Raw genomic sequence first — 57,671 nt, 5'->3', positions numbered from 1 at the left:
ATATTTCAATATGTTTAAGAAATAAAATGGTGCCCCCAGAGAGACTCGAACTCCCGACCCCCTGATTACAAATCAGGTGCTCTACCAACTGAGCTATAAGGGCGTAACCATGTAGGAGTTAGCACAAACTAACAAAAAGGAAAACAGAAAATTATTAAATTTTATGTATATTAAAAGAAAACTATATAAAAAATAACCAATTTATTTCCTTTTTCCACTTTTTACAGCAAGGTTGGAACTATCCTTATGTTGATATCTTATAGAATCTTTTATAAGAATGCACCGTTTTGCTATCGAATTACGAATCTGAAGACTTTGATTGATGAGCAAGGTAATTTTCTAGCCAGTGAATATTATAATTACCATCAGCAACATCTTGATTATTAATAAGATCGCGAAAAAGAGGCAGTGTAGTTTTTATCCCATCGACGACAAATTCATCTAAAGCACGCCGTAAACGCATCATACATTCTAAACGGGTACGTCCATGAACAATCAGCTTTCCAATCATGCTATCATAGTAAGGAGGAATGCGATAACCTGAATAAGCGCCTGAATCAACACGAATCCCTAAACCTCCAGGTGTATGAAAATGTGTAATGGTTCCAGGTGATGGCGTAAAGTTAATAGGATCTTCTGCATTAATACGGCATTCAATGGCATGACCAGAAAAACAGACTTCATCTTGTGTCACTGAAAGTTTACAGCCTGATGCAATATGGATTTGTTCGTGGACTAAATCTATACCTGTAATTGCTTCAGTTACAGGATGCTCGACTTGTAAACGTGTATTCATTTCAATAAAATAAAATTCGCCATTTTCATAAAGAAATTCAATAGTACCAGCTCCACGATATCCAAGTTGGGCACAAGCATTTGCAACAATATTTCCAATTTTTTTCCGTTCAGTTTCATTAAGTGCAGGTGACGTAGCTTCTTCCCATACTTTTTGATGCCGTCGTTGAAGTGAACAATCGCGTTCTCCTAAATGAATAGCATTTCCCGCACCATCACCTATGACTTGAATTTCAATATGACGGGGTTTTTCTAAATATTTTTCTATGTAAACAGCGTCATCACCAAAAGCAGCTTTCGCTTCTGAACGCGTTGTTTTGAGAGCTATAGAAAATTCTTGTTCAGAATGAACGACTTTCATACCACGTCCGCCACCACCGGCAGAAGCTTTTATAATAACTGGATAACCAATTTCACGAGCAGTGCGTAAAGCATCTGATTCTTCAGTGACTGCTCCATCTGAACCTGGAACTACAGGAATACCAAGTTTTTTGGCGGTTTTCTTTGCTTCGATTTTATCGCCCATGATGCGGATATGAGTAGCTGTTGGACCGATGAATGTAATATCATGGGCTTCTAGAACATCTGCAAATTTTGCATTTTCAGAAAGAAAGCCATAACCTGGATGAACAGCATCCGCTCCTGTAATTTCACAAGCAGCAATAATTTGCTGAATACTCAAATAAGAATCACGAGCGGGAGGAGGGCCAATACAAACACTTTCGTCAGCAAGACGAACATGCATTGCATCTGCATCAGCGGTAGAGTGAACAGCCACGGTTTTTATGCCAAGTTCTTTACATGCACGTAAAACGCGAAGAGCAATTTCTCCTCGATTAGCAATGAGGATTTTTCGAATCATGGTTGCCCCTCGCTTTATTCAACAATAATAAGTGGTTCACCAAATTCAACAGGTTGACCATCTTTGACAAGAACAGTGGTTACCGTACCGGAGCGCGGTGATGAAATTTGATTCATTGTTTTCATGGCTTCAATAATAAGTAATGTCTCCCCTTCAGAAACATTTTGTCCTACTTCTACAAAAGGTTGTGCGCCTGGTGAGGGTGCAAGATAAGCTGTTCCAACCATTGGAGAGGTTATTGTGTTTTTTGATTTATCTTCTTGGATAGATTGTATAGGAGATTCAGCTGTTGGAACTGGAGAAGATGTTACAGAAAAAGTAGGAGTAGAAACAGGGGCATAGATTGCTTGCTCAGAAGAAGTTAAGGTATTTTGGCGTGAGACACAAATACGAAGCTCCCCTTGTTCAACTTCAATGTTCGTTAAATTTGTATCATTCAAAATTTCAGCAAGATCACGAATAATTTTCGTATCAATTGCGGTTTTTGCCGAATCCATTTTTTTTGTTGCCATTTTATTTCTAACTCCTTGATCAATGAAGATCGTCATTATCTCATTTTATGACCGAATATCTCTAGATTAGGGATGACATCTTTTGAGGCTTTAAAGATTTTTATTTCCTTTAAATCATTATACTTTGCAATTTAAAACTTGTATCTGCTTTACGTAAAATTGCACTTATAAGCCTGTTATCAAAAAAGAGAAAGCATAAAATTACCTCATTTACAGTATTCTTCCTAAAACGGATCAGGTATTCACTGTGTATTATCTATCGCTTGTTTTAGAATATCTTGTCTGGCTGCGCCGATGAATATTTTATCACCAATGATGTAAGAAGGTGTTCCCGTAATATGAAGTGCAGAGGCAATTTGAATGTTTTCTTTAAAAGCGTTTTGCAGAGTGGGATCTTTTATTGCATTATGTAGTTTTTTTTCATCTGCTCCTAATGAAACAGCTACTTTAATAGCTTTAGCTTCATTTGCACGACCCTGATACATTAAAAGCGTTTTGTGAAACTGAGGATATTTCTCTGGAAATTGTTTTCGAAATGCGTAGGCAACAGTATGGGCTGCCATAGAATCAGAGCTTAAAATTGGTAAGTCCTTGATAATAACCTTTAAATCTGGATATTCTTTTATCAAGTCTTCTATATTTGAATAGGAAATTTTACAATAACCACAGTTGTAATCAAAAAAATTGACAAGCACTCTTTTACCATTTGGGTTTCCCAAAACAGCGTCATGAGGAGAATGAAAAATCTCTTTTTCTAATGAATGAATGACAGAAGTTTGTTTTTGGTTTTCGTATTCATTCTGTTTTTCCAGCTTATCTTGAAGAATAAGCTGCATTTCAATCATAATTTCTGGATGAGTAAGAAGATACTCTCTGACGATTTGTTGAATATGATGAGAATCAGTATGTGGTATCATTTTTTCTTTAAGCTTAGATAAAAAGCTAGAATCTTCCAAAAGTTGTGATTTAAGCTTTTCTAAGCTTAAATCATTTGCTGTTTTTGAGTGTGATGTTGCGTTTGATAAAGAAGGTAAAAAGATTAAAATACTCGACATAACTATGACTAAAATTTTTGAAAAAAGTGTTATTTTCGAGTTTTGAGAGTGATAATTCATTTGTATACCTTCACATTTTTTAGGGTGTCATTGAGTGAACTATATGAAAAGCGCTATCTATGTGCAATGAAGCATTTAGTTATAGTGTATCTTTAAGAATGAGAAAAAACATCAATTTTTCTCTAAAAAGATTTCATATGATAAACCTTGGCTTGGTAAGGATTATGTTTTGTAAAAGATAAAAAAAATCTCTTTAATTTGTCAAATGTTGTTTTGATGTATAAGGGTATCAAAAGCTTTTTGTGCGTTTTTATTTTAGGAAAAAGTACGTTGATAATACAATGAAGAACATTTGTATTATTTTTTCCTGTTGCTTTATTGAGTACTGAGAAACAAAATTAAATAATGAAAAGTGAAATTATGAAAACCACAACACATTATGATCTGTTTATCATTGGAGGAGGGATAAACGGCTGTGGATTGGCAAGAGATGCAGCAGGACGCGGATTTAAAGTGGGATTGGCTGAAATGAACGATCTTGCATCTGGGACCTCAAGTGCGTCAACAAAGCTTATTCATGGTGGGCTTCGTTATCTTGAACACTATGAGTTCAAACTTGTTCGTGAAGCATTGAAAGAACGCGAGATTATTTTACGTATGGCTCCACATATTGTGCGTCCTTTGCGTTTTCTCCTTCCTTATCATAAAGAATTGCGCCCTGCTTGGATGTTGCGTTTTGGACTTTTTATTTATGATTATTTAGGGAATTGGAATCAGAAATTGTGGCGCAGTAAAACGATTAATTTTTCACAAAAATTTTGCTCTACACTGAAGAAAGAATATCAGAGAGGTTTTGAATATTCTGATGCAAGAGTAGATGATGCGCGTTTAGTTATTGGCAATGCTCGTGATGCAGAAAAGTGGGGAGCTGATATAAAAGTACGAACAGAAGTTCTCTCTTTAAAAAAAGAAGACAATAAATGGCGTATCTTTCTTCAAGACAAGTTAAGTAGCAAAGAATATAGTGTCACAGCTTCTTATGTCGCGAATATGACAGGTCCTTGGATTGATCATGTTTTAGCAAGCATATTAGATTGTAAAGAACATTCACCAGTACGGCTTGTTAGAGGTTCTCATATTTTGGTTCCCAAGCTTTATACTCATGATCGTGCTTATATTTTTCAAAATGGTGATGGGCGTATTATATTTGCTATTCCGTATCAAGAAGAGTTTACCTTACTTGGAACAACAGATTGTAATTATCAAGGAGATCCGGCTGACGTTCATATTACTGATACAGAAATTGATTATATTTGTGCAGCAGCCAGTGAATATTTCATACAACCAGTGTTGCCTGAAACGATTGTCTGGTCTTACTCGGGAGTTCGTCCACTCTATGATGATGGAGCTTCAAAAGCACAAGAAATTACGCGCGATTATGTTTTAAAAGAAATGGGAACAGGAACGACACCAAAGATACTTAATCTTTATGGTGGAAAGATTACAACTTATCGTAAGTTGGCTGAAGATGCGATGAAATTTGTTGAAAAAGAGCTTGGTAAAAAGAGAGCATCATGGACGGCTAAGGCAGTACTTCCAGGGGGTGATTTTCCCTATAACAAATTAGATACAATCGAAAATAGGATTGCTCTTTTGATGCCAGATTTAGATGCTTTTACACATCGCAGGCTTGCACGCTCCTACGGTACGGAAGCATTGGTGATCTTTGCACATGGTAAGGCAAATAAAGGAAAAAATTTTGGACATGGGCTTTATGAAGTAGAAGTAAAATGGTTGATGGAAAAAGAATGGGCTAAAGTATGTGAAGATGTGTTATGGCGTCGTTCAAAACTGGGTCTCCTATTTAATGAACAAGAGGTTGATACTCTTTCTTCCTATATGCAAAGCCAACAAGAGATTGAACAACTTTTATGATCATTTTATTTTACAGATTTTATCTGCAATATTGTAAAATATTTTCCTTAAAGAGATACTGATATCAGTCATAGATATTAAAAAGGCAATGGCTGTCTATACCCTGATTTTAGTTTTTTTTGCAAGAATCACAAAATGGCAAAATTAGATAGAATATTTAGGATGAAATTTGTCTATCTTATAAAGTGAAATTCAAGAATGTTACCAAGAATAACTCATTGAAAAAAATGATTTATAATTAGATTCATGTGAAATAAGGATTTTTATTCTTTCTTTAGGAGAAGATAAAGATACTTTCTGTAGCATTTATTTGCACAATAAGTTAAAAAAATCTAAAGAAAATTAAATCTATTATAAAAAATTGTATAATGTGTTAGTTTAGCATTTATTATCTTAAATGCTGTGCTAAATCATGTAAGGATGGAGGCTTGATGAGCGTAAGAAGAACTTGTAAATGAGTTTTTTATATTATGGTGAAAATCTTCTTTTTTCATGTTTATATACCTAAACACTAATCTATGAGAAATGCGATATTGTGTTTTATCATGATTGATTGTAGTAAACCTTGATATCAATTGAAAATAATGAACTGTTATTATACTCATGATAGTATAAGAGAATAAAATTTTCCGTAAACTAAAAGTAAGTATTTTTCTATGTATAAAGAGAGAGCTATAGGGACGTGAGAGTAATACCCTCATGATATTTTACAACCTTCCATCGCCTATAAAATTTGCAGTAGCACCAATGTTGGACTGGACAGACCGACATTGCAGGTTTTTTTATCGTCTTTTAACGAAAAAAGCTCTCCTTTATACGGAAATGATGGTAGCAGATGCTGTCATTCATGGTGTTCGCGAACAATTGTTGGCTTTTAGCGATAAAGAACGTCCAGTTGCATTACAACTAGGGGGGGCTGATCCGAGAAAGTTAGCAGAAGCTGCACGAATTGCTGAGGATTTTGGCTACAACGAAATAAATCTTAATGTCGGGTGCCCATCAAATCGTGTTCAAGCAGGTGTCTTTGGGGCTTGTTTGATGCTACATCCAGACATTGTGGCAAATGCCGTGGAAGCGATGAAACGAGAGGTTACTATACCTGTAACTGTCAAATGTCGGATTGGAGTGGACGAACAAGATGAAGAGTTAGCGTTAGATCTTTTGGCTAATCAGGTTTGGAATGCTGGATGTGATGCGCTCTGGATACATGCACGCAAGGCATGGCTGCAAGGATTGAGTCCGAAAGAAAACCGTAATATTCCGCCTCTTAATTATGAAAGAGTTTACAAATTAAAACGTAAATATCCTCATAAATTCATTGGGATAAATGGTGGAATTAAATCGATTGATGAGATCAAAGAACACTTAACTTTCTGTGATGCTGTCATGGTTGGTCGCCAAGTTTATCATAATCCAGCTTTGTTAAAACATATTGATTTTGAACTCTATGGTGAGACGCAAAATAATCTGAGTGAGAGTGATCTTATTGAGGTTATGTGTGATTATACAGCTCGACATATTGCATCGGGGGGGCGGCTTTCTCATGTGACACGTCACATGATTGGTTTATTTCATGGGCGGGGTGGGGCACGTCGATGGAGGCAAATATTATCAAATGATGCGACAAAACCAAATGCAGATATATGTATTTTAAAAGAAGCTTTTTATGCTCTCATTTAATAATAGCCTAATAATTAACATATATTAAAGTTGAGATCCTTTGCGTTTGGATGTCTTTGCGATAATTTTGATCTCTTCAATTTTATAAGTTTTTGAAAGTTTATAACTTTTATTATGCATAAGAATTGTTGGAATGTATATATTAAACGGCATGCTGATTATGCCTATTAAATAAAAAATAGGTTAAGGGTATCACTGTAAAGGTAATCATAAGATATTAATAACATTTTGAATCTTGCACGTTTGTTATTAGGGTTGAAAATAGAATGTAGAAATTATTGCTTTCATAGTATTTAACATTTTTAAAGCACTGTTAAAAAAACAATAAATTATTCATATCCTGTATATATGACGGGATTTTCATAAACATTGTAGATTTTAAAAGGTATCCTTATGACCGCTAGTCCATTTGATGATTTTCGTGCTTTGCTTACAAATTTACCTGTTGCTGATGAGTTTTCTATAATTTTGGCAAAAAAACGGCAAAAAGACTTAACAAAAGAGCAAGGAACATTAGGAAAACTAGGAGATATTGCTGTTTGGTATGCGGGGTGGAGGGGTACAGAAAAACCTATCGTAACGAGACCTTTGGTCGCTATTTTTTCTGGAAATCATGGTATTGTAGAGGAGAATATTACACCATTTCCACAATCTATGACACAAAAAATGGTAGAAAATTTTGCCTCTGGTGGAGCTGCTATCAATCAAATTTGTATTGCTTATGATCTTGGATTAAAAATATTTGATTTAGCATTAGAATATCCAACAATGAATATTACGAAGGATGCCGCAATGGATGAGCGGAGTGCGGCTGCTACAATGGCATTTGGAATGGAATCCATTGCGGGTGGAACAGATCTTTTATGTATTGGAGAAATGGGAATTGGAAACACAGCAATAGCTTCAGCTTTATGCTTAGCATTGTTTGGAGGGGAAGTGGAAGAATGGACAGGAAATGCTATGGAATCAGAAGGTGATTTTTATCAGCGTAAAATTGCAGCGGTTAAGACAGCTATTTCTTTGCACAAGGATTATTTCAATGATCCTTTTGAGATAATGCGTCGCTTAGGAGGACGTGAGATTGCTGCTATGGTTGGTGCTATTTTAGCAGCAAGAATAGAAAAAATACCCGTTATTTTAGATGGTTTTGTGGCAACAGTAGCTGCAGCGGTTCTTTATAAAATGCATCCAAAAGCTCTTGATCATACCCTTGTTGGACATGTTTCTTCTGAGACAGCTCATCGTAAACTTTTAAAAAAAATTGGCAAAGAACCACTTCTAGATTTGGGGATGCGTCTTGGTGAAGGGACAGGAGCAGCTATGGCAGCTGGTATCGTCAAAGCCGCTGTTTTAACACATGCACAAATGGCAGTTTTGGAACAAGAAAGTTTGAATGCCTAAAAGATCATGAGACGGATATAAAAATCTTAAGAGTTTTGTTCATGCGTCTTGTCGTGTAATTTAATATAATTAAGTGGAAGTTCCGTTGTATATTTAATCTGTTCCATTGCGAAAGAAGATGAGACATCACGGATATCAATTTTAGAAATTAATTTTTTATAAAAAAGATCATAAGCTTCAATGTTGGGCACAACAACACGCAATAAATAGTCAATATCTCCACTCATTCGATAAAATTCAATGACTTCACGGAATTCTTGCACAATTTTTGAAAAACGCTTAAACCATTCATGACTATGTGTATTTGTGCGAATAGACACAAAAACAGTGACGTGTGCGTTTACTTTTTCTGGAGAAAGAACAGCAACACGACGCTGAATGACGCCATCTTCTTCAAGTTTTTGAATTCTACGCCAGCAAGGAGTGGTCGAAAGTCCCACTTTTTTAGCAATATCAGCAACAGAAAGTGTCGCATTTTCTTGCAAAAGATGTAAAATTTTTCGGTCAAGACGATCCATATTTTTTCTCAATATTTTAATTTATAAAAATTTACGCACTAAACAACGCAGATATACAATAAGCTCATCGTTAAACCATGGGTTTTTCTGTAACCAAGAAGTATTTCGCCATGACGGATGAGGCAAAGGCATAACATTATAGCCTCGAGGTTGAGGAATGGAAAGAATATTTCTCCAATCACCAACAGTTGCAGAAACGGTTTTATGTTTTAATTCTGTAATGTGCCACTTTTGCGCATAACTGCCAATAGCAAGAACAAGCTTTATTTGAGGCATTGCCTGAAATATCTTTTCATGCCATATTTCTCGACATTCACGTCTTGGTGGTAAATCAGCTTTATTTTTGTCATAACCTGGAAAACAAAATCCCATAGGAACAATAGCAAAGAGAGATTTATTATAAAATTCTTCTTTCGTGACACCCAGCCAATTACGCAATTTTTCACCAGAGCGATCATTAAAAGGGATAGACGTTTCATGGACACGCAACCCTGGTGCTTGGCCTGCAATTGCAATCGAAGCAGTATCGGATAAATAAACGACAGGGTTTGGTTCATGAGGAAGAGGAGGAAAATAATGGGGTTGTTGGACGCAAACACGACAGGAATAGATCTCTTTTTCAAGTTTGATAATTGGGCTACATTGTTTCATTAGTAAATAAAATTAAAAAATATTTTTTTATTCTGTGCGAGGATTTGCTTTGCGCCATTCTTTTGGTCGTTGAAAACTTGATGCCCATATTCCTTTCTTTTTCTTTCTAGCTTCTTGCTCTTCTTTGGGGTATTCATAATAATTTACAGCCCAACCATTATGTACAAGTGTTGCGTTGATATTGCTAACTTGTTTTGTTTTACATGTTGCAAGAATACGGCGATATTTATCTGTTTTTTTCCAGTGACATGTAACAGTTTGATTTTTTAATAGTTGTTCTAAATATTTTTTTGCCTCAAGCCCACAAGGGTAGCGCGCTTCCTTTTTTCCACAAAATTGGTGGAGTTCAGGAGCATCAATTCCAGCTAGTCGAATCTTAATTGAAGAAATCATAATGGTATCGCCATCAATGATTAATGCATTTCCTTCAACAGAGTTTTGAGAAGAAAATTTTTCTTTTTGAGGCAACCGCTGAGTTTTCTTAAAATAAGTTGACATAATGATAAGAATGCTAGCAGCGACAAAAATACTGAAACCGATTACTTTTAGATTAAAGCTTCTTAGATTAAAATGAGAAAAAGATTTTTTCATGAAATAAAGAAACTGCTAACATTATTATAACTCTATTTTAGTATTGTTTATAATTGACCCGAGAAACTTTATTCATATGACGAAACAGTGTTTCGTTTTAATGACAAAATTTTCATTAGATATCACAATAATCAAATACTCATACAGAATATATGTAAGCAACTTAAATAATAAATCAACTTATCCAAATCCGTACAAAACATACAAAGTTTAAAGTAAACTTTTTAAACTTAAGGAAATAAAAAAACATCCCTCAAAAAATAACTTTGAAGAGCAATACTCCCACATTTCTTTTGGAGTATAAAATCTATCAATTTAATAATAATTTTATTTATTTAATTTTTGTTTCCTTAAATTCAACGTGCTTTTTTACAACTGGATCATATTTACGCTTGCTCATTTTATCTGTCATTGTACGGCTGTTTTTCTTTGTTACATAGAAAAAACCAGTATCTGCAGTTGATAAAAGCTTGATCTTAATGGTTGCTGCTTTAGCCATAATGTAAATACCCTATTTATACTGAAAAAATATTATTGCTGTCAAAACTTATTTCCGACATCATCAGATTTTCCGGCAACACTACGGATGTTCTCAAAAAAGTCAAGAGCTGATTAATTTTCTCATAAGTTGGACAAACACCAAAATGACATATAAACCGAAAAAAACAGCCATGGCTATTGAAAAACCAAAGGGTTTAAAGATATCCATGGATTTTCCGATAAAGGTCGGTCCGATGAGCATACCAATTCCATAACAAAAAATAAAAGCAGAATTAGCAGCAGCAAGTTCTTGCCCCTTGAGACGGGCTCCTAAATGTGCAAGACTAATTGTATAAAGGCTCGCTGATACACCACCCAGAAAAAACAAATCAAGCATCAGAATCCATGGATATTGAAGAATCCATGGTACTATAAAAGTTCCTATAAAACCTAAAATAGCGCAACTCATCAGCGGGTAGCGTCGATCTTTGGCGTAGTCGCTTATAATGCTGATAGGAATTAAGAGGAAAATATTCCCAAGTGCAAGGGTTGCCATAAAATGTGCTGCTTCATTCTCATTATAACCAATGGATAAACTAAAGGGTATTATAAGAGTTAATACGCCCATTTGAATGGCCCCGTAAACAAGGACCGCCATCATTGCACTTGGAACGTGAAAAAGATAACGAAAAAATGGCATATATTGATTTTTTTGAAATTCTGGACTTAATTTCCAAGCGGTAAGAATTGGTATAGTAGCAAGTATAATAAGGCTATATCCAACAGCAAAAGGAATAAATCCTTGTGTTCCCACTTTTGCTAGCAGCGTTAGACCTATTATAAACCCTAATCCTAAGACAATAGCATAAATAGAAAGGATCAAACCGCGTTTTTTGGGGGGAGCATAACTGTTGATCCAAAACTCTGACAGGATAAACATAACTGTCATGCTGAAATGTAATATAAACTTTAAAATAAACCAAACCCATATGGGATCAAAAAAATAGAATCCTAAAAAACTTAAAGATCCTATCGCCATCATAAGCAATATTGTTTGAGCGATTCCTAAGTATAAGGCAATTCGAGACGTAAAAATAGCTGCAATAATTGTGGCGATTCCACCAACTGTTCCACTATAGCCGATTGTACTGTTGGAAAGTCCTTTCTCTGCCATAAGAAGAGAGACAAGTTGTGTTCCCATTGCCAATGCTGTTCCAACAGTGCCAATGGTTGCAATAGCGGCAATAATTGCACGCAAAGAATTATTTTGAGAGTCAAAAGGTTTTTTTTTCATGAGAATGGCTTAAGGTACTCTTGTTTATTTAAACAATGAAAAGATGAGCTGAAATGAAAGGGAGCCAAAACTATCCTTTGCAGTTTCTCTCATTTTCTAAGTATAAAAAACTGCAAGATTTTTATATGGTTATTATAGACTTAACAATAAAATTTATCCTCTTTTATACTAAAGAAATAAGATTGTATATATAAATATTATATAATATAAGTCATTTCTTAAATTGAATTTATTATTCATATATATTCAATGGAGGGCAAGAAGATTAATTTTTTCTTTTCCCATAAAAAGTATACTTTTGTTTTTTTAATTTGTTTTTATGGTAGGATGTCGGTGAAAATTTTATTGGACGAGGTTTTGTTAACAGTTCAAAGCATAAAGCGCCAGCAAAAGGTTGTACCGTTATAAGTTTTACTTCTACAACATCACTGAGCTGATAGCCTTTATGGCTACGCTGTCCTACAAGAACATGTTGTGCTTCATCAAAATGATAATAATCATTTTTAAGTGTAGAAATATGGATAAAACCATCTGTATTGAGTTTATCAAGTGAGATAAAAAGACCTGCTTTTGTAACTCCGGAAATGCGGCCTGTAAAAATACGACCGATTTTATTCGTTAAATAGTGAGCAACAAGCCGATCAATCGTTTCTCTTTCAGCCATCATTGCACGGCGTTCGTATAAAGAAACTTGCGTAGCAATTTCTGCAAGATTTTGTTCTTGTGTATCTGTTAATTGATCATTTCCTAATTTGAGAGCTTTAATGAGTGCTCGATGAATAATGAGATCAGCATAACGACGGATTGGTGATGTAAAATGTGTATAGTTCTGCAAATTTAAACCAAAATGGCCACTATTTTTAGGGTTGTACTCTGCTTGTGATTGTGAACGCAAAATAACTTGATTGACTAGTTCTTGTTGTTGAGTATGAGCGACCTTTTCTAAAATTCTATTAAGGCGCGCTGAGGTAAGTTCGCTTCCGCGGGAGAGTGGTATCCCCAAACTTTGAAGAAAGCTCCGAAGTATTTCTTGCTTAGCAAGAGAAGGTTTTTCATGAATACGATAAATGAGCGGCTGGTGATGTTGTTTTAATGTTTCAGAAGCTGCAATATTAGCTTGTATCATAAACTCTTCAATTAAACGATGCGCTTCTAATTGTGTTTCACTCACAACATCTTTTATGCATCCATTTTGATCAAGAATAATCTTTTTTTCTGCAATTTCTAATTCTAGTGGTTGGCGACGATTTCGCGCAGCTTTAAGGCATGCATAGGCTTCCCATAAGGGGTGCAAAATGCTCTCAAAAAGAGGGGTTATTTTTTCATTTATATTACCTTCAATTGCCAATTGTACTTCTTGATAAGAAAGTTTGGCTCTTACACGAATCATAGTACGATGAAAACTATGTTTTCGTTTATTACCGTTTGCATCAAAAATCATACGAACGGCTAAAGCTGGTCTTTCTTTTCCTTCACGCAGAGAACATAAATCATGAGAAAGGCGTTCAGGTAACATTGGCACAACGGTATCAGGAAAATAAACAGAATTTCCACGTTTCAATGCTTCTTTATCTAAAGCGCTTCCTGTTTTGATATAATAAGAAACATCTGCAATGGCTACAATAATAATCCAACCATCATTATTTGCTGGATCCGTATCCTTGGTTGCATAAACTGCATCATCATGGTCTTTTGCATCTGGTGGATCAATTGTAATAAAGGGTAATTGTCGCCAATCTTCACGATTATCCATATTGGCAGCTTTGATATGTTTGGCTTGCTCAAGAACACTTTCAGGAAAAATATAAGGAATTCCTTTCGAAAGAAGCGCTATCATTGAGAGTGTTTTCTCACTCTTAATGTGCCCTAAAACATTCTTTATTTTTGCGCTCTTTAATCCGTAACCAGTATTTTTTTTTATTTCGACTTCAACGAGATCACCAATTTGAATCTTCATTTCTGGAGACATTTCAACAATGAGTTCATTGGTTTTGCGGTCTATAGGATCAAGGCGCCATTGATTATTTTCCGATTTTCGTACAATAGCAAATGCGCTTTTGGGAGATACATCAATTTTACGAATAATTCGTCCCGTATAAGGATGGCTTGAGCTTTCAGAATTTTTATTTCGAAAAACTTTTACAAGAATATGATCTCCAACACCAATATTACTTCCTGTTATGTGATGAAAAGAGTGTATTTCAATATTGGGCTTTGGAGAATCTTCCCATTCAAGAGGTTGTGCAATAAAACTTCCCTCTTTATCACGTCCGCTAATTTTTACTAAAGAAACAGGGGGTAATTTTCCTTTGTTTATTGCTCTTTTGTGGTGTTTAGATATGAGATTTTGATCCTTTAACTCACGTAACATATCTCTAAGCCAGATACGAGAATCGCCTTTTAAGTTAAAAGCTTTAGCGATTTCTCGTTTACTTGAGTGGTTAGGATTCTCAATTATAAAGGAAAGGATTGCTTCCTTATTGGGAAAAGTTTTCCCCTTGAATGAAGAGAGATATTTTATGTTTTTTTCACCTTTAGCCAAAATTTATGTCTCTTTTATTTTTGCTTTTGTTTTAGAAGAAGCTCTTTTTGAAGTTGTTTTTTTACTCGATGCTTTAGCCGATATAAGTTCTAGTGCCTCTGGAAGTGTTACACTAATGGGATCTTTATCTTTTGGCAATGTTGCATTAATTTTACCCCAATTGACATAAGGACCATAACGCCCGTTGCGCACGGTAATGGTTCCTCCTTCGGGATGCTCTCCTAATGTTGCCAATGCTTCAGGTGTTGTTCTGCTTTGCCTGGTTTTGTTTTCTTGTTGTTCTGCTAATACTGTAACAGCGCGATTGATACCAATATCAAAAACTTCATCTGCATGAAGAAGGCGCGCAGATTTTCCATTATGGCTAAGATAGGGACCATATCGTCCAATCGTAGCCGTGATTGTTTTTCCGGTTTCAGGATGAATGCCAATTTCACGGGGAAGGGATAGTAAAGCCAAGGCTTTATCAAGGGTTACATTTTCTGCCTGCCATTCTTTTGGTAATCCTGCACGCTTAACTTCTTTGCTTTCACCAAGTTGAATATAGGGACCAAACCGGCCATTACGAAGAGAGATCTCTTTTCCTGTTTCAGGGTCAATACCAAGTATAACAGGTTCATCATTGCGTACAGCTTCATTCTCTTCTCCAGTATCTGTACCAAGTTGGTGTGTGTATTTACATTCGGGATAATTGGAACAGCCAACAAAAGCACCATAACGCCCAAGTTTTAATGATAATTGACCATTTTTACAAAGAGGACAGGAACGCACATCACTTCCATCTTCGCGTTCAGGAAAGGCGAGAGGTGCTAATGTTACATTTAAAGCATCAAGAACATTGGTTATACGGAGTTCTTGGATATTGCTAATAGATGCATTAAATCCATCCCAAAAATCTCGCAATACGTCTTTCCAAGAAAGTTTGCCATCAGAGATAAGATCCAGCTTTTCTTCAAGATCTGCTGTGAAACCATATTCTACATAGCGATTAAAAAAATTTTCAAGAAAGGCTGTAACAATACGTCCCTTGGCATCGGGAATAAGCTTTCGTTTATCAATGACAATATATCCACGGTCACACAATGTCGCTAATGTGGATGCATAAGTTGAAGGACGACCAATTCCTAACTCCTCAAGCTTTTTAATTAATGAAGCTTCAGAATAACGAGAAGGGGGCTCTGTGGTATGTTGTACAGATTCAACTTTTTCTTTTGTAAGTGCTTCACCAGTGTTTATTTGTGGTAAACGTGTTGTTTCATTTTCTTCATTATTTTCTTCGTCTCGTTGATCCGTGTAGACGGAAATAAAGCCATCAAAACGAACAACAGATCCTGTTGCCCGTAGATTTGCACGCTCTTCTCCTTGCTGTGCTTCAATTTCAACGGTTGTACGTTCAATGTCAGCAGAGCGCATTTGGCTGGCAATGGCACGCTTCCATATCAGATCATAGAGCTTTGCTTGATCGCTATCGAGAAAATTACGGACTTGACTAGGATTGCGTTGAAAATCTGTTGGGCGGATCGCTTCATGTGCTTCCTGTGCATTTTTTGCCTTTGTTGAATAAAAACGTGGCTTTTCAGGAATATAGTCTTTTCCGAAAGTTTCATGAATAACTTTTCGTGCTGAATCAATAGCCTCTGGTGCTATCTGCACACCATCGGTACGCATATAAGTAATAAGCCCTGCCGTTTCACCATTAATTTCAATGCCTTCATAAAGCTTTTGGGCAATTTGCATAGTGCGAGAAGCTGAAAAACCTAGTTTTGAAGAAGCTGCTTGTTGTAGTGTAGAGGTCGTAAATGGAGGAAAAGGATTTCTCTTTGTAGGTTTTGCTTCAACACTGAGTGTATGATATTGAGCTTTCTCCAGCATAAAGCGAATTTGGTCTGCTTGTTCTTGAGATTGAATATCAAGCTTGCCTATTTTTCTTTGATTAAACATTGTCAATCTTGCTTGGAAACTATCATTTTGGATGGTTTTTAACTGTGTTGTAATGGACCAATAATCTTCTTTGATAAAATGTTCTATTTCTGATTCACGATCACAAATAATACGCAAAGCAACCGATTGAACGCGTCCTGCTGAACGCGCACCAGGGAGTTTACGCCATAAAACAGGTGAAAGTGTAAAACCAACGAGATAATCGAGAGCACGACGTGCAAGATAAGCATCGACAAGGGATGTATCAATATCACGTGGATTATTCATAGCATCAAGCACAGACTTTTGGGTGATGGCATTGAAGACAACTCTTTTAATAGGTTTATCTTTTAAAACTTTTTTTTGACGAAGAACATCCAGAATATGCCATGAAATAGCTTCCCCTTCACGATCAGGGTCTGTTGCTAATATAAGGCTATCGGCTTCTTTAACGGCTTTTGCTATTTCATTTAAACGTTTAGCGGCAGCAGAATCTATATCCCATTTCATAGAAAAATCTTGATCCGGTAAAACAGAACCATCTTTTGCAGGCAAATCACGAACATGTCCAAATGATGCGACAACTTTGTATTGAGATCCAAGATATTTATTAATTGTTTTTGCTTTTGCTGGAGATTCAACGATAACGATATTCATAATTTTACCCAAATATTGAAATAAAAATTTTTTTATAAACGCCTTTTACGCGAATAGCTAATGCCAATTGCTTAAGAGCACATAAAAAAATATTAGCCATATAAAAAACATGAATATTGTACAACTTATGATTGTCATTATTAGAGTACACCCTATATAGAATTACACGATTTATTTTCCACTGTTATTACAAAAACATACGGCGAAATACTAAGATAACGTCTATTGAGAGGTAGGAGGGGAAATGCTCAAGGATAGAGGATTATGTTTATAAATCATTTAAAAGTTATCCAATATATTACAGACATGTCAAAGCAAATGAATCAGATGGCGCGTCAGGCGCATAGTCCGCTTTTAGCATTGCTTTTGGATATGGTTGCCAAAGAAGGGCAAAGCATTATTAATAGTGCTGAGGCTCTTGGGGAAGATCAAGATTCGACAATGACACATAACCACCAGAGTGTCGAATAAGCTTTCCAGCAAGGTCGAGTTCTACCAACAAGAGGTAGAGAGCTGGGAGTGAAACACCTGAGTGGATACTAAGTGTGTCTAAATCGATTGGCGTTGTTGAAAGAGCGGAGAGAACTGCTGCGCGTGCTGCATCATCATCTGCTAAAGAGAGATCGCTGTTTTTTTCATCTGCTAAATTAAAATTCTCCTTTTCAAGTTGTAAGGAGGATGGTTCCTCAAAAAAATTGAGTTGCGAATTTGGAAGCGGTGAAATTAATGGCGTAAGTGTTTCTATAATGTCAGAAGGATGTGTGGTGAGTAGAGCACCGTCTTTGATAAGATTGTTTGTACCAACAGATCTTGGATCAAGTGGAGAACCGGGAATGGCAAAAATTAGCCGTCCCATTTCAGCTGCTTGACGTGCGGTAATTAAGGACCCTGAGCGCAGGGCTGCCTCTACAACCAAGAGACCAAGTGATAGAGCTGCAATAATACGGTTTCTTCTTGGAAAATCGATAGCACGCGGCTTCCAAGAAATGGGCATTTCGCTGATGATGGCTCCACCGTTGGCGATAATATCTTCGTGCAACTTTTTATTTTCAGGAGGATAGATATGATCAATTCCTCCAGCCATGACTGCAACAGTTCCTGTTTTTAAACTTGCTTGATGCGCAACGCTATCAATTCCACGAGCGAGCCCAGAAATTGTTACAAAGTCTGCTTCTCCGAGAAAACGCGCAAATTGAGCCGTAAGCTTTTTCCCAGCAGCTGAAGCATTTCGAGAACCTATAATTCCAATAGAAGTTTTTTGAAAAATTGAAATATTACCTTTGATAGCAATAAGCGGCGGAGGGGCTTCTGTAACCTTAAGAAAAGCTGGATAATCTGGTTCGCCCATACCGATGAACCGAATATCTAATCTTTCAGCTTCTTGCATTTCTTTTTCTGCATCTTCTAAGCTTGCTATTTTTATAGATACAGAACCACCCCCTTTTCTACTAAGCTCTGGCAGCGCTGCCAGAGCATTTTCTGCTGTTTTATAATGATCAATGAGATTGCGAAAACTAACAGCTCCAATATTTTCACTGCGCAATAACCGTAACCAGCTTAGACGTTGACGATCAGTAAGCAGGATTCCTTTATTTATCTCCGTGTTGCGTACCAATCTTACTTTCTTCCCCAATTAATAATCTACTGATATTTGCAGAATGTTTTATAAACACAAATACGCTCATCACAATCAGCATACAATAGAAATAAGAAGCGGAAAAATAAAAAACAAATATCGGTGTGATCGTAACAGCAATAAGCGCAGATAATGAAGAATAACGCATGAGAAGAAAAACCGCACTCCATACAATAATAAAAATAATTGCTGCGGGCCAATAGATTCCTAAACAGACCCCTAGATAGGTAGCAACACCTTTGCCACCTTTAAATTTAAGCCATACGGGGAAAAGATGTCCTAAGAAAGTAAAAAAACCCGCTAGAGAAACAAGTATACTATTGTCTAGCGGATTACTAAAAAACTTTATAATCAAAACAACGATAGTTCCTTTCAACATATCACAAAGAAGTGTTAGAGCAGCAAGCTTTTTATTTCCTGTTCGTAAAACATTTGTTGCTCCAATATTGCCGGAACCGATTGTTCTTATATCACCAATTTTGAACAATTTCGTAAAAAGAAGCCCAAATGGAATCGAGCCAATGAGATAAGATATGAGGAAAATAAACCATGGAGTGGACTGAAAAAATATTTCTGCTTCATTCATTAAGAATCTCATTAAGTTTGTTGATCAAGTTTAAAAACGGATTTCCCTTTCACAAAGGTCTGGAGCACACGTCCTTGAAAACGTGCATTATCAAAAGGGGTATTTTTTGAACGTGAATAGAGCTTCTCTTTCGAAACAACCCATGGTTCTTCAAGATCAACCACAATAAAGTCTGCATGAGCACCTTTTTTGAGTGTTCCTGCATTGAGTCCAAAGAGCTTTGCAGGCGCCGTTGACAAAAGTTCCGTTATCCGTAGAAGAGATAGGCTCTCATCATGATAAAGGCGTAAGGCTGCGCTCAATAAGGTCTCCATACCAATAGCGCCAACTGCCGCGTCATTAAATGGTAAATGTTTTTTGTCGATACTCTGAGGATCATGAGAAGAGACAATAACATCTACAGTCCCATCCTTTATTGCTTCAATCATTGCTATACGGTCTTCTTCTGTACGCAATGGGGGCATTAAGCGAAAAGAGGTGCGATATTCACCAATGTCATTTTCATTGAAAGATAAATGATTAATAGATACACCCGCTGAAATTTTCTCACTGCGTTTTTTACCTAAACGAAGTGCATCAGCAGAGAGTGCTGTCGATATTTGAGCGGCATGATAGCGTGTTTGCGTTAATACTGCTAATCGCAGATCTCTTTCAAGTGGGATAACTTCTGCTTCGCGAGGGATGCCAGAAAGACCAAGCCAACTGGCAAGCAGTCCTTCATTCATCACACCTTGCCCTGTAAGATCTTTATCTTGCGTTTCATGCATCAATGGAACATCAAAATCGCGTGCATAAGTCATTGCACGCCGCATAACAGATGAATTTTGAAGTGTTTTTTTGCCTTCACTAAAAGCAACAGCTCCTGCATCTTTGAGCAAACCAAATTCGGTTATTTCTTGTCCGTTGAAACCTTGTGTGATTGAAGCAATGGGATAAATATTGACCAATGAGATTTCCTGTGCTGTATGCGTAATAAATTTAATCAGAGCAATATTATCAATAACTGGATGCGTGTTTGGCATCATAAGAAAGGAAGTAATACCACCTGCTGCGGCCGCTTGACTTGCTGATGCAATTGTTTCACAATGCTCATTCCCTAATTCTTCAACAAAAACGCGCGCATCAACGAGTCCAGGGAGAATTGCTTTGTTTTGTGCGTTAATAACTTCTGCTTCTTCAGGGAATCCCTGATTCAGAGCTTCTTTTCCAGCGGCTATAATTCGTCCATTTTCAACAATAACTGTACCAATTTCATCGATTGTGCGCGAAGGATCAATAATACGAGCATTTTGAAAAACAATTGGTTTTATCATTTTTTTTCTCCACTGATCTTTGCGCGTGAATCTAATAAAGCCTCCATGATAGCCATACGCACTGCAATTCCCATTTCTACTTGTGTATGAATCATACTTTGTGGTCCATCTGCTATGTCGGATGCAATCTCTACACCACGGTTTAATGGGCCAGGATGCAGAATAATAGAATCATTTTTGGCATAGGCTAAATTTTCTTTATGTAAGCCAAAATAATGGAAATATTCACGCGTAGAGGGAATAAAAGAGCCTGTCATCCGTTCATGCTGTAAGCGCAACATCATGATAACGTCAGCATTTTTAAGACCTTCTTTCATCGTGTTAAAAACCTCAACACTCATATGAGCGATTTCTGCGGGTAAGAGTGTTGAGGGAGCAACAGCACGAACACGAGCACCCAAAGCATTGAGACACAGGATATTGGAACGGGCAACACGTGAGTGTAAGATATCTCCGCAAATCGCAACAGTTAATCCTTCAATACGACCTTTTGCCTTTTTAATGGTTAGAGCATCTAATAAAGCTTGGGTTGGATGTTCGTGGGCACCATCACCTGCATTAATAACACAACAATCAACTTTTTGCGCTAATAAAGCTGCCGCTCCTGCACTGTTATGGCGAAAAATCAGTATATCTGGCTTCATCGCATTGAGAGTTGTAGCAGTATCAAGTAATGTTTCTCCCTTTTTTACAGATGAGTTGCCGATCGCAAGACTCATCACGTGTGCACCTAGCCTTTTACCCGCTAATTCAAAAGAAGATTGTGTTCGCGTAGAGGCTTCAAAAAAGAGATTAATTTGAGTCCGTCCATGCAAAGTAGATTTTATTTTATCAATTTTGTTAGAAAGGATAATATTTGCTTCTGCACGATCAAGCAATGTATTAAGATCTTGTACACTCAGATCTTTAATAGCTAAAAGATGTTGATGAGGGAAAAGTGGGAAAAAATTATCTTGCATCATAGCATTCTTCTTTATCTCTCTCTAAACAGGTTAAACAAGCATTTGTTTGAATATGATAAATGTTTCTTAACTCTAAAAAGACAAATAGTCTATGATATGAATGATTTGAATGTAGGAATATACCTATGAGTGCTGTATCTGCGCAAAATACTCGTCGAAAAAATACATTTCTTAGCGATACGCTTATGTTTCGTATTGCTTCTACTTTGCCTAAGTTTTTGTTAGCAAGTTTTGAAGAAATAGGGGATTTTGCCGCGAGTCGAGAAGCATGGAAACTTTCTTGCTTAGCGAATCATTATAAGCCTTTACTATGCTATAATGATGAATGGGGGCAACCAACAGAAAGATTAGAGATCCATTCTTCCTATCAAGCTCTTCAACAATATTCTAGACAAGCAGGTTTGGTTACCTCGCTTTGGGAAAATACGAGCTCAGAAAATGGAGTACGCTATCAAGCGCGTGCGATTCGTTTAGCTTTATCTGCTGGTTTAGAAACAGGACATTTGAATGAAGTTATCATAACGAGTGCAGCTATTGCTGTTTTAATTAGTGATATTGAGCTCTTCAAAAAATGGCAAAATGTACTTTTATCACGCCAATATGATTCCTCATCAAAGCCTATTCATCATAAAAAGGCTGCTTCTCTAACTTGTGCATTTGACGATATTGAAAAATACGCTTTCAATTTTCCAAGTGTTAAGAAAATTTCTTTCGATGAAAGTATGGAACGTGATCTATATCGTTTAAATGTTGTAAAAACCAACGTTATTAATCCTACCGCTGACGGATATCTTGTTAGTGCAGATTTAGATGGTCATTTAAGTTGTTTTTTTATTCCACGCATACAAGAAAATGGCGCATTAAATGGATCTATATCGATTCGTCATTTAATTCAGCGTTCTGGAGAACTTTTAACACCAGAGGGAGTTGTCGACTTCCAAGGCAGTTATGGCTGGCTTTTGGGAAATGCTGGAGAAGGGCTTAAAGTTATTAAAGATATCGAGACGATGATGCGTTTCGATCAATCTGTCATATCGGCAGGTGTTTTACGAGCGGCTCTTCAATTTGGTATAGATTTTTTCCGGAAAAAAATGCCCAATCAGCCGTTACCTCCACTGACAGAACGTATTTTTGCAGATATTGCATTAGATATAGCTGCCTCACAAGCATTGGTTTTGCGTTTAGCGAGAGCATTTGACAATGCAGCAAATGACCGTTCTGAAGCAGCTTTTGCCCGCATTATGACACCTATTATTGCTTATCATGTAAGTCAATTGGTTGTGCCTATTATTGGTGAAATTATTGCACAACTTGGTATTGAAAGTTTTATAGAGAATAATCCATTATCACAAATGTTGCATAATGGGCCTGCGCGAATTGTGAGAAATAGTTCTGCTAATCAATTGGTAAAGGATGCCATTCTTATTGCTGAAAAAGCACCGGGATTGTTTCAGAAATTGTTGGAAAAAATTGCTCTTGATATTGGACCAGCGGGACCCCGAGCAATTGAAATTATTAAGTCAGCAGGTGATATGGCATCAGCAAATGAAGGTGCAGGAAGATTTTTTGTTGAACAAGTAGCTTATGCAGCAGCAGCAGCAGCATTACGTTCTACAGACATAGAACATGTTGCGAATGCCTATATGGAAAGCCGCCTTGGGGGACAATGGAGATCTTCTTACGGGATGCTCATTGCACGATATAATGCAGGGCATTTGCTCAATGTCCTCTATCCTTCCATATGATGAAAGTTTTGAATTCTATTGAGAGCACCTTGCAATATAAAAGCGGCGGCTGCCGAATCAATACGGCTTGCTCTTTTAGCGCGCGATACATTCATTTCTAAAAGAGACCGTTCCGCAGCAATTGTTGATAAACGTTCGTCCCAAAAAACAAATGGAATTTTTGTATAAGCTTTCATATTGCTCACAAAAGCTCTGGTTGCTTGAACACGAGAGCCACTGCTTCCATTCATGTTAAGAGGTAAGCCAATGATAATAACGCCTACATTTTCACGGTCAAAAATTTTAATAAGTGTGTAAGCATCTTCTGTAAATTTTTTTCGCTGTAGTACAGGACGCGGATTTGAGACAGTCAGCCCCATATCAGAAATCGCAATTCCGATAGTTTTTGTCCCTAAATCTAAGCCTGCTATTGTTTGTCTAGGCAAAAGATGTTTTATAACTTCATCTATATTAATAACAGTCATAAAGGTATAATACGTTTTTTAATGTTTCAGATTTATAGTTATATTCTTTATTCATGTTATCTAATATTCTTGCACTTACAAGTGCAGCCTTGTATAGCCAGAATAAAGATCAAATAAATAAACAAAAAAGCAGAAAGGCGTAAAGAGTATGTCTGTTGATCAAGAGACAGTCAAGCGGATAGCACATTTAGCAAGGATTGCCCTCCACGATGATGAGATAGAACCTGTGACAAAAAAATTCAATGCTATTTTAGGTTTTGTAGAGCAATTGAATGAAGTTGATGTCAGTGGAGTTGAGCCATTAACATCTGTGATGCCGATGACTCTACGAATGCGTGAAGATAGTGTTACAGATGGCGATAAAGCAGCAGATATTGTAGCCAATGCCCCTGTTACAGAAGAAAATTTTTTTCTTGTCTCAAAAATTGTTGAGTAACTTTTTATATTTTTGAAATTTGAGAACCAATATGACTGATTTAACAACTCTCACAATTGCGCAAGCTCGTGATGCTCTAACAAAGAAAAATCTCAAAGCAACAGAATTAACGGAAGCTTATTTACAAGCAATAGAGTTGGCGAATCCAACTTTGAATGCTTATGTAACAATAACAGCAGAACAGGCAATGAAAATGGCTGCTGAATCAGACAGTCGCTTGGCGAAAGGGCAGGGAGGGCTTTTGGAAGGAATTCCCTTGGGGATTAAAGATCTTTTTGCAACCTATGGTGTTCATACTCAAGCCTGTTCAAATATCCTTGATGGTTTTAAACCGCACTATGAATCAACTGTCACGGCTAATTTATGGCAAGATGGTGCTGTGATGTTAGGAAAACTTAATATGGATGAGTTTGCTATGGGCTCATCCAACGAAACATCATATTATGGTCCCGTTATTAGTCCATGGAGAAAAAAAGGCTCAAATGAAAAACTCGTACCCGGTGGTTCTTCGGGGGGATCCGCAGCCGCTGTTGCTGCACAAATTTGTGCTGGTGCAACTGCAACCGATACAGGTGGCTCAATACGTCAACCAGCAGCTTTTACTGGAACTGTAGGAATAAAGCCAACTTATGGACGTTGTTCGCGATGGGGCGTTGTCGCGTTTGCTTCATCTCTTGATCAAGCTGGACCTGTTGCTAGAGATGTTCGTGATTGTGCTATCTTACTCAGATCAATGGCCTCTTTTGATGAAAAAGATTCTACTTCCGTCAATTTACCAGTTCCTGATTATGAAAGTTATCTTGGTCAATCAATCAAAGGAATGAAAATCGGTATTCCAAAAGAATATCATGTGGATGGAATGTCTCCAGAAATTATTGAGCTTTGGCAAAAAGGAATAAATTGGTTAAAAGAAGCAGGTGCTGAGATTAAAGATATTTCTTTGCCCCATACAAAATATGCTCTACCTTCTTATTACATTATAGCTCCTGCAGAAGCCTCTTCTAATTTAGCGCGTTATGATGGTGTGCGTTTTGGTTTGCGCATGCCTGGGAAAGACATCATTGAGATGTATGAAAATACGCGTTCTGTTGGTTTTGGTGATGAAGTCAAACGGCGCATTCTGGTTGGGACTTATGTTCTTTCATCAGGTTATTATGATGCCTGTTATTTAAGAGCTCAAAAAGTAAGAACACTCGTAAAACGTGATTTTGATCAATGTTTTGCTTCAGGCATTGATGCTATTTTGACACCAGCAACACCAACATCTGCTTTTGGTATTGCTGATGAAAAAATAAAAAATGATGCTGTAGCAATGTATCTTAATGATATTTTTACTGTACCAGTTAATATGGCTGGATTACCAGGAATTTCTGTTCCTGCTGGTCTGTCATCAAATGGTTTACCTCTAGGATTGCAATTGATTGGTAAACCTTTTTCTGAAGAAGTCATTTTTCAGATAGCGCACATTATTGAACAAGAAGCAGGAATATTCAGTGCAGAAAAATGGTGGATGTAATAGTCAAAATTCACAAAGGAGCATTTCTCATCCTTAATGAGAAATGCTTTTTTAAATGGTGGAGGGATGAGCTCTATTTCCTTAATTCGTAGTCTTACCCACCAAGATAGGCTTCTTTAACACGCGAATCAGAGAGCATAGTTTTTCCTTCACCGTGAAATAAAATATGTCCTACCTCTAAAATATAAGCATAGTCAGCTATGGAAAGTGCAGCAAATGCATTTTGTTCAATAAGAAGAACAGTTTTCCCCATATCATTAATTTTTCGAATAATCGAAAAAATTTCTCGAACGAGAAGTGGTGCTAACCCCAACGAGGGTTCATCTAATATGACCATATCAGGATTGCTCATGAGTGCACGGCCCACAGCAACCATCTGTTGTTCACCACCTGACATTGTTCCTCCCAACTGTTTTGCTCTTTCACGTAGGCGCGGAAAAAGGTCAAATATCCATTCAATATCACGGGAAATTCCCTGCTTATCGTGACGAATATAAGCGCCGAGATGAAGATTCTCTAAAACAGTGAGATGGGGCATGATACGTCGTCCTTCAGGGCTTAGAGCAATCCCTAATCGCAAAATCTCTTCTGGTGATTTTTTAATAATAGATTTGCCATTATAGGTAATTTCTCCATAAACAGAGCGATTAAGCCCTGTAATAGAACGTACAATACTGCTTTTTCCTGCACCATTGGCTCCAATTAAAGTGACAATACTGCCCCGCTTTATGGACATAGAAAGATTTTGGACAGCTTTAATGGCGCCATAATGAACGTAAAGATTTTTTATTTTAAGAATATCCATAAACATCTCCGCCAAGATAAGCTTCAATAACTTTAGGGTTATTACGAATTTCATCTGGTGTACCACTGGCAATGCAACAGCCATATTCCATAACCAAAATATGTTGGCAAAGCCCCATAACCACTTTCATATCGTGCTCAATAAGAAGAATTGTAAGATCAAAGTCTTTTTGCACTTTTGCTATGAATTTTCTAAGATCTTCACTTTCTTGTGGATTCATGCCAGCAACAGGTTCATCAAGAAGAAGCAATTTGGGCTTTGTGGCTAACGCACGTGCAATTTCTAGACGTCGTTGCACACCATAAGGTAAAGCTGTTGCCGATTGATTGGCAAGATGATCAAGTTGTAGCTGTTCAAGGAGCTCCAAGGAATTTTTATAAACTTCCTTCTTTTCTTTTATTGCTTTTGAAAAAAAGAGAGCTGAAGAAAACCAAGGATATTTTTGTCGAACATGCGCTCCTACCATAACATTCTGCAAAACCGTTAACCCTGAGAAAAGACGAATATTTTGAAATGTTCTGGCAATATGGCTTCTACAGATAATATAAGGAGACGCTCCAGAAATTTTTTTCTCATCAAAAAGAATGATGCCGCTTGTAGGAGCATAAAATCCAGAAATCATATTGAAAACTGTTGTTTTTCCAGCACCATTGGGACCAATTAATCCAGTAATACTTCCTCGTTTAATTGCCATATTAACATTATTTACAGCAACTAATCCGCCAAAACGCATTACAATATTATTGAGTGAAAGGATATTGTCGTTCATAGCTTTCCCTCAGTATTAGAAAGCTTTTTGCGTGTCAAAAAGCTATAAATTCCATTCCATGAAAATTCTCGTTGTCCCATTAACCCTTTTCTCCAAAACAAGATAATTACCAGCAATAAAAGAGAAAAAACAACCATACGAAGCCCTGGGGTTTCTGGAATATGTATAAAACCTAAGTCAAATGGACTTTCAATAATACGAAGCCATTCAAGCATGACTGTAATAATAATGCTGCCAATAATGCTCCCTGTAATTGAACCGAGACCACCAGCAACAACAATCATTAAAATATTAAAAGTCAGAAGAAAATTAAACATTTTTGGATCAATGGTTGAAATAAGAGCCGCCATTAATGCGCCACCTATACCTGCAAAAAATGCTCCAACAGTAAAGGAAAAACTACGGTAGAAAAAAGCATTAATTCCCATAGTTTTCGCAGCTATTTCATCATCACGAATAGCACGTAATACGTTACCAGTATTACTTTGCAGTAAGAGGACAATAAAGAGAACTGTAAATGCTAGCCAACCATAGTTCCACCATAATGTTGCATTTTGAGGTATTCCTTTGATTCCCAAAGAGCCATTTGTGAGCGATGTTGCGTTCGTAATGACAATGCGAATAATTTCCGCAAAACCTAATGTTGCAATTCCAAGATAATCGCCACCAAGACGCAATATTGGTAAAGCAATTAATAAACCTACAACAGCAGCACACAAACCACTTACGACAACAGCGATAAAAAAAGGTAACTGCAAATGATATAATGGTTCAGCAATAGGCTCAAGAATCCACATCATTTCTTTTTGTTCAGGGGAAAGAAGTAAAATTGCGCAAACATAAGCACCAATAGCCATAAATCCAGCATGTCCAAGAGAAAACATACCTGTGAAACCGTAAATCAAATTAAGCGAAATTGCCAATATCGCATTAATAGCAATCAGATTGATGATACGAAGCGTATAGTCATTAAAATGGCTATCAGCATAAAATAAAAAACCTATGAGAACTAAAACACTTATACACGATAAAACAGTTGTCGCTGACTTTGCCATTAGATTTTCTCCTGATTTCTTTTACCCATTAATCCTGTGGGCAATATCAATAGAATCAGAATCAATAAAATGAAAGCGAAGGCATCTCGATATCCAGATAGCGCGGGGAAAAATGCGATAATCATAATTTCAATAAACCCTAATAATAATCCTCCCAACATTGCCCCTGGTATCGAACCAATACCTCCGATAACAGCAGCAATAAATGCTTTGAGACCAGGAAGAACACCCATATAAGGCTGAATTTGAGGATAACGTAAAGACCACATAATGCCTGCTATGGCGGCAAGAGCTGAGCCTATTCCAAATGTAAACGCAATAACTTTATTGACAGACACCCCCATCAAACGTGTTGTTTCAATATCATGGGAGATTGCGCGCATAGCAAGACCCGGTTTTGTTTTATGGATAATCCATAACAGTAATAAAATAAGAATTAATGACACAACGGGAACGATCAGAGACATGGGAGCAATTCTAATGATAGCATCTGCTCCTGATCCTAGATGCCATAAAAATGGTGTTACAAGAAAATCTGGCTGTTGTACACCTTTCGGAACACCACTAAAGAGTACAGTAGCAAGATTTTCAATAAAAAAAGAAACACCAATTGCACCGATAAGTGCCGAAATACGCGGAGCATGGCGTAGAGGTTTATAAGCAAATTGATCAACAGCAACACCCACAGCACTTGTAATAAAAATGGAAAAACAAAGAGCTAAAACCCAAATCGGTGTAAAGTCTTGCGGGGAAATTTTAAAATAATAAACAAATCCTAGCGCAAGAATTAAAAAAGCAGCAATCCAATAAATTGGAGGACGCCTTTTAAAGCCTATAAAGACCGAATAATAAACAAGAGCAGCAAGGAACAAAAGAAGAAAAGCTGCCCAAGCAGGCATAAAGCCAATTGTGGAAAAGAAAACAAAATATGCTCCCAGCATAAAGATATCACCGTGAGCAAAATTAATGAGTCTCAGTATACCGTAGACCATGGTGTAGCCAATAGCAATAAGCCCATAAAGAGATCCCAATGCCAGTGCATTAAAAAAGTACTGGATGAACATTTCAGTGCTCATCTCTCATCCTTCCACATTTGTTAATTTACATAGGACAATAAGAAATTTCTAAATTTGGTTGAGAAAAAAATCCTCAACCAATTTTTGCATTTTAGTAAGTAAAACTTTTTAATTAAAAAGCAGGTTTAACTTCTTCTAAATAAACACGTTTTCCATCCTGTATTTTAATGATACCAATAGGAATTTTAGGATTATGATTTTCATCCATTGACATATCCCCAAAGGGGGTAGGAAAATCTTTTAATTGGCTAAGTGCGATAGTAATTTTTTCACGATCAGTGCTACCAGCATTTTCAATAGCCTTCATGAACATCATATAACTCGTGTATCCCAAAACAGAATTGATATTTGGCTCTTTGTCTGGGTAAGCTTTTTTCCATTCTTTTGTGAATTCTTGCGCAGCTACTGACATATTTGGCATATCCTCACTATAGGGAAGTGTCGTATGTAAGAAACCTTCTGCAGCTTTTCCTGCAATCGTAATGGTTTCTGGATTATCCATAGCATCTCCACCCATAATTTGAAACTTAGCCCCTAATTCTCGTGCTTGTTTCATGATGATAGCACCTTCAGAAAAGTAAGATGGAATGAATAAGATATCAGGTTTCTGGGCGATAATTTGCGTGAGAACAGCTGAAAAGTCCTGATCTCCAGAATTATAATTTAAATTTGAGATAACTTCACCACCTAATTTTTTGAAAGCACGCGTAAAATAACTTGCAAGACCAATAGCATAATCGCTTGAAATATCTTTAAGGATAGCAGCCTTTTTTGCGTGTAAAGTTTGGCTTACATAAGTTGCGATTCCTACTCCTTGATAGGAATCAATAAAGCAAGCACGAAAGTAATATTTTTTACCCTGTGTAACAAGGGGACTTGTTGAGGACGTTGCAATGGTTGGAGTCTTTGCCTTTTCAGATATTTCACCACCTGCTAACGAGAGCGAAGAACCATAGCTACCAATGATTCCACTCACTTTTTCACTTGCTGTTAAACGCATAACAGCATTAGCCGCTTCTACTTTATCAGACTTATTATCAATAATAACAAGTTCTACTTTACGTCCTAAAATTTCTGGAACTTTTTTATGGGCTAATTCTATACCTCTAATTTCAAGCTGACCTCCAAATGCATTTTGACCACTTAATGGAAGATAAACACCAATCTTAATAGGTTCACTCGCATAAACATTTGCTGTAAATGCCATAAATGCTGCGATTATCGTAAGGATTTTCTTCAATTGCATTGCGCATTTTCCTTAATTGAATTGTCGTTTTTTCACCTTATATTGAACTTCTTCATCATGCAAGTTACACATTAATCAAAATATCATTATGTAAAAAAACTTTTATATGATCTCTTTTGTAGGGCACTTCTTGTAAGGTATGTAAAGTGTACAATCAAATAGTTTTATAAATATTCACGTTGATATTCTCTGACATTAACATAGAAGATACGACAATGTGGGGAAATCTTATCTTGGGGCTTGCGTGTTGATACAAGAGCAATGTTTACTTAAACCTAGAGAATCAATATCGTACAATTTATAAGCTACAGGATCACGTTATTATGACGAGTAAGGATGCATTAAAGGATTGTTCCCCATCTGAGGATAGTATAGGTGCTTGTGGGGAGATTATCGAAATCAGTGGTGTCATTAAGTGGTTTGATGGTAGTAAGGGGTATGGATTTATTGTACCTGATTTACCTCATTTCCCCGATATATTATTGCATGTTACAGTAATGCGAAGGGATGGTTTTCAAACAGCTTTGGAGGGAGCTAAAGTCATTTGTGCTGTGGAAAAAACTGAACGAGGATTAAAGTGCGTTCAGGTGAAATCCATAGATTGTTCTTCAGCAATCCATCCATCAGAAGTTCCAGCCCGTACCCATGTTGTTGTTACTCCAGAAAGTGGACTAGAACGAGCAATTGTTAAATGGTTTAATCGTGACAAAGGATACGGTTTTCTTAGCCGTGGGCAAGGAACGGAAGATATTTTTATTCATATGGAAACATTGCGCCGTTTTGGTTTAGCAGAGCTTCGTTCGGGTCAAGTTGTTCTTGTACGTTTTGGTAAAGGAGAAAAAGGTTTAATGACAGCAGAGATTTATCCGGATATAGGCATTCCTTTAGCTACGCATTAAATTTCACGAGTGAAATCAGTGTGTTTTCTATATTTTTAAAGGTGATTGTTTCATAAATTGCTATAGAAGTAGATTTTTAAAGAAAATATAGCTCTCGTGAATCCATAAACCAAATGAAGAAAATTGTGCATATTACGTTGAAAGAAACTAGAAAATAACAAGGAAGCAATTCTCTTGTTTTTTGACTTTTAAACTCTGGTACTTTTTATTTTATAAACAAAATTTAAAATTTTTCTCTGGTGGAGACAAGAATGTTAAAGCCTTTTAAAAAGGAGTATATTGTTTTATTGGTGATGCTTTTTATGTTAGATATGCGTGTTGTTGTAGCAAAGGAGCCCATAGAGATTCCTGTGCATCCGATTCCTTTAGAAATACATACAAAGCAAGGTCCGGTTTTTTATAAGGTAGAGATTGCTTTTACGCCATCTCAAGCAGCAGCTGGTTTAATGTATCGAACTGATTTTCCACGCGATCGTGCAATGCTCTTTAAGCAGCTAAAAAGTTATCCATCGGGAGATGAGCAGAAAATTTTTATGTGGATGGCAAATACGCCTTTACCTTTAGATATGATTTTCTTAAACTCTGAGGGAATTATTGTATCGATTATTGAAAATACTTCTCCATTTTCAACAAATACCATTTCATCAGAAGTTCCTGCAGCTTTTGCACTTGAAATTAATGCTGGTGAAGTTTCTGAAAAACAGATACAAAAAGGACAACGTGTTATTCATCCTGTACTTTGTGGAAAGTGCAATAAAAAATGACCGCTGAAGATATTCGTTTTTTTGAATATAATGGTTTGCGATTTGCTTATCGAGAAGAAGGACAAGGCGCTCCTGTTTTGTTGATCCATGGTTTTGGATCTTCTGCACGGGTGAATTGGTATGCAACAGGTTGGTTTCGTATTCTCACGGAAGCAGGATATCGTGTTATTGCTCTTGATAATCGCGGTCACGGAGATTCAGTTAAAAGTTATGATCCTATCTTTTATACACCTCAAGCTATGGCTGGCGACGCAGTAAAGTTACTGCAGCATTTAGAGTTATCTAAAGCCCATGTTATGGGATATTCTATGGGGGCTCGTATTAGTGCTTTCATGGCTCTTTTGCATCCAACATATGTACACAGTGTTATTTTTGGTGGTTTAGGTATTGGTATGGTGACGGGAGCAGGAAATTGGGAGCCCGTTGCTGAGGCCCTTTTAGCAGAAGATATTTCCACTATTACCAATACGCGCGGTTTAATGTTCCGTAAATTTGCAGATCAAACGAAAAGCGATAGGCGTGCTCTTGCTGCTTGTATCATTACATCAAAACAGGAGTTAACGGCGTCTGAAGTTTACAAAATCAAACAACCAGCACTTGTTGCCGTTGGTTCATTAGATGAAATTGGCGGTGATGCAGAGCCATTGGCAGCCTTGTTGCCTTGTGGTGAAGCTTTATCAATTCCTGATCGAGATCATATGCTTGCTGTAGGCGATAAAGTTTATAAAAAAGGCGTTATCGATTTTCTTTCTCGTTATCCTATAAAATAAGAACTCTTCATAGCTTTTAGAATTTACAGAAATACCCAATATTTTTATTTCGTATAAATTGAAAAAAGCTTATTAAAAAATCTTTCTGTTATGACGTAAGTTTTTATAAAAAATGAAAAGAAAAATAAACTCTTATTAGCTTATTTTGTATATTTTCCAGAGAGGTAATTCTTCTAAGATTAGATAATTATACTTTAAAGGTTATTAAAAAGAATTATTTTCGAATGATGTAATAAATATTTTTTGCTAAAAAATGTAGTTTTAAATAAAAAAATATTTTTATTTGTATTTTTTATAAAATAAACAAAATTATAAATTATTGATCAATTTATTCTTACGAATATGCATTTTAAATACAGATGCTAAAATTGGAGATAAAGTAAAATTATTAAAAATATACAGTTTTTTTTTGCCATTTTTTAATCTATACGGGTATATTTAATAATGATAGACTCCTTTTGTAAACGTTCTTTATGAATGTATAAAGAACGTTGTGAATATATGTAATATTAAGTAAATATTCAGATTATGCTTTTTTACTGACTTTACAGAATCATAAGAGTGTCTTATTTGCACGACACGCAATTATTTTAATCGTTTCAAAAAAACAGGAGAGCATAGTGAATGCTGATGAAATAAAAAAACTTGATAATTATTTTAGAAATATATTCCAAAACTCAGCATTGCAAGTCAGAGCACGTCCTAAAAAGAGTGATTCTTGTGAGGTTTATATGGGAGATGAGTTTTTAGGCATTATCTATCGAGATGAAGATGAAGATGAGCTCTCCTATAATTTCTCAATGGCTATATTAGATATTGATTTAGAAAATTGATTCGTTATTCATAGTTGAATGAAGTCTTTTTTATCCCATAAGATTTATATAAGTTTTAACGCTTTAAAACTCGTATGGTTATTTCGTGCAATAATAAGATGGTCATGGATAATAATGCCTAATGCATTTGCTGCATCTTTTAATCTATATGTCATTGTTATATCTGCATTAGAGGGGGTGGAATCGCCAGAAGGGTGATTGTGGACTAAGATAAGTCCTGATGCGGATAACTCTAAAGCTCGAGAAATAACTTCACGAGGATAAACAGGGGTATGATCAATGGTTCCAGTTTGTTGCACCTCATCAGCAAGTAAGCCGTTTTTCTTATCAAGAAACAAAATACGAAACTGTTCACGTGTTTCGTGAGCCATAACAGCTTTACAATACGCTAACACTTTATCCCATGATGAAAAAATATCGCGCTTAAACAATTGCGCACGAGCAAGACGTCCAGCAACATCTGAAATAATTTTTAAATCAACTGCAGTGGCGGGACCACATCCTGGAATTTCTTGAAGTCGGTGAATATCCGCTCCCAACACATCAGCTAATGAACCAAAACGCGCTATCAAATTTTTAGCTATGGGTTTTGTGTTTGCACGGGGTATTGTGCGAAAAAGCAATAATTCAAGATATTCATAATCTTCAATTGCATTTCCTTTTGACTTTAAATAGCGCTTCCGAAGACGTTCACGATGGCCTTGATAATGTTTATGAAGCTGTGCGTTTTTCTGAGGCTCTTCACTTTTTCTTTCTGATACTGGGGTGAGTGGAGAACTCGATGTTAATGCAAAGTGATTACTTTGAGTATCTTCCTTTTGTTTTAATTTTTTAGCCATAACATCTCTACATTGCGTTAGGTATGGGAATTTGGAATATAAAAAATATTTTTAGGAGATTGTGTAAATATTTCATACCCTTCATTTGTAACACCAATTGTATGTTCATATTGTGCTGTCAGAGAGCGGTCACGGGTAACAGCAGTCCAACCGTCAGATAAAATCTTAACTTGTGGTTTACCAAGGTTAATCATAGGCTCAATTGTAAACATCATACCTTGTTTTAATTCAACTCCTTCTCCAGGATTTCCATAATGGAGAATATTGGGAGCATCATGAAAAAGCTGGCCGATACCATGTCCGCAAAAATCTCTCACAATTGAACAGCGTTCAGATTCTGCATACTGTTGAATGGCTGCCCCAATATCACCTGTCGTTGCTCCAGGCTTAACGACAGCGATTCCTTGCATAAGACTTTCATAGGTTATTTTTAGCAAGCGTTCTGCGGCACGCCTAATTTTTCCAACAGGATACATTCGGCTTGAATCCCCATGCCAACCATCAAGGATAAAGGTTACATCAACATTTACAATATCACCTTCTTGCAAAGGTCTTTTATTGGGAATGCCATGGCAGACAACGTGATTGATAGATGTACAGCATGAATGGCTGTATCCATGATAATTTAGATCAGCAGGAAGTGCTCCTCGCTTAGCTCCAAAAATAAATACAAAATCATCTATTTCTTGCGTAGTAACGCCCGGCTTAATAATATCTGTAAGCGCATCAAGGCATTCTGCAGCAATACGACCAACTTCACGCATTTTAGCAAAAGCATAATCATCGAAAATGCGGATTTTTCCATTAAATTTTAAAGGGATTTTATTATATTCGATATACTCAGTCATTGTTTCTTCTATTTTCTATTTTTACTCTCTGAATCGGAAAAATGCCTTCTACACTTACATGACACTTTACAGCATAACATTCTACTCCTGATTTTAATGCTAAATCAAACTTACGTCCATAGAGTGGATCAAGATCATGACAAATTGTAAAAGCTGAGCAATCTTCTCGTTGAATAATATAAAGCATAGCAGCTCGTTTTCCTTGTTGTACAACTCCTATGAGCTCATCAAGGTGACGTGCACCACGTTTTGTTTCGCTATCAGGAAATTCTGCTAATCCTTTCTGACGAATAAAATGAACATTTTTGACTTCTAGGTAACAATCAGGAAGAATGTCATCACGTAAAAGAAAGTCAATTCGTGATTGTGTCCCATAGCGTTGTTCTTTTAAAATTGTTTTATATCCATTTAATTCTGGTAGTAATCCGTTTTGAATTGCTTCTAACGCAAGTTTATTGGGTAAAGAAGTATTAATACCAACCAAAGTATTATCGGCTTCAATAATTTCTAATTGATAGGCATATTTTCGTTTGATGTTGTTATGATAAGAAAGCCAAATATTGGTGTTGAAAGCTGTTAATCCAAGCATTGATCCTGTATTAGGTACAGACACGGTGAGGACATGCTGATCATCTTGTTGAACATCCGCAAGGAAACGTTTATAACGACGGATAAGCTTTGCAGGAAAAAGTTTGGGAATAAAGTGCATATCCCTTTTTTAGGATTTATGATTTCATAATTCAACTGAGATTATGATTTATAGGGGCTGTTCCCTATTAAAAAAGATAAAATTGATGTAAAAAACGCTACGATATCTTATATAAATTGTTATAAATTCCATCGTTCACTTTAATGGCTTTTAAAATTTATTATTAGGTTTAGAAACTATTATCTTTGAATGAAAAGATAGATTATCTATAAGTTATTATTAAACAGCATTAGAGTATTGTGAAAAAGGTTTCGTAAAAATAGTGGAGAGGGAGATAGTTTAAGTGAAACTAGGTAAAATTGATGGCAGGAACGAATAGGAATCGTGAAAATTTAACAAATGGTCCCATTATTATTTTAGTTGAACCGCAGCTTCCTGAAAACATTGGTATGGTCGCAAGGGCAATGGCAAATTTTGGGCTTTCTAAGCTTCGATTAGTCAATCCTCGAGAGATGTTTCCAAATGAAAAAGCTAGAGCTGCTGCGAGTAAAGCTGATCATGTCATTAACAATGCTGTGATTTTTAACACATTGCGTGATTCAATTGCAGATTTACACTATGTTTTTGCCACAACAGCACGTGAAAGATGTGGATTTAAAACTGTAAAAAGTGCTGTCGAAGCAGCAAGCGTATTACGTCAGCGTGAAAGTATCGGACATAAGACTGGGATTGTCTTTGGAAGAGAGAGATGGGGACTAGAAAATGATGAAATCAGCCTTGTTGATGAAATTATTACTTTTCCAGCTAATCCTGCTTTTGCGTCACTTAATATTGCGCAAGCGGTTCTTTTAATGTCTTACGAATGGATGAAAGCTGGTTTAGAGAATGTCAGCGATACGGCATTTCGTGCAGCAGAGATGGAACCTGCAAATAAAACAATATTCCATGGTTTTTTATCTCAGTTAGAAGAGGCTTTGAATATCCGTGGGTATTTTAGACCACCAGAACGTAAAGAAGTAATGCTTGCAAATTTGCGCTCTGTTTTTACGCGCGCTAACTTTAGTGAACCTGAGGTTCGTTTATTGCGAGGCATTATATCTTCTTTGGATCATTTTTCGCCACAATATCCACGGGGGAGTAGAGCACCGGAAGAGCGTGATCGTAAAAAAATTAAAAATAAGTGTGAAAACTAATGGATGAACGACCTGTTCTTTTTTTTGATAGCGGTATTGGTGGTTTAACAGTGTTCAGGGAAGCGCGTATTCTTATCCCCGACATGCAATTTATCTATGTTGCTGATGATGCAGGATTTCCTTATGGAAATTGGAAAGAAAATATTTTGAAAGAGCGTATTTTGAAGATTTTTACAAATCTTTTAACACGCTACAATCCAGCTTTATGTGTGATTGCTTGCAACACTGTTTCTACACTGATGATAGCAGATTTACGACAGAATTTTCCTCATGTCCCTTTTGTAGGAACGGTTCCTGCAATTAAATCAGCTGCTGAACAAACAAAATCTGGTTTTATTTCCGTATTAGCGACTCCTGGAACAGTTAAACGTGCTTATACAAATGAATTAATTAACTCTTTTGCTGGACAGTGTCATGTTCAGCTTGTGGGAAGTAAAAAGCTGGCTGGACTTGCTGAAGATTATTTACGGGGAAAATCTATCGATTCAGAAGAGTTAAGAAAAGAAATCTTGCCATGTTTTGTGGAAAAAAATGGACAATATACGGATGTTATTGTTTTAGCCTGCACACATTATCCTTTTTTGATTAATTTCTTTCGTGAACATGCTTTATGGTCCGTTGAGTGGATTGATCCGGCGAAAGCGATCGCCAAACATACCAGATCTTTATTACCATTGTCGGGAAAGATACACCATCAATATATAAAGAAATATCAAGATTTTGCGTTGTTGACATCAAAAAATATCACTTCTTTAACGGAGAATTTGTTTAAAGGATTTGGCTTAAAACTCATGAAAGGAGTTGACTTTGGGTTACGAGACCAATAATGATGATCTAGCTATTTTTTCAAGAAAATAGCATTAATTGACGTGTCCCGTGGATAACTTTGCATATTGATATGTTAAGGTATTCTGTCAGTCTTTAGTATTTAAAGGCAGAGGAGGGCGCGTTTCCTTGGGGTCTTAAGATCTCGTGTTTTATTTTATAAGGAAATGCGATGAGTAAACGCGAAACAACAAAGTATAAAATTGACCGTCGTATGGGAGAAAATATTTGGGGGCGTCCAAAATCTCCTGTCAATCGTCGTGATTATGGTCCAGGTCAGCATGGACAGCGTCGTAAAGGAAAACTTTCTGACTATGGGGTGCAGTTGCGCGCTAAACAGAAATTGAAAGGGTTTTATGGAGATATTTCAGAAAAACAATTTCATAAAACCTATGAAGAAGCTGCTCGTCGACGGGGAGATACTGGTGAAAATCTTATCGGTCTGTTAGAATCACGTTTGGATGCTGTTGTTTATCGTGCAAAATTCGTACCTACGATTTTTGCTTCTCGCCAATTTATCAATCACGGTCATGTTAATGTCAATGGGCGGCGCACAAACATTCAATCTTATCGTTGTAAACCCGGTGATGTTATTGAGGTTCGGGAAAAATCGAAACAACTTGTTTTAGTGTTAGAATCAGTGCAATTGGCAGAACGTGATGTCCCTGATTATATTGAAGCAGATCATAAACAGATGAAAGCAACCTTTACACGTATTCCTGCTTTTGCAGATGTTCCTTATGCTGTGCAAATGGAACCTAATCTGGTTGTTGAATTTTATTCTCGATAATTTTTCTGTAAGAGAAATTGTTTCTCTCTTCTATTATGATAACTTCAAAATATTATGTTATTCTTACAATATTTGAAGTTAATAAGTTCTTTTTGTAAATGGTTCTATATTAAGTTTATTGCTATGTTTTATAGTCATAAATTTGTATAGTTCCATTTCTTTTTTGTGTATCTAATTTATAAATTCAAAAAACATAAATGTAAGCTTGCTTTAATATTTGTTTTTATCTTTGCAAAACGAGCCGTTTATTGTGCAGGATATGGTATTATGAATGATGTTTCAGTTGAATATCAGGCAATAGAAGAAAACAAAGGGAGAGATGATCCTTTAATAAGCGAAGCAGATAATTGTCATCCAATGTTTCGTGTTGCTCCTTCAAGCGTAGAATTTAATAAATTGCGCAAACGACTTTTACGTCATATGCGACAAGCTTTGGATGATTTTTCTATGCTCTCTACAGGGAAAAAATGGCTTGTTGCTTTATCGGGTGGAAAAGACTCTTATGGTTTATTAGCGCTTCTTTTAGACTTAAAGTGGCGAGGTCTTTTATCCGTTGAAATTCTAGCCTGTAATCTTGATCAAGGGCACCCAGGATTTCCTAAGCATATTCTTCCAGACTTTTTAAGTTCTTATAAAATTCCATATCGTATTGAATATCAGGATACTTATTCCATTGTTACAGATAAATTGGCAGAGTCGCAGACATATTGTTCACTTTGTTCTCGATTACGACGTGGTAATCTCTATCGTATTGCACGTGAAGAGGGATGTTCTGCATTAGTTTTAGGTCATCATCGTGATGATGTTTTAGAAACATTTTTTATGAATTTGTTTCACGGTGGCCGATTAGCTGCCATGCCTGGAAAACTTAAAAATGATGAAGGAGATCTTTTTGTATTACGTCCTCTTGTTTATGCTGCTGAGGAAGATATGGAAAAATTTTCTCAAGAAATGCAATTTCCAATTATTCCTTGTAATCTTTGCGGTAGTCAAGATGGATTACAACGTAATGCAATGAAAGAAATGCTGAAAAATATAGAAAGACAAATGCCAGGACGTAAAGATACGATGATTCGCGCTTTAACAAATGTACGCCCAAGTCATTTGCTTGATAAGAAATTCTTTGATTTTAAAACGTGTTAATAAAAATTAGATATTTTAAAAATAAGTTTAAAGAGTTTAAGATAAGATACTTATTTATAATGATAATTTATTTTTTTCATTTAAATATCGTCAGATTGTTTTGTTTCAAATTCTCTTATATTGCTTCCATAAAAAATATCCGTTTGCATATCACAAAGGAAATTCTTGTGTGCATAAAACACTCTTGAAAAAAGTTTCCTTTCACTAACCAATGACTGTCGCAATATCAAAAATAGGAAAATAGTACGATTGTCGATTTGCTCTTTTGTTAATTAAAAATGGTGTACCTTGTGGATTTTATTTTATTCTGTTGCGCCGCCGTCACCGTCATTTAAGGCATTAAATTAAGAGAATATATAACTGCTTGGTATTTTGGGAGTGTATAGCAAACACTCAGAGTAAGGATTGCTCGTAAATTCTCATGAAGTGAGTTACATGATCGGTTCTTGTTATGAAAAATCGCTTTTTTATAAACCAATGCTGATAGAAATCTTCATCATTGAGGACAGGGAAGGAGTTAAATTTTTAAACTGCTATACCATAAAGGTCATAGGCATCCGATTGTTCGATTTTAACGGTGACAAATTCACCAACACGCAGTGGGCGTCGTGATGATATATGGACAACACCATCTATTTCTGGAGCATCGTACTGACTACGTCCTTTGGCAACTTTTCCTTGACTTTCATCGATAAGCACTCGGAGTCTTTTTCCAATTTTTTTCTTTAAAAGATGTGTAGAAATTTGTTGTTGTTTTGCCATAAAACGATGCCAGCGGTTTTCTTTCACCTCTTCAGGAATATTTTCTAATCCCAAATCATTTGCGGCAGCTCCTTTTACTTCTTCATATTTAAAGCACCCCGCGCGTTCAATTTTTGCTTCTTCTAGCCATTCTAGAAGTATATTAAAATCTTCATTCGTTTCACCAGGAAAACCAACGATAAATGTTGATCGCAAAGTAAGATCTGGACATATTTTCCGCCATTTTTCAATTTTACGGTTTGTTTTTTCCATAAGTGCGGGACGCTTCATGTGACGCAAAACAGTTGGTGATGCATGCTGAAAAGGTATATCCAGATAAGGAAGAATTTTTTTTGCAGCCATAAGTTCGATAACTTCATCAACATGGGGATAAGGATAAACGTAATGCATACGTACCCAAATACCCATATCGCCTAGTTCGCGACAAAGATCAAAGAATTTAGTTTTGATTGTACGATCTTTCCAAGAATTTTCGAGATATTTAAGATCAACACCATAAGCACTCGTATCCTGTGAAATAACCAAAAGTTCTTTTACACCCGCTTGCACGAGTTTTTCAGCTTCACGAAGAACATCGCTGATGGGACGTGAAGTGAGATCACCACGCAAAGTAGGGATGATACAAAAACTACACCGATTAGAGCATCCTTCAGAAATCTTTAAGTAGGCGTAATGGCGAGGTGTTAAACGAATACCTTGGGGAGGAACTAAATCAAGAAAAGGATCATGAACAGGAGGAATTGCTGTATGAACAGCTTCTATAACGCTTTCATAAGCTTGCGGTTTTGTAATAGCCAATACATTAGGATATGTTTGGCGAATAGCATCAGGATCAGCACCAAGACACCCTGTTACAATAACTTTTCCATTTTTTTTAAGAGCTTCATCAATATTGGCTAATGATTCTCTCCTTGCCGAGTCAAGAAAACCACAGGTATTCACAATAACGACATCAGCTCCTTGATGTTGACGTGAAATCTCATACCCTTCAGAGCGAAGGCGTGTAATAATTCGCTCAGAATCTACGAGTGCTTTTGGGCATCCGAGGGAGACAAAACTAATACGAGGTGCTACCATGATGATCCTACAATTACTATGAATGATTGAGTTACGCTTTTATTAATTTAAAAATAATGTTCTTTATTTTTATACCTATGCAATACAATCTGTTACAAAGTTATTTGATTTTTTTCTACAAAATTTTATGTGTTTTTATGCATGCATACAATTTTGTCTTATTATATCGTAAAATTCCGTTATTGAGGATGATGATATAAGACAGCTTCCTTCAAAGCATTTAAGTTCTTTTCAAAGTACGTGGTGAATATTTTAAAACTTACTTGTCAAGCCTTGCATTAAGTGAAGAACATGGAGGGAAGGGAAAGTGAAACCTGCTCGATAAGGATCTGGATTGTTTATAAACCGAATTGGGGGCATCCTTTGGCTGTGGAGAAGAAGTCAATTGCGTGTGGCACAATAAAAAAAATACTCAACAGCTTCTTATTGCGATATCTATCGCGTACTATAAGGTTTATTTTTTAATATTTGCGAATAAGTCCGGTAAGTTTTCCTTGTATTTCTATACGCTCGGATTCGTATGTCCGTACTTCATAATGAGGATTTGCGGCTTCTAATGCAATAGAAGCTCCTTTGCGTCGATAACGTTTTAATGTGGCTTCTTTTTTATCAATAAACGCAACAATAATTTCACCTGTTATTGCTGTATTTTGACGTTTTACAATGATCGTATCTTTATCAAAGATACCAGCCTCCATCATAGAATCATCTTTAACTTCTAATGCGTAGTGCTCACCTGTATTAACCATATCGAGTGGAAGAGAAAGGCTGTTTATTTGTTGCAGTATAGCAGAGGCGGGTACGCTTGCAGAAATACGTCCCATAATAGGAATGGTGATATTTTTTTTTCTTCTTCATCAAAGGGACTCAAGCTTTTTGATATTTCCCTTTTATTTCTTTCTATTATACTGGGAGAAATTTTACGTGCTAAAGAAAGGTTAAATGTTATTTTCTCAGGAAGTCGAATCACCTCCACAGCACGAGCACGATTGGGCAAACGACGTATAAAACCTCTTTGTTCTAAGGCTATAATGAGCTTATGAATACCAGACTTTGAAGAAAGCTCTAATGCATTTTTCATTTCTTCAAAAGAAGGAGGAACACCAGTTTCTTTTATATGGTTATGAATAAACAAGAGTAGCTCATACTGTTTACATGTTAGCATTCAATATTCCAATCAAAATAATAAAAATTAGTAAAGTAAAAATACATGTATATATAACACTTTTACAATTTTTATCGCCAAATCAAAATTATTTTCTTTGTTTTTGATCTTATCGTTTAATAAAGCAATATTTTTATTTATAGATATATTTAAATTATTATTTATATAGCTATATAGCTACATTAATATTAAATAATGTATAAAATACTTTATAGTTCTGACTGAATTATATAACACCAAATTTTATGACCAGTATTATCCTTTTCTTCTAAAAATATATCTACATGTTTTGTAATTTCTGATATAAAAAAGTTAAATAGAAGGCATTCTATATATTTAGAACTCTCTATGGGTATTTAAAATCATTTTACATACTGCATATTATTTCTGCTTTTTTATTCTTAGTAAAATTATCTACAGCTCTAATAGTGAGCACAATTTATAGTCATTCGGGATATTTTCAATGAGACTAAATTTTGCTTCATATCTACTTTATTCTATAGGATAAATTGGCTTTCGTTATATATTCATTATGCATAAATAAAATTATACTCTCAAAATGCCATTGTTGCTCATTGTTCCATTTTCAGGTCTAACGTGTCAACTGCTATATACTATTTTCATGAACCCTAATGTTACGATAAATTTTGATTATTGAAAGGAGGCATAAAAGGTATTTTCATTTCTTTTTTATAGTTTTATTCTCTCACTTATATTGGTCAAGAAAATGCTTTTTATTGTTTCAATATAAAAAAGATTTGAAATGAGATAAGCTTACAGTATTTGAGACTTCTCACTCAAGTGAAAAATAATAAATTATTATAAATCAATATATTATCTTATAAAGCTGTATTCATATTTGAAAATTAAACACTAAAATATAAAGATATAAAAATAATATTATAATAAAAGGTATTTTTTCTTCTCTACCCATTATGCTCAACAACCCATGTGAGGGGAAGGGGGTATTGCTCATAATTTTAACGCTTCGAATCTATGCAATATTTTGCAGTGAAATTTTTCCTTTATTGAAACTTCAAAAAGAAGATTAAAGAGTACTTATACAATGATGAAGTAAAGGGGCGAAAACGGAAAATTATTGATAACTGAAGAAAATAATAATATTTTTTCCAAAAGGTGTTGACCAAATGGAAAGTCAACCGTATGTTCCCTTCACTTTCTGCAAACTAGATAGCTTGTGTGAGAGCGCGTAGCTCAGCTGGTAGAGCAACTGACTTTTAATCAGTAGGTCCAGGGTTCGAATCCCTGCGCGCTCACCAAATTTAAGTAATATCAATAGGCTATAAAAAATTTAAGAATCTTTTTTGTTTTGATTCTTTTTGAAGTTTTTATCGATTCTATAGTCTGTCATTTTCTATCAGCTGTTTTTGGAATAGAGCGGTGCTATGCTGTCTCCATTTTCAACAAACTTACGGATAGGGTTGTACCTGCGTTGGCAGCACATGCGGTTTCTAATTTTCTCAATCCATAGGTGGTTTTTAATACCCACTGCATTACATGATTCGCAAAACAGTTGCTAAAATCACCACTTATTCACACTTATATTATGAAATGAATTTTCTATAAGATGTTGATTTGTTTAAATTTTAATCTTTTTAACATCTACTATAGTACATTTATTTTGTATGAAAACCATAAAAAGGTTAACAATACGTTAATTTCTTGATAGAAGGGGCCAATTCAAGAGTGGTATATGCGCGAGGGGAATCATTTAAAAACGTAAATTCTTCCGTTGCGTACAAAAAGCGTGACGTGGTTTTTACAAGTAGTACTTAACAGAAATAAGTGGACTGAATAGATGCCTTCAAATAGAAAAAAGAAAATTACTTTTATGATTAAACCAACACTTCAATTGTTTTCTATGATCGTCATTTCTCAGTCACTGGTATCTTGTTGCGCAAGCCAAACTATGAATTTTTCAATAAAAGATTCCTATCATAATAAACCAATTAACGTAAACACTTCTGTACTACCTCAACAAGTATCTAATAAGAAGAATCAATCGGAAGAAAAAAAGCGTGGACGAGCGATTGTTGGTAAACCTTATCAAATAAAAGGAAAGTGGTATTATCCTCAAAGTGATCCAACTTATAAACGTGTTGGCGAAGCATCATGGTATGGTTCAGATTTTCATGGACGTTTAACTGCCAACGGTGAAATTTATGACATGAATCTTTTGACTGCTGCTCATCCTACAATGCCTTTACCTAGCTATGCTCGTGTTACTAATTTGAAAAATGGGTCTTCAATCGTTGTTAGAGTGAATGATCGCGGACCTTTTATGAAAGACAGAATCATTGATTTATCAAGGCAAGCTGCGGCAATATTGGGGTATGTAGATAGGGGGGTCGCAGATGTTAAAGTAGAATATATTGCTGAAGCACCTGTTGGCTATTATGATGCTGCATATTTAATGTCCTCTTATACTCCTGGAAATGCTGCCCCATATTCATTAGCGTCGGAAAATGTTGCGAAAAAAAGAGAAACTGTTTTGTTAAAAGAGCAGCGCAATACAAGGAACAAAAAAGAATTAGCTAAAGCAGCTGCTGTTGAACAAGAACAACGTAATAAAACTGTTGCAGTTAAATTGCCAGAAATTGGTCCTATCATGGTTGATAAGCCGATACCATTCGATCAAGTTGCTTCTATAAATAAGCTAAACAAAAAAACAAAGGTTAATTGGCTACAACTGTTTTAAGAAAAAATGCATTGATTTTTTATCTATATAATTTTCTAGTAAAAAAGGTAAGAAATTACGGATTTAGTGTAGGATTTTTATCTTAAAGCGCTTTGTCCTTTTCAAAAAGCGTGGTTGGGTTCTATTATTATAAATTCAGTACGGCCTTTCCACTCCATTGCTGGTCTATTCGTCGTTTTATGATATTGCTTGCTTAATAAAGCGTGTACTTTTCTTGCTGTAATAGCTTTTGCTAGACGAAGGTAAATTATTGTGTCAGTCTGTTTGTGTAATCTCTAAAACAACTTGTACTCTCGATTTGAGAGGAATAAAAAGCTTAACAAGTAAAAAAATATTTTCTTTTGATTCGGCCTTGCATCTTTCTAAAGTATCTACGGTAATATCTTATGAAAAGATTATGCATTATCTCATGCTTTTGTTTATCATGTTCTTTAATGGAGTAAGTTCCCTCACGAAAAACAGAGCGTCTCAAACAAAATACACTTACATTGCCAATTCATGGACTTATTTAAAAGAGACATACTTTAACACGCTACAAGCCTATTTTGCGACAGCGCCTGTGAATGGTATAACTGTTAACGCCTTTAGACATCAGCATCTTTACTCTTATGAAGATATAAATCGACACCATCATACACTTTGCAAGCCCCCAATGTTTTGTGCGATAATTCTTAACACTTGAGAGGTTTATAAGAAGTATTTTTACTCTCTTTTTTAATAATTTTTATCCATATACGAACCCTACTTATGACCCGTAAGTAAGCGATTTTTAATGAATTCAATATGAGAAGAGGGGATGAGAGAATCTTACAGTATTTTGAGTTAGCTTCAATTTTAAAATGATAATTTATCATAACAAATCAAAATACTATCAATAAAAATAGGAAAAAATCTTTTGTCTCTCACACTTTAAAAGATTAAAATGAATCTACGTGGAAGATAAAAAGTGCAGCATATTACTTTTGTTAACGCTGAATAAAAATAAAATCTTTTCTTGAGTTGTCAATAATTCCTTAATTTGCGGAAATAAAAAAGTTTTTTCCTATATAAGATTCTTTATGTTGATCTTTGGGATGGGAGGAGCAGCTATGTATACAGCATTAAGGATCTTATTGATATTATGGGGAGTATTGGCATTTGATACGTGGGGGAGAGCACAAGATTTTCAAACTCCCGCATCACAACTGTTATTACTCGATGATGATACAGAGACAATACTTTATGAAAAACAAAGTGATATTCCTTTTTTTCCTGCTTCATTAGTAAAATTGATGACAGCAGAAGTTGTATTTCATCAATTAAAAAAAGGATTATTAAAAAGTACGCAGAAATTCAAGGTCAGTGAAAATGCTTGGCGCAAAGGTGGAGCACCTTCCGGTACAACCACTATGTTTGCAAAGATAAAGACAGAAATCAGTGTTTCTGATCTTTTACGTGGTTTAATTATTGTGAATGGAAATGATGCTGCTATTATTCTTGCTGAAGGAATATCAGGACATGAAGATCATTTTGTAAAACTGATGAATCAGCGCGCAAAAATAATCGGATTATCTCAGAGTCATTTTGTTAATGCTACAGGGCTACCCGAAGAGGGACAATTTGTAACTGTGCGTGATATGATTATATTAGCACGTCATATTGTTCAGGAATATCCGGATTATTATGCACTTTATTGTGAGCCTCATTTTACATGGAATAATATTTTTCAACGTAATAAAAACCCTCTTATTTCTAAGGAAATTGGTGTAGAAGGATTTGGTTTTGGCTACAGTGAAAAAGAAGGTTTTTCAATGGTTGCCACCATTTCTAAAAATCATCGACGTCTTTTTTTAGCAATCAATGGTTTGCAAGATGGTAAAAAATATACAAAAGAAATAGAACGCATTCTTCAATGGGGGATGACGGCATTTGATCTCAAAACAATTTTCACAAAAGAAGAAACGGTTGGTCGTGCTTCTGTTTACGGTGGTAAGAAAAATTTTGTTCCACTCATTGTTAAAACACCAATAAGTTTTATGCTTTCGAATGAAAAAAAAGTAAATGTTAAAGCAAAAATTAAATATCATGGTCCATTGAAAGCCCCCATCGTTTCTGGGCAATCAGTTGGTGTTATTCAAATTTTAGAAGATAAAAAGATTCTTCTGGAAAAACCAGTTTTTGCCGGAATGAATATTCAGGAAGGAAGTTTCTTTGCAAAAGTAAAAAATGCATTCTATGAAATAACAATTGGATGGTTACGGAAATATTTGTAGTTACGCGCTAATAAGGTTAAGGTCATACGTGTCAGGTTATTTTATTACATTCGAAGGAGGGGAGGGGGTAGGAAAAACGGTGCAGATTTCTTTACTTGCTGAGTTTCTCTCTCACCAAGGTTATGATGTTGTTACAACACGAGAACCAGGAGGAACGCCAGGAGCAGAAGCAATCCGGCATATTTTGTTGTCGGGGCAGGCGCAACAGTATGGACCGTTGATTGAAGCTGTTTTGTTTACAGCTGCACGCGCTGACCATTTTCATGAAGTTATTGCACCTTCTTTGCAAAAAGGTAAAATCGTTTTATGTGACCGCTTTATTGATTCTACACGCGTTTATCAAGGACTCAATAATAGAGTCAGTTCTTCTCTTCTTTCTGTTTTAGAGTGTATTGCGCTCAATGGTATTTTGCCTCATTTAACATTTTTATTAGATATGCCAGCAATGTGTGGTATGAAGCGTGCAAATTTACGAAGAAAAAAAACAGAAGAAATTGATTATTTTGAAAAAGATCAGTTGGAAATTCAAGAACAAAGACGTCAGGCTTTTCTTCAATTGGCCAAACAAGAACCCCATAGATTTCGAGTCATTGATGCCACTGGCTCAGTGGAAGCTATTGCTCATCAAATAAAAAATATTTGTCATCAGGTATTGTTGGATCAGCTTTCATGAGTAATTTAAATACCTTACGCCAATATGATGATATTGATACAATTTTATCACCATCCCAGAACAATGTTATCTTTGGTCATGAGGATGTGCGTCATTTTTTGACACAAATGCTTAAAGAAGAGCGTTTGCATCATGCATTATTATTTGAAGGAGAATACGGGATTGGAAAGGCTACATTAGCCTTTCATCTTGCTTGGAACATTTTAAGTTTTCAACAGAGTTCTTTCTTCAAACCCGATCCTTATTCTACCCCATGGCGCCAAATTACACAAGGAAGTCACCCTGGTCTTTTGTATATTTCACGTCGATTTGATGTGAAAACGCAAAAGTTTAAAACAGGAATACTCGTTGATGATATCCGTGATATTATGCATTTTTTAAGTCGAACATCGCAAGATAATGGATGGCGTATTGTTATTATTGATTCTGCAGATGATATGAATAGAAATGCAGCAAATGCAATTCTCAAAATACTTGAAGAACCACCTACAAAAACGTTATTTGTTATTATCGCACATTCTTCAGGAAAATTGCTTCCAACAATCCATTCACGGTGTCAAAAAATTTCTTTTCGTCCATTGAATAACGATGAAATGAAAAAAGTTATTATACATATTTTCGCCGATCAGGATTTACCTGATGAAAAAACAATTGAAATGATTATTAAAAAATCTAAAGGAATCCCTCGAAAAGCCGCTTTACTTATTTGCCATGGCGGTCTTGAAGTTATTAAAACAATTGATGCTCTCCTAGAGAAACCTGTTTGTAACGCAACAATTGTACATACTCTTGCACAAACATTTTCATCTGCTTCTTCTACATTCCAATTTCAACAATTTTGTGATGAAATTCTTAATAAAATTCAAAAAAAAGCTATCATGCTCGTTGAAAAGGGAGACTTATTTCTCTCAAAAAAATATGCGGAAAAATGGCAGGAGATTCATCAAGAAATAGAGGAAATACAACTGTTTAATCTCGATAAAAAGCAGTTTGTTATTAACTTACTTTTTAAAGTTCATAAGATCATTCATGAGAATTAGTTTTTCCGTGACAATGCGATGAACAAGCGTTATGTCATTATATTCTTCTATTTATAGCGTTTTACAACGAGTATGACATGCGTGACACATATTACATAACAACTCCCATTTTTTATCCTAATGCTGCTCCACATATTGGACATGCTTATAGTGCCATTGCAAGCGATGTTTTAGCCCGCTTTCAACGGTTAAACGGAAAAAATGTATTTTTTCTTTCTGGTACAGATGAGCATGGTCTCAAGATGCAACAAACCGCAGCTGCATTAGGCATGACACCTCAGCAACTTGCAGATCGTAATAGTGCGGTGTTTCAAAAAATGCTTGCAGTATTAAATTGTTCTAACGATGATTTTATCCGTACGACAGAAGAACGCCATTATCAAGCTTGTCAAGAAATTTGGAAAAAGATGGAAGCAAATGGCGATATTTATCTCGGTCGTTATACGGGGTGGTATTCGGTTCGCCAAGAAGCCTATTATGAAGAAAAAGATACGGAAATTGGAGCAGACAACATCCGTCGTGAGAAAGAATTAGGCTCTCCAGTTGAATGGAATGAAGAAGAAAGTTATTTTTTTAGACTTTCTCATTATGAAAAGGCTCTTCTTGAATATTATGAAAAACATCCTGATTTTATTGCTCCATTTGAGCGGCGTAATGAAATTATAAGTTTTATCAAATCAGGTTTAAAAGATATCTCTATTTCACGCGCAAGTTTTAACTGGGGAATTGCTGTTCCTGAGAATCCAAAGCACGTGATGTATGTCTGGGTTGATGCGCTTACAAATTATCTATCAGCAATAGGTTTTTTCAATGAAAATTCAAAAAAACGTGATTTTTGGCCTGCAAATACGCATATTATTGGTAAGGATATTATTCGTTTTCATGCAGTCTATTGGCCGGCATTTTTAATGTCTGCTGGAATTGAATTGCCTAAAAATATTTTTGCACATGGTTTTTTACTTAATCGTGGTGCAAAAATGTCAAAATCTATTGGAAATGTCGTTGATCCTTTTGAAATGGTTGATCATTATGGTCTTGATCAGGTCCGTTATTTCCTTCTCCGTGAAGTGCCATTCGGACAAGATGGTAGTTATAGTCATGAAAGCCTTGTGAACCGTATTAATGCTGATCTTGCTAACGATCTTGGTAATTTAGCACAGCGCTGTTTGTCTATGATTGCCAAAAATTGTAATGCACAAGTCCCGAAACCAGCTTTATTTTTAGCTCAAGATAAACAGCTTTTAGAACAATCTCTTCAAGTACTTGAAACTGTACACCAAGCTATGTCTTCTTATAGTATGCATTTAGCACTTTCAGCTATTTTTTCAATTGTAGCAGATGCCAATCGCTATTTTGCCAACGAACAACCTTGGAGTTTACGTAAAAACGATCGAGAACGATTTTCTACAGTTCTTTATATAACTGTAGAAATCTTGCGGAGAATAGGAATTATGCTTTTGCCTTTCATACCCCAATCAGCAACGAAACTTCTTGATAGCCTTGCGGTTGCTGAAGATGATCGGTTATTGTATCATATAAGTCATTCAAAAATTCAAGAAGGGCTTGATCTTCCACCACCAGAACCAATTTTTCCTCGTTATATCTTGAAGAAAGAAGATACTCATCATGTTGATTGATACACATTGTCATCTTGATTTTGAAGATTTTTCACAAGATTTGGATAATGTTATCCAACGGGCTTTAGATGCTGACGTTAAACGTATGATAACAATTTCAACCCATGTTTATAAGTTAGATAAGCTGTTAGCCATTGCGCAAAGCTATGATCAAGTCTTTTGTTCCGTTGGAACACACCCCAATCATGCGCATGAAGAACAAAATATTACAGCGGAAGAGCTTATACAGCTCTCGAATCACCCTAAAATTGTTGCGTTTGGGGAAGGGGGGCTTGATTATCATTATGATTATTCTACTCCAGAAGAGCAAAAGAAAGTTTTTCAAGAACATATCATTGCTTCTCGAGAAACACAGATTCCTCTTGTTATACATTCACGCAATGCCGATATCGATATGGAGAAAATATTACGTGAACAGATAAAAGAAGGAGCTTTTCCCTTTATCCTTCATTGTTATTCGTCTGGAATGCAACTTGCTCGTGCTGGAATTGAACTTGGTGGTTATATTTCTTTTTCGGGTATTCTTACTTTTAAAAACGCTCTTGAAATCCGTGAAATAGCAAAAATTGTGCCCCATGAACATTTGTTGGTGGAAACAGATGCACCATTTTTAGCACCTACCCCTCATCGGGGAAAAACAAATGAACCATCTTTTGTATGCTATACAGCAGCTGTTTTGGCTGAAACAATTGGCTTAAGCATTGAAGAAACAGCTCAAATAACAACGCGTAATGCTTTTCGTTTATTTAGCAAAATGAAATAAGGCAAAAGATATGTGTGATCAATACCGATTTACAATATTAGGTTGTGGTCCTTCTCCAGGAGTGCCAAGACCTAATGGTGATTGGGGAACATGTGATCCGAATAACCCTAAAAATAAACGCTACAGAAGTTCTTTATTAGTTGAACGTATTAAACCTTCAGGAGGCAAAACAACGATCGTTATTGATACAGGCCCAGATTTTCGCTCACAAATGATCGATGCGCGTGTAAGCCATCTTGATGCTGCTCTTTACACGCATTCTCATGCAGACCATATCCACGGTATTGATGATTTACGCAGCTATGCACTTGCACAAAAATGTTTAATAGATATCTATGCCGACAGATTTACACTAGAGCATCTCAAAAGTGCTTTCGGATATTGTTTTCAAACTCCAAAAGATTCATCTTATTCTCCCATTTTAAAAGAGCATCTTATCAATGAAGATAGCCAATTTATTATTCAGGGGCAGGGCGGAGAAATAAGCGTCAATACACATTTACAACACCACGGAAACATTCATTCCTTAGGTTTTCGGATTGGGAATGTTGCCTATTGTACGGATGTTAGTGAATTTCCTGAAAAAACTTTATCCAAATTAATGGATTTGGATGTTCTCATCATTGAAGCTCTTCAATTTAAATCCCATCCGAGTCATTTTTCTGTTGATCAAGCATTACAGTGGATAGAATATTTAAAGCCAAAACAAGCAATACTCACACATATGGACAGATCGCTGGATTACAATAAGGTTATAAATTACGTTCCATCCTATGTAAAACCTGCATATCAAGGTCTTACTTTTGAAACAGATGCATAAGCTTATTATGCGCAATATTTAAGTTAAATAAAATACTTTTAAATTTATCCTTTATTTTATTTCATTTTTGACATATTTAGTGTTTTTTATGTCAAAAATGAGGCTTTTATGTATAAGAATTTTAAGCGGGGTGTATGTATTGTGGTTTTAGCGGTTTCCTTAACAGCATGTGGGGGGCGTTTAGAAAAAAATATTGCAACGACAACATTACATGACGGATCAATGAGTTGTGCCGATATTCAACGGGAGTTTTTTGCTAATAAACGTCAGATTAATGATACAATTGCAGAGCGTTCTAAAGCAAGAAATAAGAACGTGGCTTTAGCAGCAGCAAGTGTTGTATTTGTACCTGCTTTGTTTTTTATGGATACTAAATCCAGTGAAAGTAATGAAATTTCGGCTTTAAATAACCGTAATGCTGTTTTGAGTGATCTTGCACGTATGAAACGTTGTAAAATAGTACAGTAATTTTTCTTATTTTATTATACGTAATTTCGTTATCACTATTTTTGGTCTTTAAGGAATATACCTTAAAGACCAAATTTTATTTTAAAAGTAAATTGTATGATATAAATATTATGATGATGTTTTAAAGTAGGGTTTTCTTTTTGGATAAAGGATTTATCTTCTGCATCATATTATCGCATAATATATATTATGGAACTTTATAGAAAAAGTATATCTAGCATCAGCGCTTTGAAGAACGAATCTTTAAAATGAGCTACTTAAGTTAGCTAAGATTGAAAATCGAGCCTGTTATTCTGGCTCGAAAATTTCAATCACAATGTTTTTTTATTTTTTACTCTTTTAAAAAACACCATCACAATTTGTAGTGCTATAAAAGCTAAAAACAATATTCCATGAAATAATGGTACAAATGGCTGATAAATAAAATCGGAATAATATATTGTTATTGCTTCAATCAACGCTGCAATACACCACACAATGATACCCCATAGTGAATACATCCAAAGTCCAACTAAGGCAATAGGATAGAGAATGGCCAATATAGCTGATGCAAATTGCCACTGCCAAGGCATAAGATCAAAACGCCATAGAATACCTGGAAAAACCCCAACAAGGCGTATCCAATAACAAATACCTAGAACTAAGCAAATAAATGCCAAAAACCGTAAGTAACAGTTATAGATTAAATTGATTTTTGAAATCTGTTTGTGAGAATTATTTTTCACAATAATAACTCTTGTTCAACAGGTTGGAAGTAAGAATCTACCATTTCATCTGTCACATTTGAAAGTTTATCTGGTTGCCATTGAGGTCTTTTATCCTTATCGATTAACATAGCACGTATACCTTCATAAAAATCATGTGAATGAATCATATGATACGCTATGCGGTTTTCAATTTTTATACAATCTTCCAACGTTTGAGATGAATTTTGTTTCATTTGTTTCCAGATAACTTTTAAACTTGTCGGAGAACGTGACTGCAAAATATCATAACATTCTTTAGCAAATAAAACATCTTCATTGCTTTTTTTATGTAGCAACTCGAGACATTCTTCTAAGGTATGGGCACTAAAACAAGTGTTAATAATACAACGTATTTCATGACTTGTTTCATAGTCTTTTGTAATTGCTCGCTCGTTTAAAGCTAAAGTAGGATCTCCTTGCTCAATAACAGCTTTTCTAATCATATCGAATTCAGTTTCAGCAACGGCGTGTGTTGCTAATCCTAAATTTAAGCAATCTCCCCACTTTATACGTGCGCCCGTTAATGCAAGATAGATACCAAAATGATTGGGAAGAGATGGTAAGAAAAAACTTGCACCTACATCTGGGAAAAATCCAATCGCACCTTCTGGCATAGCAAAAACTGTATTTTCTGTAACAATTCGATGCGAGCCATAGAGAGAAATACCTACCCCTCCTCCCATCCAAATACCGTTTAAGAAAGAAATGTAGGGCTTTGAAAAATGTTTGATATAAGCATTTAAACTATATTCATTTCTAAAGTATTGACAAGCAGCAGCACTTTTCCCCATATGATAGATTTCTACAACATCTCCACCAGCACAAAAAGCACGCCCTTCCCCTTCAATTAAGACACAAGAAACATTATTATCTGTTTCCCATGTTCTGAGAGCTTTTTTTAAAGCTGAAACCATTCGTTGATTAAGAGCGTTTAATGCTGAAGGACGTGTGAGCTTTATAATACCAGCACGCCCTTCTTTCGTAAAAGAAATATCATCATCTGCTCCAAAATTAATTTGCATCTCACACCCTTCTTAAAACAATTATTTCATTGTTTTTTTATACTTTTTGCCCCAAGTTTAGGAAATATTTGCATGATTGCGCCAATACAATATATATAAATTCCTGTTACCGAAATTCCTATTTTAACCCAATAGGGAGCCTCTAGTTGATAAAAGAAGGCAGAAACACCAAAAAAACACCATAAGAGAAAAATGGGAAAATTAATTCTACGTAAACGAAGGACTCTTACTGGATGAATAAAATAAATTGGCAAAAAAGATATAATCGCCGATAGAACAATAATGATAAAAGTAATCCACTCTCCTGGTCTGACGACAAAAAGCGTAAAAATCATCATATTCCAAACAACAGGAAATCCTTTAAAAAAGTTTTCTTTGGTTTTCATACTAGTATCTGCATAATAAATAGCAGATGAAATAACAATAATTGCACTCAATGAAAATGATAACCCTACCCCCATGAAACCACTTTGATAGAGTGCAAAGGCAGGAATTAAGACATAAGTCACGTAATCAATAATATTATCTAATAGCTCTCCAGACCATGTTGGAAGAACGTACTTAACATCAAGTTTGCGTGCAATTGGTCCATCTATACCATCAACGAGAAGAGCAAGCCCAAGCCAACAGAACATAGCTGTCCATTCTTTTTGAGAGGCTGATATAAGAGAAAGAAACGCTAAAAATGATCCCGAAGCTGTTAGTAAATGAACGGAAAAGGCCTTTGCTTGTGGCATTGTTACTTTTTTATGGCGTAATAATTTAGCATTTGTTTTGATTTTCTTTGTTAATTTACGTTTCAAGGTTTTCTTATCCTCGTTTTTAAAGTCTTCAACCATCTATCAATACGCCATTTTTTAACGATGATATAACTCAGCATTTAAAAAAATCATAAAAAGGTTACTTTTTTATATCGCATTATTTATTACATACTATAATAATAGAAGAGCTTCATATAATAAAAAGAGAGTGATCATTTGGAAATGTTAAAATATTTTCTCAATGAATAAAGGTTCAAACAGTTGTGATCTTTGAAAAAAACGAGCATAAAGATATTGCTGTTATTGGTGCAGGTCCTGTCGGAATGTTAGCTGCGCTGAGTCTTGCACATGAGGGGCTTTCTGTTTTTCTTGTTGGGCCCCCTGCTCATACAGATGAGTTACGAACAACTGCTCTTATGATGCCTGCAATACGCATGCTTCAAAAACTCAATATTTGGGATAATCTTCAACAACATGCAGCTGCTTTATCGTCCATGAGAATTATAGATATAACTTCTAGAATTGTGCATGCTCCTACGGTACATTTTTCTTCTGCTGAAATTGGTGAAAAAGCTTTTGGCTATAATATACCTAATGTAAAATTAAACAGTGCTTTAGTCGATGCTGTTACACATACGCCTAATATTACAAGATTTGTTTCTGCAGCCAAATCTGTTCATCATACAAAAAACCATGTATGTATTACTCTTGCTGATTGTAGAGTCATTCAAACACCACTTGTTGTTGCAGCCGATGGGCGTCACTCTCTTACACGTGCCGCAGCAGGGATAAGTGTCAAACAGTGGAATTATCCACAAAAAGCACTTGTTCTCAACTTTTCTCATGAGTTTTCTCATCAAAATACATCAACTGAATTTCATACAGAACACGGTCCATTTACACAGGTTCCACTACCAGGACGAAGATCTAGTCTTGTATGGGTTGTTCATCCTTCCCTTGCTGAAGAATTATTGAATATAGAACCAAAAACAATTGCAAAAATGATCGAAAACAAAATGCAATCAATGCTTGGAAAGCTAAGCTTAGAAACATCAATTCAAGCATGGCCGCTTTTCGGACTTCTTTCTCATCATTTTGCTGCTAATGGAACAATTTTAGTGGGTGAAGCCGCTCATGTTTTTCCCCCTATTGGGGCACAGGGATTGAATTTAGGATTCCGTGATGTCCAAACTTTAATTGATATTTTACCCAATAAAATATCCAATTCTAACTCTGAAATGATTGTTGCACATTATAACAAATGCCGCAAACCAGATATATTAATCCGAAGTGGAGCTGTTCATACACTGAACTCTGCTCTACTTTCTCATATGTTGCCTGTTCATATCATACGAAGCATTGGGCTTGGTTTGTTGCATAGTTTCCCACCATTACGTAATTTATTTATGCGCGAAGGAATGTATCCCGGTTATGGATTCAAGGAAATTATGCAAATATTTCCAACAAAATCATCAAAACAGCTCTACTAAGCAATAATGAATAATAACGTAAGATAAAAAATAATAAATTGTATTTTGAATCATATCTATTACTGATGTAAAAAAATATTTTTGTTCTTTCTAAGAAGTAACAAATTATATTAAAATAATTAATTATATTTATTGATTTATTTATAATAATAACATGTTTAATTAATATAACTGTAAATTATTTTTTATTAAAAATTATTATATTATTTAGTATGTTGATA

The 57,671-nt window shown here is 35.7% G+C and carries 50 protein-coding genes, 2 tRNA genes and 2 pseudogenes; 25 read left to right on the top strand and 29 right to left on the bottom strand.

Features of this window, described 5'->3' with window-relative positions; all coding sequences use genetic code 11:
* Positions 1 to 27 precede the first annotated feature (27 nt).
* From ACFIKX_RS08480 to ACFIKX_RS08465, 4 genes are all read right to left on the bottom strand, one after another.
* Positions 28 to 103, bottom strand: a tRNA-Thr gene (locus ACFIKX_RS08480).
* A 195-nt stretch (positions 104 to 298) separates the two neighbouring features.
* Positions 299 to 1,657, bottom strand: a complete 1,359-nt coding sequence (gene accC / locus ACFIKX_RS08475) for an acetyl-CoA carboxylase biotin carboxylase subunit (RefSeq protein ID WP_375613402.1) — start codon at positions 1,655 to 1,657, stop codon at positions 299 to 301.
* Positions 1,658 to 1,671: 14 nt separating this feature from the next.
* On the bottom strand, positions 1,672 to 2,169 hold the full coding sequence (gene accB / locus ACFIKX_RS08470) for an acetyl-CoA carboxylase biotin carboxyl carrier protein (RefSeq protein ID WP_375613403.1): 498 nt from the start codon (positions 2,167 to 2,169) through the stop codon (positions 1,672 to 1,674).
* Positions 2,170 to 2,411: 242 nt separating this feature from the next.
* Positions 2,412 to 3,284 (bottom strand): DsbA family protein, encoded by an 873-nt coding sequence (locus ACFIKX_RS08465; RefSeq protein WP_375621287.1) that lies wholly within the window; start codon positions 3,282 to 3,284, stop codon positions 2,412 to 2,414.
* Positions 3,285 to 3,629: 345 nt separating this feature from the next.
* Between ACFIKX_RS08465 and glpD the strand changes: the two genes are divergently transcribed.
* The 3 genes from glpD to cobT all read left to right on the top strand — a co-directional run bounded on the left by glpD (position 3,630) and on the right by cobT (position 8,240).
* Positions 3,630 to 5,159: a glycerol-3-phosphate dehydrogenase gene (glpD, locus tag ACFIKX_RS08460; RefSeq protein WP_375628154.1), complete on the top strand. Its 1,530-nt coding sequence runs from the start codon at positions 3,630 to 3,632 to the stop codon at positions 5,157 to 5,159.
* Between the two features lie 699 nt (positions 5,160 to 5,858).
* Positions 5,859 to 6,839: a tRNA dihydrouridine(20/20a) synthase DusA gene (gene dusA / locus ACFIKX_RS08455; protein WP_375613406.1), complete on the top strand. Its 981-nt coding sequence runs from the start codon at positions 5,859 to 5,861 to the stop codon at positions 6,837 to 6,839.
* 393 nt (positions 6,840 to 7,232) lie between these two features.
* Positions 7,233 to 8,240 carry a nicotinate-nucleotide--dimethylbenzimidazole phosphoribosyltransferase gene (cobT, locus tag ACFIKX_RS08450; RefSeq protein ID WP_375628152.1) on the top strand — a complete coding sequence of 336 codons (1,008 nt, stop codon included), beginning with the start codon at positions 7,233 to 7,235 and terminating at the stop codon, positions 8,238 to 8,240.
* Between the two features lie 26 nt (positions 8,241 to 8,266).
* Here the strand turns inward: cobT and ACFIKX_RS08445 are convergent, their stop codons facing one another.
* The 7 genes from ACFIKX_RS08445 to topA all read right to left on the bottom strand — a co-directional run bounded on the left by ACFIKX_RS08445 (position 8,267) and on the right by topA (position 16,893).
* Positions 8,267 to 8,758 carry an Lrp/AsnC family transcriptional regulator gene (locus ACFIKX_RS08445; RefSeq protein WP_015856433.1) on the bottom strand — a complete coding sequence of 164 codons (492 nt, stop codon included), beginning with the start codon at positions 8,756 to 8,758 and terminating at the stop codon, positions 8,267 to 8,269.
* Between the two features lie 21 nt (positions 8,759 to 8,779).
* Positions 8,780 to 9,409, bottom strand: a complete 630-nt coding sequence (locus tag ACFIKX_RS08440; RefSeq protein ID WP_375613408.1) for a uracil-DNA glycosylase family protein — start codon at positions 9,407 to 9,409, stop codon at positions 8,780 to 8,782.
* Positions 9,410 to 9,436: 27 nt separating this feature from the next.
* Positions 9,437 to 10,000, bottom strand: a complete 564-nt coding sequence (locus ACFIKX_RS08435) for a thermonuclease family protein (protein WP_375628149.1) — start codon at positions 9,998 to 10,000, stop codon at positions 9,437 to 9,439.
* A 331-nt stretch (positions 10,001 to 10,331) separates the two neighbouring features.
* Positions 10,332 to 10,499 carry a 50S ribosomal protein L33 gene (gene rpmG, locus ACFIKX_RS08430; protein ID WP_004864083.1) on the bottom strand — a complete coding sequence of 56 codons (168 nt, stop codon included), beginning with the start codon at positions 10,497 to 10,499 and terminating at the stop codon, positions 10,332 to 10,334.
* Positions 10,500 to 10,601: 102 nt separating this feature from the next.
* Complete coding sequence (locus tag ACFIKX_RS08425) at positions 10,602 to 11,774, bottom strand: MFS transporter (protein ID WP_375628148.1); 1,173 nt, start codon at positions 11,772 to 11,774, stop codon at positions 10,602 to 10,604.
* 265 nt (positions 11,775 to 12,039) lie between these two features.
* Positions 12,040 to 14,316 carry a ribonuclease R gene (gene rnr, locus ACFIKX_RS08420; protein ID WP_375628146.1) on the bottom strand — a complete coding sequence of 759 codons (2,277 nt, stop codon included), beginning with the start codon at positions 14,314 to 14,316 and terminating at the stop codon, positions 12,040 to 12,042.
* 3 nt (positions 14,317 to 14,319) lie between these two features.
* Positions 14,320 to 16,893, bottom strand: a complete 2,574-nt coding sequence (gene topA, locus ACFIKX_RS08415; protein ID WP_375628144.1) for a type I DNA topoisomerase — start codon at positions 16,891 to 16,893, stop codon at positions 14,320 to 14,322.
* Positions 16,894 to 17,157: 264 nt separating this feature from the next.
* On the opposite strand from topA, the gene ACFIKX_RS08410 reads away from it, so the two are divergent.
* Complete coding sequence (locus tag ACFIKX_RS08410) at positions 17,158 to 17,364, top strand: hypothetical protein (RefSeq protein ID WP_005773510.1); 207 nt, start codon at positions 17,158 to 17,160, stop codon at positions 17,362 to 17,364.
* Here ACFIKX_RS08410 and dprA read toward each other — a convergent pair.
* Genes dprA through ACFIKX_RS08390 form a run of 4 tightly spaced genes read right to left on the bottom strand, consistent with a single transcriptional unit; the run spans position 17,294 to position 21,390 of the window.
* Positions 17,294 to 18,526: a DNA-processing protein DprA gene (gene dprA, locus ACFIKX_RS08405; RefSeq protein ID WP_375628142.1), complete on the bottom strand. Its 1,233-nt coding sequence runs from the start codon at positions 18,524 to 18,526 to the stop codon at positions 17,294 to 17,296. The two genes, ACFIKX_RS08410 and dprA, sit on opposite strands and share 71 nt — an antisense overlap.
* The gene (plsY, locus tag ACFIKX_RS08400) at positions 18,483 to 19,115 is read right to left on the bottom strand and encodes a glycerol-3-phosphate 1-O-acyltransferase PlsY (RefSeq protein WP_375628141.1); all 633 of its coding nucleotides are present in this window, start codon (positions 19,113 to 19,115) and stop codon (positions 18,483 to 18,485) included. Before plsY ends, dprA begins: the two co-directional genes overlap by 44 nt.
* Positions 19,116 to 19,126: 11 nt before the next feature.
* Complete coding sequence (locus ACFIKX_RS08395; protein ID WP_375628140.1) at positions 19,127 to 20,428, bottom strand: dihydroorotase; 1,302 nt, start codon at positions 20,426 to 20,428, stop codon at positions 19,127 to 19,129.
* Complete coding sequence (locus ACFIKX_RS08390; RefSeq protein WP_375628139.1) at positions 20,425 to 21,390, bottom strand: aspartate carbamoyltransferase catalytic subunit; 966 nt, start codon at positions 21,388 to 21,390, stop codon at positions 20,425 to 20,427. The genes ACFIKX_RS08395 and ACFIKX_RS08390 overlap by 4 nt, the downstream gene beginning before the upstream one ends.
* 125 nt (positions 21,391 to 21,515) lie before the next feature.
* Here ACFIKX_RS08390 and ACFIKX_RS08385 point away from each other — a divergent pair, with 125 nt between their 5' ends.
* Positions 21,516 to 23,135 carry an acyl-CoA dehydrogenase family protein gene (locus ACFIKX_RS08385; RefSeq protein WP_375628137.1) on the top strand — a complete coding sequence of 540 codons (1,620 nt, stop codon included), beginning with the start codon at positions 21,516 to 21,518 and terminating at the stop codon, positions 23,133 to 23,135.
* Here the strand turns inward: ACFIKX_RS08385 and ruvX are convergent.
* Complete coding sequence (gene ruvX / locus ACFIKX_RS08380) at positions 23,120 to 23,599, bottom strand: Holliday junction resolvase RuvX (RefSeq protein ID WP_375611932.1); 480 nt, start codon at positions 23,597 to 23,599, stop codon at positions 23,120 to 23,122. The two genes, ACFIKX_RS08385 and ruvX, sit on opposite strands and share 16 nt — an antisense overlap.
* 148 nt (positions 23,600 to 23,747) lie before the next feature.
* Here ruvX and gatC point away from each other — a divergent pair, with 148 nt between their 5' ends.
* The gene (gatC, locus tag ACFIKX_RS08375; protein WP_375606898.1) at positions 23,748 to 24,035 is read left to right on the top strand and encodes an Asp-tRNA(Asn)/Glu-tRNA(Gln) amidotransferase subunit GatC; all 288 of its coding nucleotides are present in this window, start codon (positions 23,748 to 23,750) and stop codon (positions 24,033 to 24,035) included.
* A 31-nt stretch (positions 24,036 to 24,066) separates the two neighbouring features.
* Entirely contained in the window at positions 24,067 to 25,551 is a 1,485-nt protein-coding gene (gene gatA, locus ACFIKX_RS08370) for an Asp-tRNA(Asn)/Glu-tRNA(Gln) amidotransferase subunit GatA (RefSeq protein ID WP_375611931.1), read from the top strand.
* Positions 25,552 to 25,645: 94 nt separating this feature from the next.
* Here gatA and ACFIKX_RS08365 read toward each other — a convergent pair whose 3' ends face one another.
* From ACFIKX_RS08365 to ACFIKX_RS08345, 5 genes are all read right to left on the bottom strand, one after another.
* Positions 25,646 to 26,356, bottom strand: coding sequence for an ABC transporter ATP-binding protein (locus ACFIKX_RS08365; protein ID WP_273791026.1), 711 nt, complete (start codon positions 26,354 to 26,356; stop codon positions 25,646 to 25,648).
* Positions 26,343 to 27,125, bottom strand: coding sequence for an ABC transporter ATP-binding protein (locus ACFIKX_RS08360; protein ID WP_375611930.1), 783 nt, complete (start codon positions 27,123 to 27,125; stop codon positions 26,343 to 26,345). Before ACFIKX_RS08360 ends, ACFIKX_RS08365 begins: the two co-directional genes overlap by 14 nt.
* Positions 27,122 to 28,180: a branched-chain amino acid ABC transporter permease gene (locus ACFIKX_RS08355; protein ID WP_375613416.1), complete on the bottom strand. Its 1,059-nt coding sequence runs from the start codon at positions 28,178 to 28,180 to the stop codon at positions 27,122 to 27,124. The genes ACFIKX_RS08360 and ACFIKX_RS08355 overlap by 4 nt, the downstream gene beginning before the upstream one ends.
* A complete protein-coding gene (locus ACFIKX_RS08350; RefSeq protein WP_375628134.1) occupies positions 28,180 to 29,256 on the bottom strand; it encodes a branched-chain amino acid ABC transporter permease in 1,077 nt (358 codons plus the stop codon). Before ACFIKX_RS08350 ends, ACFIKX_RS08355 begins: the two co-directional genes overlap by 1 nt.
* A 112-nt stretch (positions 29,257 to 29,368) precedes the next feature.
* Entirely contained in the window at positions 29,369 to 30,502 is a 1,134-nt protein-coding gene (locus tag ACFIKX_RS08345; RefSeq protein WP_273791030.1) for an ABC transporter substrate-binding protein, read from the bottom strand.
* 323 nt (positions 30,503 to 30,825) lie between these two features.
* Between ACFIKX_RS08345 and ACFIKX_RS08340 the strand changes: the two genes are divergently transcribed.
* The 4 genes from ACFIKX_RS08340 to ACFIKX_RS08325 all read left to right on the top strand — a co-directional run bounded on the left by ACFIKX_RS08340 (position 30,826) and on the right by ACFIKX_RS08325 (position 33,768).
* Positions 30,826 to 31,401 (top strand): cold-shock protein, encoded by a 576-nt coding sequence (locus ACFIKX_RS08340; RefSeq protein WP_273791031.1) that lies wholly within the window; start codon positions 30,826 to 30,828, stop codon positions 31,399 to 31,401.
* A 251-nt stretch (positions 31,402 to 31,652) separates the two neighbouring features.
* Positions 31,653 to 32,165 (top strand): DUF192 domain-containing protein, encoded by a 513-nt coding sequence (locus ACFIKX_RS08335; protein ID WP_375628133.1) that lies wholly within the window; start codon positions 31,653 to 31,655, stop codon positions 32,163 to 32,165.
* The gene (locus ACFIKX_RS08330) at positions 32,162 to 32,935 is read left to right on the top strand and encodes an alpha/beta fold hydrolase (RefSeq protein WP_375613418.1); all 774 of its coding nucleotides are present in this window, start codon (positions 32,162 to 32,164) and stop codon (positions 32,933 to 32,935) included. The genes ACFIKX_RS08335 and ACFIKX_RS08330 overlap by 4 nt, the downstream gene beginning before the upstream one ends.
* Positions 32,936 to 33,555: 620 nt before the next feature.
* Entirely contained in the window at positions 33,556 to 33,768 is a 213-nt protein-coding gene (locus ACFIKX_RS08325; RefSeq protein ID WP_375611925.1) for a DUF3126 family protein, read from the top strand.
* Between the two features lie 44 nt (positions 33,769 to 33,812).
* Here the strand turns inward: ACFIKX_RS08325 and radC are convergent, their stop codons facing one another.
* From radC to sfsA, 3 genes are read right to left on the bottom strand one after another with little or no spacing between them, the layout of a single operon-like run.
* The gene (gene radC / locus ACFIKX_RS08320) at positions 33,813 to 34,607 is read right to left on the bottom strand and encodes a DNA repair protein RadC (RefSeq protein ID WP_375611924.1); all 795 of its coding nucleotides are present in this window, start codon (positions 34,605 to 34,607) and stop codon (positions 33,813 to 33,815) included.
* A 17-nt stretch (positions 34,608 to 34,624) separates the two neighbouring features.
* On the bottom strand, positions 34,625 to 35,455 hold the full coding sequence (gene map / locus ACFIKX_RS08315; RefSeq protein ID WP_375611923.1) for a type I methionyl aminopeptidase: 831 nt from the start codon (positions 35,453 to 35,455) through the stop codon (positions 34,625 to 34,627).
* Positions 35,448 to 36,164, bottom strand: coding sequence for a DNA/RNA nuclease SfsA (sfsA, locus tag ACFIKX_RS08310; protein WP_375611922.1), 717 nt, complete (start codon positions 36,162 to 36,164; stop codon positions 35,448 to 35,450). The genes map and sfsA overlap by 8 nt, the downstream gene beginning before the upstream one ends.
* Positions 36,165 to 36,466: 302 nt before the next feature.
* Between sfsA and ACFIKX_RS08305 the strand changes: the two are divergent.
* From ACFIKX_RS08305 to ttcA, 4 genes and pseudogenes are all read left to right on the top strand, one after another.
* Positions 36,467 to 37,304: pseudogene (locus ACFIKX_RS08305) on the top strand (RNA methyltransferase).
* Entirely contained in the window at positions 37,297 to 38,124 is an 828-nt protein-coding gene (gene murI / locus ACFIKX_RS08300; protein ID WP_375628129.1) for a glutamate racemase, read from the top strand. The pseudogene ACFIKX_RS08305 and the gene murI overlap by 8 nt, the downstream one beginning before the upstream one ends.
* 170 nt (positions 38,125 to 38,294) lie before the next feature.
* The gene (gene rpsD, locus ACFIKX_RS08295) at positions 38,295 to 38,912 is read left to right on the top strand and encodes a 30S ribosomal protein S4 (RefSeq protein WP_273722651.1); all 618 of its coding nucleotides are present in this window, start codon (positions 38,295 to 38,297) and stop codon (positions 38,910 to 38,912) included.
* Positions 38,913 to 39,179: 267 nt separating this feature from the next.
* The gene (ttcA, locus tag ACFIKX_RS08290) at positions 39,180 to 40,055 is read left to right on the top strand and encodes a tRNA 2-thiocytidine(32) synthetase TtcA (protein ID WP_375628128.1); all 876 of its coding nucleotides are present in this window, start codon (positions 39,180 to 39,182) and stop codon (positions 40,053 to 40,055) included.
* A 525-nt stretch (positions 40,056 to 40,580) separates the two neighbouring features.
* Here ttcA and rimO read toward each other — a convergent pair.
* Both rimO and lexA read right to left on the bottom strand, forming a co-directional pair.
* Entirely contained in the window at positions 40,581 to 41,894 is a 1,314-nt protein-coding gene (rimO, locus tag ACFIKX_RS08285) for a 30S ribosomal protein S12 methylthiotransferase RimO (RefSeq protein ID WP_375611919.1), read from the bottom strand.
* A 461-nt stretch (positions 41,895 to 42,355) separates the two neighbouring features.
* Positions 42,356 to 43,059 (bottom strand): annotated as a pseudogene (lexA, locus tag ACFIKX_RS08280) (transcriptional repressor LexA).
* A 1,204-nt stretch (positions 43,060 to 44,263) separates the two neighbouring features.
* On the opposite strand from lexA, the gene ACFIKX_RS08275 reads away from it, so the two are divergent.
* The 9 genes from ACFIKX_RS08275 (at position 44,264) to ACFIKX_RS08235 (ending at position 53,431) form a co-directional block, all read left to right on the top strand.
* Positions 44,264 to 44,339: transfer RNA gene (locus tag ACFIKX_RS08275), tRNA-Lys, on the top strand.
* 539 nt (positions 44,340 to 44,878) lie between these two features.
* Positions 44,879 to 45,778, top strand: a complete 900-nt coding sequence (locus ACFIKX_RS08270) for a septal ring lytic transglycosylase RlpA family protein (RefSeq protein ID WP_375610370.1) — start codon at positions 44,879 to 44,881, stop codon at positions 45,776 to 45,778.
* Between the two features lie 1,088 nt (positions 45,779 to 46,866).
* Positions 46,867 to 48,030 carry a D-alanyl-D-alanine carboxypeptidase family protein gene (locus ACFIKX_RS08265; protein ID WP_375628125.1) on the top strand — a complete coding sequence of 388 codons (1,164 nt, stop codon included), beginning with the start codon at positions 46,867 to 46,869 and terminating at the stop codon, positions 48,028 to 48,030.
* 28 nt (positions 48,031 to 48,058) lie between these two features.
* On the top strand, positions 48,059 to 48,703 hold the full coding sequence (gene tmk, locus ACFIKX_RS08260; RefSeq protein ID WP_375628124.1) for a dTMP kinase: 645 nt from the start codon (positions 48,059 to 48,061) through the stop codon (positions 48,701 to 48,703).
* Complete coding sequence (locus ACFIKX_RS08255) at positions 48,700 to 49,743, top strand: DNA polymerase III subunit delta' (RefSeq protein ID WP_375628120.1); 1,044 nt, start codon at positions 48,700 to 48,702, stop codon at positions 49,741 to 49,743. Before tmk ends, ACFIKX_RS08255 begins: the two co-directional genes overlap by 4 nt.
* A 77-nt stretch (positions 49,744 to 49,820) precedes the next feature.
* The gene (gene metG, locus ACFIKX_RS08250) at positions 49,821 to 51,380 is read left to right on the top strand and encodes a methionine--tRNA ligase (RefSeq protein WP_375628119.1); all 1,560 of its coding nucleotides are present in this window, start codon (positions 49,821 to 49,823) and stop codon (positions 51,378 to 51,380) included.
* Complete coding sequence (locus tag ACFIKX_RS08245; RefSeq protein ID WP_375628117.1) at positions 51,370 to 52,143, top strand: TatD family hydrolase; 774 nt, start codon at positions 51,370 to 51,372, stop codon at positions 52,141 to 52,143. Before metG ends, ACFIKX_RS08245 begins: the two co-directional genes overlap by 11 nt.
* 10 nt (positions 52,144 to 52,153) lie before the next feature.
* Complete coding sequence (locus ACFIKX_RS08240; protein ID WP_375611912.1) at positions 52,154 to 52,963, top strand: MBL fold metallo-hydrolase; 810 nt, start codon at positions 52,154 to 52,156, stop codon at positions 52,961 to 52,963.
* Positions 52,964 to 53,071: 108 nt separating this feature from the next.
* Positions 53,072 to 53,431, top strand: coding sequence for a hypothetical protein (locus ACFIKX_RS08235; RefSeq protein WP_273791051.1), 360 nt, complete (start codon positions 53,072 to 53,074; stop codon positions 53,429 to 53,431).
* Positions 53,432 to 53,742: 311 nt separating this feature from the next.
* Here the strand turns inward: ACFIKX_RS08235 and ACFIKX_RS08230 are convergent, their stop codons facing one another.
* Genes ACFIKX_RS08230 through pcsA form a run of 3 tightly spaced genes read right to left on the bottom strand, consistent with a single transcriptional unit; the run spans position 53,743 to position 56,038 of the window.
* Positions 53,743 to 54,156 carry a DUF6163 family protein gene (locus ACFIKX_RS08230; protein WP_375628115.1) on the bottom strand — a complete coding sequence of 138 codons (414 nt, stop codon included), beginning with the start codon at positions 54,154 to 54,156 and terminating at the stop codon, positions 53,743 to 53,745.
* Positions 54,153 to 55,199 (bottom strand): enoyl-CoA hydratase/isomerase family protein, encoded by a 1,047-nt coding sequence (locus ACFIKX_RS08225; protein ID WP_375628113.1) that lies wholly within the window; start codon positions 55,197 to 55,199, stop codon positions 54,153 to 54,155. Before ACFIKX_RS08225 ends, ACFIKX_RS08230 begins: the two co-directional genes overlap by 4 nt.
* Before the next feature lie 26 nt (positions 55,200 to 55,225).
* Complete coding sequence (gene pcsA / locus ACFIKX_RS08220; RefSeq protein ID WP_375621252.1) at positions 55,226 to 56,038, bottom strand: phosphatidylcholine synthase; 813 nt, start codon at positions 56,036 to 56,038, stop codon at positions 55,226 to 55,228.
* Positions 56,039 to 56,223: 185 nt separating this feature from the next.
* Between pcsA and ACFIKX_RS08215 the strand changes: the two genes are divergently transcribed.
* Entirely contained in the window at positions 56,224 to 57,450 is a 1,227-nt protein-coding gene (locus tag ACFIKX_RS08215) for a UbiH/UbiF family hydroxylase (protein WP_375628111.1), read from the top strand.
* The last annotated feature ends 221 nt before the right edge of the window (positions 57,451 to 57,671 follow it).

This window comes from Bartonella sp. CM86QHHN (assembly GCF_042194695.1).
Taxonomy (GTDB): Bacteria; Pseudomonadota; Alphaproteobacteria; order Rhizobiales; family Rhizobiaceae; genus Bartonella.
The sequence above is the reverse complement of the archived record's forward strand: the minus strand, read 5'-3'. Positions and strand labels throughout refer to the sequence as shown.

Bases quoted from the DNA above. Each gene is read 5' to 3' on its own strand.
- ACFIKX_RS08255 (WP_375628120.1), top strand. From the start codon at position 48,700: ATGAGTAATTTAAATACCTTACGCCAATATGATGATATTGATACAATT.
- ACFIKX_RS08245 (WP_375628117.1), top strand. From the start codon at position 51,370: ATGTTGATTGATACACATTGTCATCTTGATTTTGAAGATTTTTCACAA.
- rpsD (WP_273722651.1), top strand. From the start codon at position 38,295: ATGAGTAAACGCGAAACAACAAAGTATAAAATTGACCGTCGTATGGGA.
- ACFIKX_RS08440 (WP_375613408.1), bottom strand. From the start codon at position 9,409: ATGAAACAATGTAGCCCAATTATCAAACTTGAAAAAGAGATCTATTCC.
- plsY (WP_375628141.1), bottom strand. From the start codon at position 19,115: ATGAATGAAGCAGAAATATTTTTTCAGTCCACTCCATGGTTTATTTTC.
- gatA (WP_375611931.1), top strand. From the start codon at position 24,067: ATGACTGATTTAACAACTCTCACAATTGCGCAAGCTCGTGATGCTCTA.
- rimO (WP_375611919.1), bottom strand. From the start codon at position 41,894: ATGGTAGCACCTCGTATTAGTTTTGTCTCCCTCGGATGCCCAAAAGCA.
- ruvX (WP_375611932.1), bottom strand. From the start codon at position 23,599: ATGACTGTTATTAATATAGATGAAGTTATAAAACATCTTTTGCCTAGA.
- gatC (WP_375606898.1), top strand. From the start codon at position 23,748: ATGTCTGTTGATCAAGAGACAGTCAAGCGGATAGCACATTTAGCAAGG.
- radC (WP_375611924.1), bottom strand. From the start codon at position 34,607: ATGGCTAAAAAATTAAAACAAAAGGAAGATACTCAAAGTAATCACTTT.
- ACFIKX_RS08345 (WP_273791030.1), bottom strand. From the start codon at position 30,502: ATGCAATTGAAGAAAATCCTTACGATAATCGCAGCATTTATGGCATTT.
- pcsA (WP_375621252.1), bottom strand. From the start codon at position 56,038: ATGGTTGAAGACTTTAAAAACGAGGATAAGAAAACCTTGAAACGTAAA.
- ACFIKX_RS08235 (WP_273791051.1), top strand. From the start codon at position 53,072: ATGTATAAGAATTTTAAGCGGGGTGTATGTATTGTGGTTTTAGCGGTT.
- ACFIKX_RS08410 (WP_005773510.1), top strand. From the start codon at position 17,158: ATGTTTATAAATCATTTAAAAGTTATCCAATATATTACAGACATGTCA.
- ACFIKX_RS08265 (WP_375628125.1), top strand. From the start codon at position 46,867: ATGTATACAGCATTAAGGATCTTATTGATATTATGGGGAGTATTGGCA.
- rpmG (WP_004864083.1), bottom strand. From the start codon at position 10,499: ATGGCTAAAGCAGCAACCATTAAGATCAAGCTTTTATCAACTGCAGAT.
- ACFIKX_RS08395 (WP_375628140.1), bottom strand. From the start codon at position 20,428: ATGATAAAACCAATTGTTTTTCAAAATGCTCGTATTATTGATCCTTCG.
- ACFIKX_RS08335 (WP_375628133.1), top strand. From the start codon at position 31,653: ATGTTAAAGCCTTTTAAAAAGGAGTATATTGTTTTATTGGTGATGCTT.
- ACFIKX_RS08360 (WP_375611930.1), bottom strand. From the start codon at position 27,125: ATGAACGACAATATCCTTTCACTCAATAATATTGTAATGCGTTTTGGC.
- ACFIKX_RS08225 (WP_375628113.1), bottom strand. From the start codon at position 55,199: ATGCAAATTAATTTTGGAGCAGATGATGATATTTCTTTTACGAAAGAA.
- ACFIKX_RS08425 (WP_375628148.1), bottom strand. From the start codon at position 11,774: ATGAAAAAAAAACCTTTTGACTCTCAAAATAATTCTTTGCGTGCAATT.
- ttcA (WP_375628128.1), top strand. From the start codon at position 39,180: ATGAATGATGTTTCAGTTGAATATCAGGCAATAGAAGAAAACAAAGGG.
- ACFIKX_RS08365 (WP_273791026.1), bottom strand. From the start codon at position 26,356: ATGGATATTCTTAAAATAAAAAATCTTTACGTTCATTATGGCGCCATT.
- ACFIKX_RS08445 (WP_015856433.1), bottom strand. From the start codon at position 8,758: ATGGATCGTCTTGACCGAAAAATTTTACATCTTTTGCAAGAAAATGCG.
- murI (WP_375628129.1), top strand. From the start codon at position 37,297: ATGGATGAACGACCTGTTCTTTTTTTTGATAGCGGTATTGGTGGTTTA.
- ACFIKX_RS08330 (WP_375613418.1), top strand. From the start codon at position 32,162: ATGACCGCTGAAGATATTCGTTTTTTTGAATATAATGGTTTGCGATTT.
- dusA (WP_375613406.1), top strand. From the start codon at position 5,859: ATGATATTTTACAACCTTCCATCGCCTATAAAATTTGCAGTAGCACCA.
- ACFIKX_RS08435 (WP_375628149.1), bottom strand. From the start codon at position 10,000: ATGAAAAAATCTTTTTCTCATTTTAATCTAAGAAGCTTTAATCTAAAA.
- topA (WP_375628144.1), bottom strand. From the start codon at position 16,893: ATGAATATCGTTATCGTTGAATCTCCAGCAAAAGCAAAAACAATTAAT.
- map (WP_375611923.1), bottom strand. From the start codon at position 35,455: ATGACTGAGTATATCGAATATAATAAAATCCCTTTAAAATTTAATGGA.
- cobT (WP_375628152.1), top strand. From the start codon at position 7,233: ATGACCGCTAGTCCATTTGATGATTTTCGTGCTTTGCTTACAAATTTA.
- ACFIKX_RS08270 (WP_375610370.1), top strand. From the start codon at position 44,879: ATGCCTTCAAATAGAAAAAAGAAAATTACTTTTATGATTAAACCAACA.
- accC (WP_375613402.1), bottom strand. From the start codon at position 1,657: ATGATTCGAAAAATCCTCATTGCTAATCGAGGAGAAATTGCTCTTCGC.
- ACFIKX_RS08355 (WP_375613416.1), bottom strand. From the start codon at position 28,180: ATGGCAAAGTCAGCGACAACTGTTTTATCGTGTATAAGTGTTTTAGTT.
- ACFIKX_RS08390 (WP_375628139.1), bottom strand. From the start codon at position 21,390: ATGATGCAAGATAATTTTTTCCCACTTTTCCCTCATCAACATCTTTTA.
- ACFIKX_RS08465 (WP_375621287.1), bottom strand. From the start codon at position 3,284: ATGAATTATCACTCTCAAAACTCGAAAATAACACTTTTTTCAAAAATT.
- metG (WP_375628119.1), top strand. From the start codon at position 49,821: ATGCGTGACACATATTACATAACAACTCCCATTTTTTATCCTAATGCT.
- ACFIKX_RS08240 (WP_375611912.1), top strand. From the start codon at position 52,154: ATGTGTGATCAATACCGATTTACAATATTAGGTTGTGGTCCTTCTCCA.
- ACFIKX_RS08385 (WP_375628137.1), top strand. From the start codon at position 21,516: ATGAGTGCTGTATCTGCGCAAAATACTCGTCGAAAAAATACATTTCTT.
- accB (WP_375613403.1), bottom strand. From the start codon at position 2,169: ATGGCAACAAAAAAAATGGATTCGGCAAAAACCGCAATTGATACGAAA.
- ACFIKX_RS08340 (WP_273791031.1), top strand. From the start codon at position 30,826: ATGACGAGTAAGGATGCATTAAAGGATTGTTCCCCATCTGAGGATAGT.
- sfsA (WP_375611922.1), bottom strand. From the start codon at position 36,164: ATGCACTTTATTCCCAAACTTTTTCCTGCAAAGCTTATCCGTCGTTAT.
- glpD (WP_375628154.1), top strand. From the start codon at position 3,630: ATGAAAAGTGAAATTATGAAAACCACAACACATTATGATCTGTTTATC.
- ACFIKX_RS08350 (WP_375628134.1), bottom strand. From the start codon at position 29,256: ATGAGCACTGAAATGTTCATCCAGTACTTTTTTAATGCACTGGCATTG.